The sequence below is a fragment of the Streptomyces sp. NPDC086777 genome (assembly GCF_040702065.1).
Taxonomy (GTDB): Bacteria; Actinomycetota; Actinomycetes; order Streptomycetales; family Streptomycetaceae; genus Streptomyces.
Genome location: NZ_JBFBJI010000027.1, coordinates 1 through 56,033 on the forward strand (window position 1 = coordinate 1; position 56,033 = coordinate 56,033).

Genomic DNA, 56,033 nt, shown 5'->3' on the forward strand with positions numbered 1-56,033 from the left:
CCGTGCCCCGGCCCCCACACACACAGCGCGTCCAGCCCACGCGCCCCGATCACCCGGTTGAGGTGGGTGTACACGAGGTTCAGGCCGGGCGAGGTCCCCCAGTGGCCGAGCAGCCTCGGCTTGATGTGCTCGGGACGCAACGGCTCGGTGAGCAGCGGGTTGGACATCAGGTAGATCTGGCCCGCCGCCAGGTAGTTGGCGGCCCGCCAGTGCGCGTCCAGGGTGCGCAATTCCTCGTCGGACAGTACGGTGGCGTCCTGGTGTTCGACCTTGGACATCGGGATGGCTCCATGGGTAGGTCATCGGGCGGTGGAGGCGGCATGGCCGGCAAGCAGGCGGCGGAGCTGCCGCGCAAGGTGTACGAGGCGGAACTGCTCCGGTTGCAGACCGAGTTGGTGAAACTGCAGGAGTGGGTGCGGGCCACGGGTGCACGTCTTGTAGTGATCTTCGAGGGACGGGACGCGGCCGGCAAAGGCGGGACGATCAAACGGGTGACCGAGCACCTCAATCCGCGGATCGCCCGGATCGCGGCGCTGCCGAAACCCACCGAGCGCGAGCGCACCCAGTGGTACTTCCAGCGGTACGTGGAGCATCTCCCGGCGGCCGGGGAGATCGTGCTGTTCGACCGGTCCTGGTACAACCGGGCCGGCGTCGAACGTGTGATGGGCTTCTGCACGAAGGAGGAGTACCAGCTCTTCCTGCGGCACTGCCCGATCTTCGAGCGGATGCTGGTGGAGTCCGGGATCCTGCTGCGCAAGTACTGGTTCTCGGTGAGTGACACCGAGCAGCAGGACCGGTTCCGCAAGCGCCTCGAGGATCCGCTGCGGCGCTGGAAGCTCTCGCCGATGGACCTGGAGTCGATCACCCACTGGGAGGCGTACTCCCGGGCGAAGGACGAGATGCTGGTCCACACGGACGTCTCGGACGCGCCCTGGTACGTCGTGGAGAGCGACGACAAACGCCGGGCCCGGCTGAACATGATGGCCCACCTGCTGTCGACCGTGCCGTACCGCGACGTGCCGCCGCCGGTGCTGGAACTCCCCAAGCGGCCGCCGTCGACCGGCTACGAGCGCCCGCCGAGGGATCTGCAGACCTACGTCCCCGACCACACGGCGCGCCTCTGAGCGAGCGGGGCGCCGTCCGGGGCCGCCGGGTGGCCCTCGCCGGGGCGGCGAGCGCCGCGGTGGCGGTACGGGGCATGATCCTCACCTCGTGGGCTCCTGCACCGAGGGATCACGTGGTCCGCTTCGGCGGATCCGGGGCCGGCGTCGGGTCCGGGAGGTTGGGCGGGCAGGGGCCACTGGTCCCGGACCGGGGCCGCTCGGCCCAGACCGGGAGGGGCGGCCCAGGCCGGAACGGGAGCGGTCCCGGACGCCGAAGGCAGGTCAGGTACCGACGGAGCACGGATTCCGGGACCACCGGGCGGAAGGCGGCGCATGACCCACGGCAGCGGCGGACACCCGTGGTGGCACCGGCTCGTGCCCGGACTCGCCTCGCTGCTCGGCTACCGGCGCGCCTGGCTGAGGGGTGACCTGCTGGCCGGGGTGACCGTCGCCGCGTACCTGGTGCCGCAGGTCATGGCGTACGCCGGGGTGGCCGGGCTGCCCCCGGTCGCCGGTCTGTGGGCGATCCTGCCCGCCCTGGCCCTGTACACGGTGTTCGGCTCCTCGCGGCTGCTGTCGGTCGGCCCCGAGTCGACGACCGCCCTGATGACGGCCACCGTGGTCGCCCCGCTCGCCGCCGGTGACCCGGGCCGGTACGCCGTACTGGCGGCCGGCCTCGCCGCCACGGTCGGCCTGCTCTGCCTGGTCGCGCGGGCCGTCCGCCTGGGGTTCCTGGCGGACCTGCTCTCCCGCCCCGTCCTGATCGGCTACCTGGCCGGCGTCGCCCTGATCATGGTCGTGGACCAGCTGCCCAAACTCACCGGAGTGCCGGGGACGGGGACCGAGTTCTTCCCCCAGCTCTGGTCGTTCTTCACCCACCTGGGCGAAGCCCATGCGACGACCGTGGTCTTCTCGGCGGCGACGCTGCTCTTCCTCCTCGTCGTCACGCGGTACTTCCCGGTGCTCCCCGGCCCGCTGCTGACCTTGGTCCTGGGCACGGCGGCCGTGGTGGCCCTCGACCTCGACGGCCGCTACGACATCAGGGTCATCGGCACCGTCCCGGCGGGTCTGCCCGGCCTCGCCGTGCCCGACCCCGCCGAGCTGCCCGGCCTGGTCCTCCCCGCGCTCGGCGTCCTCCTGGTGGCGTACACGGACTTCATCCTCACCGCCCGCGCGTTCGCCGGCCGCGGCCCCGACGTGGGCCCCGGACTCGACGCCGACCAGGAGTTCCTGGCGCTCGGCGCGGCCAACCTCGGCGCGAGCGTCGTGCACGGCTTCCCGGTGAGCAGCAGCGCCAGCCGCACCGCCCTGGCCACCTCGGCGGGTGCCCGCAGCCAGGCGTACTCCCTGGTCGCCGGTGCCCTCGTGCTCGCGGTCCTGCTCTTCCTCAGCCCCCTGCTCACCCGGACACCCGCGGCGGTGCTCGGCGCCCTGGTCGTCTATGCCGCGACCCGCATGACCGGCCTGGCCGGCTTTCGCCGCCTGGCCGCCTTCCGGCGCCGCGAACTGCTCCTCGCGCTCGGCTGCCTGGCGGGGGTCCTCGCCCTGGACATCCTGTACGGCGTGCTGGTCGCCGTCGGCCTGTCGGTGGCCGAGCTGCTGACCCGGGTGGCCCGCCCGCACGACGCCGTCGAGGGTCTGGTGCCCGGCGTGGCCGGCATGCACGACATCGACGACTACCCCAGCGCCCGCACGATCCCCGGTCTTCTGGTCTACCGCTACGACTCGCCTCTGTTCTTCGCCAACGCCGAGAACTTCCACCGCCGGGCCCTGGCCGCCGTCGACGAGCAGACCACGCCGGTCCGCTGGTTCGTCCTGAACACCGAGGCCAACGTGGAGGTCGACATCACCGCTCTCGACGCGGTGGACGCCCTGCGCCGCGAACTGACCGCGCGCGGTGTCGTCTTCGCGCTCGCCCGGGTGAAGCAGGACCTGCTGGACAGCCTCGAGGCGTACGGGCTGGCCGACGCGGTCGGCCACGACCGCATCTTCCCGACCCTGCCGACGGCGGTGACGGCCTACCGCGCGTGGCTGGCGGCCCACCCGGACGGGTGAGACGGGGGCCGGGTACGGCGGTGCGGGGAGCGGCCGTCCGGGTCACGGCCGTGCCGAAGGTCCCGGGCCGGGGGGACCGCTCGGCCCATGGCGGGCCCGGCCCCGGCACCGCACGCTGGCAGTGGCAGCCCGTACCCACGTCCCGTCCCGGGAGGCAGGCCATGAACACCCAGCCGACCCTCAGCATGCTGCGGGGCCTGTCCGCAGACCGGCAGCGGCAGCTGCTGCGCCACGCCCGGGAGGTCTCCTTCCCGCAGGGCACGCGGCTCTTCGAGGAAGGCGGTCCGGCCGACCGGTTCTGGATCATCCGCACCGGCCGCGTCGAACTCGACATGCACGTCCCGGGCCGCCGGGCGGCCGTCATCGAGAGCCTCGGGCACAACGAGCTCATCGGCTGGTCCTGGCTGTTCGCGCCCCCCGTGTGGCACCTGGGCGCCGAGGCCACCACGCCGGTACGTGCCTACGAGTTCGACGCCGCGGCCGTCCTGGCGCTGTGCCGGGAGGATCCGGCGCTGGGCAGCGCGGTCAGCCAGTGGGTCGGCCAGGTGCTCGCGCACCGCCTGCGCGCGGCCCGCAAACGGCTGCTGGACCTGTACGCCCCGTACGGCGCCGGCGCGAGCGTCTGACCCCGTCCGCCGACGGCGTACGCCGCGCGGGCGACGCACGTGGGGCCGGTCGGCCCTGGTGCGACCCGCCCCCGGCGGACGGTGATCCTCGTGGGCGGCCCGCGGTGTGCCCGCCGTCCGGGACAGGCCTGGATGCCGGGGACGAGGGGGACCTCAATGGCAGAGCCGCGCGCCTTCTCGGAACAGGACCCGATCCGCGTGTTCCTGCTGGACGACCACGAGGTCGTCCGGCGCGGCATCACCGGCCTTCTCGACGCCGAACCCGACATCACGGTCGTCGGCGACGCCGGCACCGTCCAGAACGCCCGCGGCCCCGCCCTGCACCCGCACGTCGCCGTCCTGGACGTCCGCCTGCCCGACGGCGACGGCATCACCGTCTGCCGGGAACTGCGCGACCGGATGCCCGCCCTGGCCTGCCTCATGCTCACCTCCATCGACGACGAGGAAGCCCTCCTCGACGCGATCACGGCCGGCGCCTCCAGCTAGGTCCTGAAACAGATCAAAGGCTCCGACCTGGTCTCCGCCGTCCGCACCGTCGCCTCCGGCCACTAGTGCCGGCAGGTCGCGGTGGCCGGGCTGGTACACGACGCCGTCGGCGACGGCCGCCGTGAAGTGCCCCGCCCCCGGGACCCGCACCCGCCAGCGCACGGTACCGCCGATCGGGCCGGCCGGTACGGGCCCGCGACCGGCGTCCGTCCGCACGGGACGGGCGGCGGGGGCGCGGTGGTCCTCGGCCGGTGCCTCACCCGGCCGGTGGGCCCGCACGGCGTAGAGGTGCTCGTCGAGGCTAATCGACGTACACCGTGCCACCGTTCACCAACGGCGTGGAGTGCACCGGCCCGGTCGTCCTGACCTTCCACCGTGCCTCCCCGGTGGCCGCGTCCACCGCCCACAGGCGCCCGTCGTGGCTGCCCGCGTACACCGTGCCGTCGGCGATGGCCGGCGTCGCGTGGATCTCGCCACGGGTCTTCAGCCGCCATCTCTCCCGACCGGTCCCGGCGTCCACCGCCAGCAGGTACCGGTCCTCCACACCGACGACGGCGATGCCCTCGGCCACCGCGGGGCTCGCCCATGCCGCCCCTGGGGGAGACAGCCGCCGGCGTTCCTCACCGGTCGCCGCGTCCAGCACCACCAGGCCGTCGTGGTTGCCCACGTACACGCTTCCGCCGGCCACCGTCGGCGTCTGCCGCACGCCTCCGTGGGGAAAGACGTCCCATCGCCTGCTGCCGGTGGCCGTGTCCAGGGCCACCACATGCCCGCCGGCAGCCGTGTACAGGACACCGTCGGCCACCGTGGGCGCGGGATTGCGGGACGCGCGCAGGCCCTCCACCCGCACCTTCCACACCGGCCGGCCCGTGAGTCCGTCCACCGCCCACATCCTGCCGTCGTGCGAAGCGGCGTACACGACGTGGTCCGCGACCGTCGGCGTCGACATCCTCGACCAGCGCGATCCCCGCTTCCAGCGCACCTCGCCGGTCGCGGCGTCCACCGCCGTCAGGCAGCCGGCGATGTCGGCGAAGTACACGACGCCGGTGTCCGCCACCGGCGACGTCCCGATCCCGGAGTCGTCGTCCAGGGTCCAACGTCGCTGTCCGGTCTCCGCGTCGACGGCCACCAGGTCGGAGCAGTCCCCGACCACGTACACGGCGCCGTCGGCCAGAGCCGACGCGTGGTAGGGCACGCCTCCGCCGGGCACCCGCCACAGCGTTCTGTCATCGACGTCCACACCAGCCATCGTTCTCCCCTCCCCATTCCCCGTGCACTGCCGCCGGGCCCGGAGGAACCCGGCAGTCCACCGGACCCCGGCATGTCGCGTCCGCCGGCCGCGACCGTGGATCCACCTGGTCCCGCGCCCTGCCGGCCGCACCCGGGCTCGCTGCGCAACGCGTTCACCGGCCGGTGAGCGGAAGGCCGAGGACTCCGCGGTCGTGTCCGACGACCAGGTCCGGACCCGCGGTGGCCAGACACGTGGGCGCCACGTCCAGGGCGAGGTGCGCCACCGCGCCGGTCTCCGGTTCCCACACCCGCAGCCGCTGACCGTGACGGGCGCCGGCGACCAGGACCGTGCGGCGGTCGTGCAGTGTGGTGGCCGTGACCAGCGGCGGGCCGCCGGTGCCCGTGGCGACGGGCAGACCGTCGCCGGTCGGGGCACCGGTGGCAAGGTCCCACAGCAGGACCGCGCCCCGGTTGTCCGCCGTGGCCAGCAGGGGCCGGCCGGGTGTGGGAACGCTCGCCACGGCCGCCGCACGGTGGTCGGCGTCGGCGAGCGCACGTGCGTTCAGTTGTACGGCCGCGCCCGGCTCCCAGAGGTCGTCGACGGCCGGATCCCACACGTGGACGCGGCCCGAGGTGTCCGCGGCCGCGATCAGTGTGTGGCCGGCGGAGATCGGGACGGCCGCGATCGACCGGACGGGACTGCCGTAGGGGTTGAGGCGCCCGACGCACTCGCCGGTGTCCGGGTCCCACAGCCGGACCGCGCCTCGGGGGGTGGCGGTGACGAGCAGGGTGCGGCCGTCGGGGACGGTCGCAGGGCACATCCCGGTCACCCCGCCGGGCCAGTCACCGGCCGGTTCGCGAACCGGCCGTCCGGTGACGGGATCCCACAGGGCGATCCTGCCGGTGTCGCCTCCGCTCGCCAGGCGGACCCGGCCGCCGGGCAGGGGCAGCGCCGTCAACGAGCGGACACGGTCGGGATGTCCTGGCAGCGGGTCGTGGACGAGTCGTCCGTCGGCCGCGTCCCACAGGCGGACCGCGCCGGTGTCCCCGACACCGGCCACGAGCGTCGGTCCATCGGGGAGGCACGCCACCGCCACCGCGTCGACGCCCCCGGACGAGCCGGGCGCGGAGCCGTCGAACACCCGGATACGGCCCCAGGGCGTGCCGTCGGCCGTGAGCACGTCGTTCCCGTCCTGCCGGAAGCGGGTCGGCGCCTGACCTGTTCGTACGGGTGCCGCCGGACCCGACGTGGCGGCCGGCCCGTCGGCGTCCGTCCCCGCCCGGGCCGGAGGGTGCTGGGGGCGCGCGCCGTCCGGGTCCTCCGCCAGGCCGTCGGCGATCGTCCATGTCCGCTCGCAGTCCCAGCAGCGGAAGTGCCCGGTGAGCGACATCAGTTGGCGGGCCAGTTCGGTCGCGGCCGGCTGCGGGGTGCCCCTGACCGCGACGACGCCGGCGACCAGGCACAGGACGGCCTGTCCCGGTGTCCCGGAGGGTATCCCCGCCACCGCGACCTCGCGTGCCACCCGCACGAAGGGTGCCCACCCCTCCCCCAGTGCCTCCTCCCGCAGCGCCGCGGCGACCTCGCCCCAGGGATGCCCGTCCGACCGGACCCGGGCGGGATCGGGCGGCTCCGGGGCCTCGAAGGCCGGACGCTCCGGGTCCACGAGGAAGAACCCGACGTTCTCGGTGTCGCTGCCGCAACCGGGACACACCAGCAGGAGGCCGTTCTCGCGGGGGTCCGACAACTGCGTCAGTGCTTCGCCCGTGTGGTGACCGGCGAACGCCGTGCAGGAGAGCACGAGACGGGCGCAGGCCTCCACGGGCACGTCGGCTTCGAGCAGGCTCCGGACGGCCGCGCGCTCGGCCAGCCGCAGTGCCGCACCGTACCCCGCCCGGAGATCTGCCGGGACGGGGGGCCGGTGATTGGCGGTCACGATGAATCCCAGGTCCACCCAGAAGTCCGCGGTCCGTGCCGGAGGCAGGGCCGCCGCCGCCTCGACGAGGTGCGGCAGGGCCGCATACGCACCGTCGAAGACGACCCCGTCGTCCATCAGTCCGTCCGTCAGGTACGTCCAGGTCTGCCGCCACGCATCGTCGCTCCCGCCGGCAGCGGCGGAGGCCAACTGCTCCAGGAGGGCTGCCACCTCCTCGGCCTTCACACCGTCGAGGTCGCGCCAACGGGGGCTGTGCAGGGACAGCTTCGGAATCATGCAACGAGTCTCGCAGCCGGCACTGACGATCAGGGGCGCCCTGGTGTCCGGCGACCTCCGCTCAGTTCGCCGTCCCGTCGACGACCACCGCCACCGCACGAGGCACGAGCCGCTCCAGGGACTCCAGCACAGGGGCCCAGCCGTCCAGCAGCACGGCCTGTGCGGCAAGCCTGCGGGCGCGGAACGGTTCGGACAGCGGCACGAGTTCGGCCATCGCGCGGGCCCGGGTCGCGCGGTGGGCGATCGAGCGGGTGAGTGTCTCGGCGCGGTCCGGATCGCCGTACCGGGCCGTCTCCCGGGCGACCGCGACCAGCGCCTCGTCCTGTGCCCAGCAGTCGTCGACGGAGCGGACGAGCGCGGCCGCCCGGCCCGTCTCGCCGCGCCGGGCCAGCTCCCGGACCACCTCGACCAGCGCCCTGTCCTGTGCCCGGCGGTCGTCGATCGAGTGGACGAGCGCGGTTGCCCCGTCCGGGTCGCCCGAGCGGGCCAGTTCGGCGACGACGTCAGCCTGCCGTCCGGCGCGCAGATCGGGGTCGAGCGGGCTGGTGAGGGCCATGGCCCGCTCGGCCTGCCCGTGCCGGGCCAGCAGCAGGGTCAGGGATCTCAGCAGGATGTCGTGATCACGGCCGTCACCGGTCTCCAGCAGCGTCTCCGCCCGGTCGGCCAGGGCCAGTGCGACGTCCTGGTCCGCGTTCTCGGCGACCGCGTCCAGCACACCCGCCAGGTCCCGGGCCCCCAGCAGGTCGCCGGGCGGGAAGGGGCGGGCGACGGGGTCGTCGCCGTCTTCCTCCCACTCCGTGCCCCGGCCGTCGGCCCCGGCGAGCGCCCACCCGCACCGGACGCCCCCGGCCTCGGCGGCGGGTCCTGACGGGGGGCGAAGGAGAGCGTCGAGCCGGTCGAGGTCTGCGTCGAGCGCCTCGCGGGCCAGCACCACGGCCAGGGGCCGTGGCTGCGACCACCCTGCCGGGTCGCGGGACCGGGTGCCGTCCTGAACGCGGTCGGCGAGCACGGCCGCCCGCTCGTGGTCGCCGGTGGCGAAGGCCACCTCCACCAGGAGGGCGAGTACCTGTTCCGTCCCGTCGACGGGGCAGGAGCTCACCGCGTCCTCGGCGCGAGCGGCGAACCCGAGCGCGTCGTCCCTGTCGCCGCCGTCCGCCGCCGCCTTCGCCAACAGGGCCCAGGCCCTTCCCCAGTTGTGCGGGTAGCGGATGCTCTCCGCCACGGCGACGGCCCTGTCGCGGTCACCGGCGCGGGCCCAGGCCGGCACGAGGGCGACGAGTGCCTGGTCCCGCAGCTGGCGCAGGGGAATCGACTCGGCCAGCGCCTGTGCGCCGCACAGGTCTCCCGCGTCCGCCGCGGCCCGCACCAGCTCCAGAAGCTCCTCGCCCTGGTCGAGTTCGTCACCGATCGTGTACGCCAGTTCGGCCGCGCGCTGGAGGTGGCCGGTGCGGGCGAGCGCCCTCGGCAACCGGCCACGGGTGAGATCGGTACGCCGGTCCGTACCCGCGGACAGCCGCAGCAAGGCCAGCAGGCAGGGCTCGAACCCCCCTTGTGCGACGTTCCTTCCCGCCTCGTTCCCCGGCACCGGGCCCCGGTGTCGCTCCCAGGCCCGCGTCATGAAAAGCTCCGGCCCCCACTGGGCCATCCCCTCCGGCATACCCGGTCCCCCCGGTGAAGCTCCCCCGGCCGCGCACCCGCGCAGGCGTTCCCACAGTAACTGTCGGGACGTCGCCCGTTTTTGACGGCATCGTCGTGGCAGCTCCTGCGCCCGGCGGAGGCGGCCTTGCCGAGCCGCGGCGCTGGTCGTCAGTCCGTCGTCCCGGGCTGTGCGTTCCGCGTGGCGTCCTCGCGGAGTGCGTGTGCGACGGCGCTCGCCACGCGAGCGTCCTCACGCTGCGTGCGGCGCGCGCGGGCGCGGCGGGCGAGGAGGAGACCGCCGACGACGGCCGCGATCGCCATGACCAGGAGTACGAGGAGCGTCCACGGGACGGCCCAGCCGTGTGCCGTGGCCTTGACCGGACCCAGTGAGGTGGTCGAGCCCGCCGCGTCGGTGAGGAGGGGGGTGAGGGTCGCGGTCGCGGCCAGGTGCACCGCGGGGGCGACACCGTGGACGGGCAGTTTCACCCTCCAGCGTTCACCGGGGAGCAGTTCCGGCAGGGCGGTGCTGTCGTCGGCGTCCGTGCGCGGCCATCCGAACGGACCCGTGACGGAGACGGTCTGACGGGCCGACAGGGTGGCGTTGCCGGTGTTGTGGACGGTGTAGGTGACGGTGGCGTCGCCCTTGGCGATCGGGTTGGCCGAGCCGGAGTAGTCGACGTGCAGGTTCTCGATCGCGAGCTTCGGTTCGAGCGCGCCGCTGACCCGCAGCTTGACCCGGATGCCGAGGCGGCGGTCCACGTTGATGCCTGCGGCGTCGTCGGCCTGCTTCAGCGAGGTGAGGATGCCTCCCACGTGGTCGCCGGGCGTCGCGTTGGCCGGTACCGCGACGGTGAAGGGTATCTGCGCGGTCTTGCCGGGCTTGATCACGACGCTGCTGCGGTCGGCGTGGACCCAGGCGCCGATGCCGACGGACTTCTTGTCCTTGGTGAGCAGGTCGAGCTGGCCCGTGTCGGTGGTGTAGCCGTCGGCGGCGTAGAGCGCCAGGCGCAGCGGGGTCCTGCTGCGGTTGACGACGACCATGGCGTCCTTGACCTGGCCGCCGGGGTTCACGTTGTAGCTGTAGCTGGACCGGTCGTCGCCGTACCCGTTCGCGGCCGTTCTGACCGTCCAGGTGACGTCGCCGTCCGCGGCGCGCGCGGGTGCGACGCCCACGCCGGATATCGCGTAGGCGATGAGCAGGGCCAGGGTGAGAGCACGGACGAGCGCGCTGACGGTGGCCTTCCCGCGGTTTACGGGTGCGTGCATTTCGGGGTTCTCCTGGCGCGGGGGCGGGGCGGGCACCGGACGGTGCCCGCCCCGCCGGGTGGAACGGTGCGATCAGCTGCTGAGTGCGGTGATCGTCAGGGTGGAGCGGTAACCGCCCTTGGTGACGGTGTCCGGGATCTTCAGGTCCAGGTCGGCACCGAGCTTGGCGGTGCCACGGGCGTGGCCCTGGACCGCCGAGCCGATGCCGCGCGAGACGGACAGACCCGCGCCGTCGCCGTCGTAGCCGGAGGCCACGGGGTCGCCGGCCTTGGCACCCGCGCCGCCGTCGAGGACGTACGGCGTCCAGCCGAGGTACGAACCGGAGAACGTCTTGTCGGCGTCCCGGAAGTCGCTCACGTTGGCCGAGACCGACCACGGGGCGAGCGAACGGCGGGTGTCCGACACCAGGATCGGGTTGATCTTGCCGCCGGCCTCGAAGTGGTCGCCGTTCTTCTCCACGGCGGTACCGAGGTCCACCAGGCCGTTGTAGCCGTCGATCGTCCAGCCGAACTCACCGGGAGCCGGGTTGGGGACGTTGACCTGGAGGTCCTGCTTGTCACCGTGGTACGGGTGCACCGTCACCTTGTCGACGACCGAGCCCACGGGCTGGCCGGCGGGGGTGTTGTTGCACGGCGCGGCATCCGAGTTGGGGGCCGCACAGGTACCGCTGCGGAGGTTCTCGACGACGAGCTTGTCGTTCCGCACCTGGACCTTCACGTAGGAGCGGACGTGCTCCTGGTTCTGGACCGAGTTGTACCAGTAGTTCTTCGGGTTGAGCGGGTCGGCACCGTTGCCCGCACCGGTCGTCCCGCTGCTGTCCGGCGTGGTGATGTCGTAGTACTTCGAGCCCGAGGCCGAGTTGCCCGTCACGTAGAGGACACCGCCGGGACCGGGGTAGACATCGGCGGCGCCGGGCTGCTCGGCCGGGTTCGCCTTCTCGCCGTTCTTGATCAGGTAGCTGCGGGAATAGCTGTGGTCGTGGCCCTGGAGCACCAGGTCGACGCCGAGCTTGGAAAACGTTGTCGGGAAGTCGACGCGGCGCTTCTTGTTGTCGCCGTCCTTGGCGTGGCTGGCCGGCGAGTAGATCGAGTGGTGGTAGACGAGGACCTTCCACTTGGCCTCGTTGCCGTGCTTGTTGATGACGTCGGTGACGTAGGCGGTGTGGGCCGCGTCGCCGCCGCCCTTCGCCTCGTCGTAGCTGTTGCTGTTGAGGTCGATGAACAGGACATCCTTGTAGATGTACCAGTAGTCACCGCCGGACGTGGTGGACGTCGCCCCGTCCTTGTAGTAGAGCGCCGAGTTGTCGGTGTTCGGCGTGGCGAAGTGCTGTTCGTAGGCCTTGCCGCCCACGTCGTGGTTGCCGATGGTGGCGGCCCACGGGTACTGGCGCAGGCCGTCGGGCGCGAGGAAGGCGTTCCACTGGGACTCGTTGTTGGCGCTCTCGACCTGGTCACCACCCGACACCAGGAGTTCGGCGTCGGGGTTGGCCTTCAGCGAGACGTCGACCGTGTCCTGCCAGCCGGCCTGGTCCTGGGCGAGGTCGCCGGACGAACCGATCTGCGGGTCGCCGTAGAACAGGAAGTCGTAGTCGCCTTCGAAGTCCTGCGTCTTGAAGGAGTACGCCGAGGACCAGTTGCCCTCGGTGCCGACACGGTAGGAGTAGGCCGTGTTCTCCTTCAGGCCGGTGATCGTCGCGTGGCGGTTGAAACCGCCGCTGGAGGCGATGTTCGCCGCGCCGAGGGCGTCGAAGGTGGCGGCGCCGGCCGGGAACTCGCCGTTGACGAGCTGTGCGGTCGGGACGACCTGGACCTTCTGGGCCGTGTCCGTGGTGGAGTACCACGTCACGGTGCGCTGGGACTCGTTCGAGCCCACGCCGAGGACGATGCCGCTGAGCGTGGCGCCGTCGGCGGCACCGGCGGGGGTCGCCAGGGTGCCGCCGAGGGCCACGGTCAGGCCGAGAAGTGCCGCCGTGGCGCCTACGGCCACACGGCGCCGCGCGGGCCCCGAGGCCTGCGAGGAGTTGCTCGATCTCATGTCTGTCGTTCTCTATTCCTTTGGTGCACTTGCGATGTGCGTGAACGGAGAACTTGACACTCGGGTCGCAAAGTAAAGTGCAAGCAAAGGTAAGGTCACGGGACAGTTGACCTTGATGCAAGGTCTGTGCGGATCTCAGAATCCGGACAGCCGTTGCACAAACCACACCAGGCCCATGACGGAAACACCGGCGGATATCGCCCCCGTGACCCACAGGCCGGCCCTGCGCGAACGGCGCCGCAGCTGGAGGAGGAGCGGGAAGAGCACGGCGATGATCGCCAGCTGGACCGCCTCGATCCCCACGTTGAACACCAGCAGCGACCACAGCAGCGTCCACGACCATGCCGCCTCGATCCCCAACGCGCCCGCGAAGCCCAGGCCGTGCACGAGTCCGAAGCAGAACACGACGCCCAGCCGGGTCCAGCCCGCCCGGTCCAGGCTGAAGTGGCCCCGCCCCGCGGGTGCCAGGTCCATCGCGTGGTCACCTCGGCGGCAGATCCGCCACAGGTACCAGCCGGCGACCACGGCGATGGACAACGCGATGACCGGCTCCACGATCGCCCCGGGCACGTCGACCAGGCCCAGTGCGGCCAGCATGAACGTCACGGAGTGCGCCAGGGTGAAGCTCGTGGCCGCGAGCACGATCTCCCGCGGGCGCCGGGAACCGGCGATGAGCGCGAGCAGGAACAGGATGTGGTCGATCCCCGTCAGCAGGTGCTCGGCACCCAGGCGGAAGAACTCCCAGAACCGCTCGTACCAGGCCTGCGCGAGGGAGAACGACGGATGCGCGGCGTCGAGGGCCGCACTGCCGGAGCGACCGTCCACCTCGTACGTGACGATCGTCTTGACACCCTTGACGTAGCCCTCCGCGTCCGGAAACAGCTCGCTGCGCACCGACTGCTCACCGGCCCCACCGGGACAGGCCCAGTCGAGTCCGAGCGTCACGTACGGAACGCCCTCCCGCTCCCCCGTCCTGAAACCCCCCGCCTGCGAGGGCGCGCAGGCCCTGCCGGCGGCGGTGACCGAGAAACGCTCGGTCACGTACGCCATGGCCGACCTCGTGTGGGCTTTCAGCGCCGCGGCCTGCTCGCCGGCGTCGCCGGACTCGAAGGCGCTCGTTCCCGCACGGAAGAGGGACTCGTCGTGCTCGGAGTCGGCGGCGGACACGACGAACAGGTCGTACTCCAACTCCAGCGTCGTCCGCAGTCGGCCTCCCTCGGACGGGGCAAGGTGGGCGTACACGGTCGAGGTGAACCCGTGCGCAAGAGCGGGCCGCTGCCCCACGCACAGGAAGGCGATCACCGTTGCCGTGAGCCCGGCGAGGGCGCGACGGACTCGATGTGACATGTGGTTCCTCCAAGGTTGCCCGTGAACCGTGCAAGTCTTGAATGAACCGGAACGGGCGTTTTGACGAACCGTGCGAAAACAAGTTCGACAACGGCGCCCCGCGGATGGAGACAACGGAAGCCGAGAGATGAAGATGAGGGCGCACCACCCGCCATCACTCGGAGAACGATCGCCTTGCACCCCCCGCTTCGGGCCGTCGCCGCGCTGACCACAGCAGTCGTGCTCGCCCTGCCATTGACCGGATGCGCGTCCGGCGACGACTGGTCACGACCGCACCCGGAACCCACCGCCGTCGGCACCCCGGGCCCGGGATTCGTCGACCCCGCCGACCCGCCCGCTCCCGAGGCGACCGCCACCCCGCGGCCCGGCTCCTGGACCGGGGTCCACCCTCCCGACGGCTACCGCGTCGTCCTGCTCACGACGGGCGACGACCACCCCACCAGGACGCTGGTGAAGGCGGTCGAGGACTGGGCCGAGGACGAGCACGTCGACCTGCGCACCGTGACCGCCGCCCACCCCGCACGTCTCATCCCGAGCATCACCGATGCGCTCGACCTGCACCCCGATCTCGTCGTCAGCGTGGGCAACGACCTCATCGACCCCCTCGCGACGGTCACCCCGAACCACCTCTCGCAGCAGTTCCTCGTAGTGGGCGCGGAACTGGCCGAGCCCACGGGCAACGTCACCGCCGTCGACTGGTCCGGCGCGTCCTTCCGCGGCGAGGGCCTCGGCATGTCCTCCACGTACGACCCCACAACGTTCACCGCCACCCGCTGCGCAGCCGCGATCCGCGCCGGAGCCGCGGCGGTGCTCAGCGGCGTGACGGGCATCGTCCTCTGGCTCGACCGGCACTGAGTTCGTGATCGCGCCCGGGTGCTGGGCGGGGGCGGCGAGAAGCGCGTGCCCACGGGAAACTGAAAATTTTCTTGACTGATCATTCCTGCGTTCAGTCGAGGGCATCCAGGGCGACATCGACGACGGCCATCAGCGCGTCCCGGTCGGGGGCGATGGCACCCATGACCCGCAGACCGTGCAGCGTCACGGCCAGGTACCGGGCGAGGTCACGCGCGTCGCGTCTGCCGGAGAGCTGCCCGGCCGCCTGCGCCTCCGCGACGACCTCGGCCAGCGCGTCCTCCAGCAACTCCGTCGTCGACCGCACATGGGCGGCGACCTGCGGGTCGTGTGCGATCCGCTCCATGGCGGCACCGACGATCAGGCAGGCCCGGCGACTGCCGTCCCGAGCGATCTCGTCCACCGCCGCAACCAGGGCCTCTCGCAGCAGTTCGGGCCCCGGGGCGCCCTGACGCAACACCTCGACCAGGGGCAGGGCGTGGCGCTCCCGGTAGCGGTCCATGGCCGCGAGGTAGAGGCCTTCCTTGCTGCCGAAAGCCGCGTACAGCGAACCGCGACCGACCCCGGTCGCGTCGACCAGGTCCTGCACCGACGTGCCCTCGAAGCCCTTGCGGCGGAAGGCGTTCATCGCCGCCTCCACCGCCCTGTCGGTGTCGAACTCCCTGACGCGTGCCATACGCCGGACCCTACACCTATCAGGAACGATCGGTCCATTTTCTGTCCGTGACGCATACCACCCTCGGTTGGCCGGAGATTTTTTTGACTCTTCGTTCCACATAAGCTTGACTCTGCCGCATCGGACCTTCCCGGCCACGGAGTCCGGCCCCTCGCAGGCCCACGACCGTGCCGAAGAAGTGACCCCACGACCTCACAGGAGCCATGACATGAAGAACCCCATCGGTGTGGGCATCATCGGTGCCGGCCAGGCGGGTTGGGCCTCCCTCAGCCACGTGCCCGCCCTCAAGGCACACCCGGACTTCGAACTGCGCGCCATCAGCACCTCCCGCCCGGAGTCCGCCCGGGCGGCGGCCAGGGCGTTCGAAGTCGAAGCCGCCTTCGACCACCACTCCGGCCTCCTCGCCCACCCCGGCGTCGACGTCGTGGTCGTGGCCGTCAAGGTCCCGCACCACCGGGAGCTGATCTCCGCGGCGATCGACGCCGGCAAGACGGTCTACGCCGAGTGGCCACTCGCCCTGAACACGGCGGAGGCGTCCGAGCTGACCCTGCGCGCCGAGGCCGCCGGTGTGCGCACCGCCGTAGGGCTGCAGGGCCGCTACCACCCCGCACTGCGATACGCCCGCAAGCTGATCGAGGACGGGCGGATCGGCCGCGTCCTCGGCACCACCCTGGTGGGCTCGGGCATGGTCTGGGGCGGACAGACCACCCGCGCCCACGCGTACTGGTACGACCGCACCCAGGGCGCCACTCCCCTGACCGGCGCGGCACTCCACACCATCGACGCGCTGAACGTCACCCTCGGGGAGTTCGCCCACCTGTCGGCGAACCTCGTCCTCGGCCGCACGGAGGTCACGGTGACCGACGACGGCGACGCCCTCGTCCCGGTGACCGCCGCAGACCAGATCTCCGTCATCGGCACCCTGGACAGCGGCGCAGCCGCCTCCGTGTTCTACCGCGGCGGCACCTCTCGCGGCGACAACTTCCGCTGGGAGATCAACGGCACCGACGGGGACCTGGTGCTGACGGCGGACTGGGGGAACCTCCAGGTCGCCGACCTCACACTGCACGGCGGCTTCGGCACCGACATGTCGGTGTCGCCGATCGAGGTACCTGCCGAGTACTCCGCCGACATTCCCCCGGGCCTCGTCGGACCGCCCCGCAACGTCGCGGCGCTGTACACGAACCTGGCCCGCGACCTGCGCGAGGGGACACACACCGTCCCCGACTTCACCTACGCCCACGGGCGGCACCGGCTGCTGGACGCCGTCGAGCACGCGTCCTCGACCGGAAGCAGGCCGCCCGGCGCGTGATCCCGGCACCGGCGGCCGGCCCGCCCGCACACCGCGGGCCCCGGCCTCCGCCGCACCGGTATGTCCTTCCCGACGGATTGCCGCGAACTACCGGCTCCTGCGCGCGGCCAGGACCCCCGATGCGGCCGCAGCACCGTCACGGCCGCACCCGGCAGCCGAGGAGCGCCGTGCGGGCCCGCCGCGAGGCCGCGGGCGCGCTCAGACAGCTCATCCGTCGGTCGCGTCCTCAGCGCTGCCCGCGATCGGGGGCGGCCACCTCGCGTACGGCCCTGGCGACGGCCGTGAAGTCCTTCCTCAGGATCGCGTCGTGGTTGCTGGCGACCTTCGCGCCGAGCCGGAGGTTCGGGTTTCGCCCGAACACCTCGTCGAGGCCGGCGCGGATGCGTTCCTGCTCGTCGCCCTTGCTTCCGAGGGACGCCCCGGAGGCCAGCACGTACCGCACCGGAACGGTGATCTCGTCCAGCACGGAACCCAGTACGCGTTCCCGGGAGATCCTGCCCAGCTCGATGTTGCAGTCCGCCATCTGCGCGGGGGTCATCCGCGGGGTCAGGCCCGTCGGACGCAGCAGCGGCAGGAACCAGCCCATCCGCCGGAACATCGTCCGGATCCGCTGCTCCATGGCCGCGTCCAGCCAGTCGTACGGCTGTGCGCCGTCGACGAGGACCGCACCCAGGCAACGCTCCGGGTTCCGGTGGGCCCAGTGCGCCCCGACGAACGCGCCGTACGACCAGCCCACCACCAGCGCCCGGTCGACGCCCCGGGCCGCGAGGACGGCGTCGACGTCCCGGACGACGGCCTCGAAGGAATAGTCGGCCGAGCGCTTCGACTTCGTGCCGCGGGCCCGCTCGTCGTAGGTGATGTGCCGCCACCCCGTGCCCAGTTCGGCGATGACCCGCCGCCAGTACCCCTGCGTGGCGAACTGGCCGTTGAGGTAGACCACCGGGGTGCCGGCACCGCCGGTGTCGGTGACCGCCAGGGCCGTGTCGTCGACCGGCACCATGCCCGTCCACGCCGAGCCGTTCGAGGAAGTGCTGTTCTTCGTCACGTCGTTGTTCCCCCTGATCGTGTGAGCTGTCGGGTACGACTCCTGCGGGCCGGGCCCTGCACACGGCTCGCGGCGGGCCCGGCCGGGGCGGTTCTGGTGCCGCTTCGTCAGAGGCTTCGGGCGGTGATGTCGCCGCGGGAGGTGGTGGCGCGGATGTCCAGCTCGGTGCTGCCGTCGTTCTTGAGGGCGTTGTTGACGCGGCCGTAGTCGGTACCGGCGTCCAGGGCGGCCGAGACACCGGCGGCCGCGGCGACCGAGATGTCGCCGTCCTGGGTGCGCAGGACCACCGTGCCGCGACCGGCTTCGTTGATCCGGATGTCGCCCCGTGCGGTGCTGATCTCCGCGGAGCCACCCAGCCGGCCGACCTCCACATCGCCGTCCGACGCGACGAGGCGGACACTCGCGGCCTCGTCGATCTTGATCTCGCGGTATGCGCCTTCGAAGGCGACGTCGCCCAGGCGCCCGACGCCGCGCAGCTCCGCGCCGGCGGCCTTGCCCTCGACGCGCGAGCCGGCGGGCAGCTGGACGGTCACCTGAAGGGAGCCGGAGGCACCGAAGAGCTGGTTGCCGGGGGCCGACGTCGTGATCCGCAGCACGCCGTCGGCGTAGGTGACGGTGGTCTGCTCGACCGCCTTGGTGTCGCGGTTCTTGGCAGGGTTGGCAGGCAGGACCTCGACAGTGGTGTCGGCGCGGTCCGCGGCGAAGAGCTGGACGCGTCCGGCGGGGATGTCCACGACGGCGGTGATCGGGGCGGGGGTGGCGAACTTCTGCATCACTGTCTCCCATGGCTCACTGTTTCCGATGAACGAAAGCTACGTTGCGTTCACGGATTCGGCAACGCTTTGATTGCACTTAATCTTTATTCGTGCAGGTAGAGCGAGAGAAAGTGTTGCACTGACCGTTGAGGTTAACGCAACGAAGATGTCATCCATTGCAATGGGCTGAGAGTGAACGCTACTCTGGGGGCAGCAGGGACCACCGAGGGGCACGAAGGAGACCGCGATGCCGGGAGGCAGGCTCACCCAGCAGGAACGCCAGCAGATCGCGCTGGGACTGGCCGACGACCTCGCCTACGCCGAGATCGCCCGCCGCCTCGACCGTCCGACCTCGACGGTCACCCGTGAGGTGATGCGCAACGGCGGCCCCACCGCCTACCGCGCCGACCTGGCCCACCGCGCCACCGAACGCCGTGCCCACCGGCGCAGGCAGACCACGCGCCGAGGGACCGGGACACCCGTGCCGGCCTACGGACGCGATCCCGAGGCCGTGCGGGAGTACGAGGAGACGCTGACCGCCGTCATGATGGCTTCGGGCATGACCGCGATGCCGGCCCGGGTGATGGCCTCCATCACCCTCACCGACACCGGCAGCCTCACCGCATCCGAACTCGTCGAGCGCCTCGAGGTCAGCCCCGCCTCCGTCTCCAAGGCGATCGCGTTCCTGGAGAGCCAGAGCCTCGCCCGCCGGGAACAGGGCGAAGGCCGCCGTGAGCGCTACATCGTCGACGACGACATCTGGTACCAGTCGATGATGGCGAGCGTCCGGGCCAACGCCCGGGTCGTCGAGATCGCACGGCAGGGCGTCGACGTCCTCGTCCCCGGCACCCCGGCCGCCAACCGCCTGGAGAACGTCGCCCGCTTCCTCGACTTCGTCAGCGAGAGTCTTGCCCGCGCGGCGGAACAGGCCCGCGAGATCCTGCACACGAAACCCGGCACGCCCTCCGCCGACACCGACCGGCCAGGTCCGGACAACGGATAGGAAGGCGTCTCGGCCCACGGCCGCCATGGGGCACCGTGCAAATGGACAGGTCCGCCGGTTCTGCCGTGGCCCGCTTCTCCATGACGGACATCCTTCCGAGACAGAACCCCTGATCTCCGATGTCCGTCACAGCAGATCAAGCCCAGTTGTGACCTGCACCGTCAGCCGGTGCAGGTCACACGCTCCCGGGCTCCACACATCCCCGGGCTCGACATGTCGCTGGGTGGCGCCGGCTGCGTGGCCCTAGTGTGAGGTCACCTTGAAGGTGCCGTGGCCCTTTACCTTCAGGTGGACATAGCCGGATTCGAACTGCCCTTGGGTGACTCCCGCCGCAGCGGCGAAGGATCCGTGGCGCCAGACCACGTCACCGTTGACCACAACGGTTCCGGTCCGGCCGGAGACCGGGACGGCGATGGTGCCGCTCGTCCCCTTGGGGGTGTTGACGGTCAGGCTGAACTGGTTCTTGTCCTTGTTCGCGGTCCAGTCGACGCTGAGGTCTCCGTGCGGGGTGGGAACATTCCCCCGGGTCCAGGCGAGGTCTCCGGGGTGGGGCTGCACCGTCCAGGTGCTGTAGCCCGCCGTGTCCGGACGAACTCCCAGGACGTAGCCGGACAGCGCGGACGTCGGGGCCGTGGACCAACCGTGGGACAAGCTCGCTCCCGACCCGAGGCCCGGTGCGCCGTCTTGGCCGGAGATGTTCTCCCACATGGTCCCGGTCTGGTTCGGGCCGGGAGCGATCATGTGACCCCACACGTCGTGCAGGAGCTCCTGTGCGTTGGCGGTATCCCCGGCCGCCAGACGCGCCTGGAGTTCGAACCCGCTGACGAAGGGACTGACCAGGTCCCTGTTGCCGGCGTCGGAAGAGAAGGGATGCGGTCCGTAAGGGGTGCTCCACAGCGAAGACTTGAGCTCGGACAGGATCTCCGCCTGCTTCGCGGCCGGGGCAACTCCGTACAGGACCGCCAGAGCGTTGGCGTCCTGCGCGACGCCGGACTGGGTGTCGCTGATCTTGTAGAGGCCGCTCGTCGGGTCGTAGAGACGTTCGTTGATCCGCTTCTGCAACGCCCCGGCATCGGCCTGGTAGGCAGCGGCTTGTGAGGTGTCTCCGGCCGCTGTGGCCAGTGCCGCGCCGTCCAACAGTGCCTTGTAGTAGAGGATGTTGTAGGCCGAGACCTCGCCGCCCTTGTCGGTGTCGTAGAAGTCCCAATCCGCACCGTCGACACCGGCGCGGGTCGAGAGCAGGCCGTTCCCGTCCAACCTGGTCGCGTTCCACGCGAGTTCACGCTGGACGACGGGCCATTCCTTGGTGACGAAGTCCTTGTCGCCGGTGTGGAGGTAGTAACTCGCCAGATCCGCAACGAAGTACATGGAATACGTGGCGGAGTAGCTGGCCGTCTCGCCCGGAGTGAGGGGGCCGAGGTGCGCGACGCTCGCCGGGTGGAGAGCGCCGGGGACGAATCCACTGGAGAGCTGTCGGCTGCCCAGCAGGTCCAGCGACTGTTTGATGTACTCCGGATTGTTCACGGAGTAGTAGTCCGTGAGGCCCTCCACCAGGATGTCACCGCTCCAGATCGCGCGGTCGCGCCGCGCGCCGTCGAGAACCGATGCCACCGCGTTGGATCCGGGCGGAGTGAAGTCGGGGAGGGAGGCGGACGCGGTCAGCGGATTGCTGTAGAGCGTCTTGCCGTTGCCGCTGACGACAGTGAGGTCCTTGAAGGACGCCTCCTCGTCGCCGAACTCACGAAAGCCGATGGTTCCGCTTGGAAAGGCCACAGCGTCGGCGGGCAGTGCCGAAGTGTCGACGTGATCGATCGGCTGGCCGTCCAGCAGGATCGAGATGCCGGTTCCGGACACCGTGGTGGCCACCGTGTGCCAGGTGCCCTCGGTCAAGGGCGACGGCAGAGCCACGGAGCCGAGGCTTGTGTAGGCGCCGTCGTGGACGCTGAGTTCCTGCAGGGTGTTCGGGGCGCCGCCGGTGTCGGTGCTGTCGTCGAGGATGAACAGGTAGCCGTTCTGCGAGTTCTGCGCGCGGGCCATCCACCCAGCCTGGTTGTGGAGAATCCTGGTCCGGAAGGTCGACGTGTAGTCACTCCAGGATGAGCCGCGATTCAGGACGCCGGCACCGTCGTTCACTCTCGAACCGCCGGCACTCAACGCACCGTCCTGGATCGACCAGCTCCCGGGAAGCGAGTTGGCCGGGACGAGATCGGTCTGCAAGGTGTAGGCCCCGGCGTACCAGATCTTGTTCAGCTCGTCCGAACTCGACAGGAAGTGACCTTGGTATCCGCTCGCCTGAGTTCGGTCGGCGATGTACTTGATTCCGACCTTGCCGAGCGTGACGCGGCCTGGGTCGGACAGCGTTATCTGCTCGTACCGCTCGCCTCCTTGCGCGTAGCGGTTGGTGATCGTGCCCGGTCCGGAGACCGGGTAGGTGTCGAACCGTGAACTGTCGCCGTCCGCCCACGGCGCCGCCCCGTCACCCGACGGGCTCATGTACTCCCGGCCCTCGCTGTACGCGGCCTTCAGAGTCGGGGAACCGGACTTGGCGGAGACGGTGAAGTAGGGCAGGCCGCCCGTCTCTTGGCCGTAGTCAAGAAGGATGGTGGGCGCTTCTCCCCCGGCGGTGTAGGTCAGCGTCGTGCTGCCGGTGCCGCCGCACAGAAGGTTCCGGGCGCCTTCGACCGGGCCTGTCGTGCTGACCACGGAAACCGGGCAGACGTCGGAGTGCTTCGGGGTCTGGACGTACTGTCGCCAGTCGGTCGTGACCTGGGGTGTCCTGGTCTGAGTGGTGTGTTCCGCGGCGGACACGGCCACGGGCTGGGTGAGCGTGGCCACGATGAGGGCAAGGCCCAGAGCGAACGTCGCACCGGCCCAACCGCGTCTGCGGGGCCGACATCTTCTGCCGGAAATGATCATTGAGACTCCGAGGTTCGAATGCTGCCTTGGCGGCTCTCAGGTCAGCGGCGCTCAGCGAAGAACGCGCAGGCCAGGAGGGATGAGTGACGGTTCGAATCCCATTTGAAACGTTTCATTCAGATTCTGCAAAAGGCAAGGTATGCAGTAGCTGTGAGTGCGTCAACCCATGGCGCACAACTCGCCGTGCGCCACAGCGCTGGGCGTCTCGCGGCATGGCACGTTCGCGGTGAACCCACCCGCTCTGCTCGGTGGGCACCGGAGCGTGACCGGAGGATTTCCTGTCCGGCCCAGGACGGTCAATCAATCGGCGCGCGTCCTCCGGGGCCGAGGAGCGTCATCTGCAACGCCTGCCTACCACTGACCTTCGATCGAGGGATGACGTCGACAACGCCGTACTCCTGGAGCCGCAGCAGGACGTCACCGGCCGGATCGAGGAAGTAGCCGCTGCCGACGTCCGCCCAGGTGACATCGCCGATGCTCTCGCAGAAGGTGACCAGGTCAGCTGGTGCAGGGGTGACGTGGGCGAACGTGCAGGCCGCGGCTTGATCGTGGGTGTCGGCCGGCCGGACCTGGTTGGTCGGCTTCTACGTCCGCCGCCGAAAACCGTGTTACGCGACGCAGCTCCAGCGGAAACTCGACGACCTCGCACCTTACGCCGACAAGGTGGCGGCCGCCCTCGGCCTGCCGACGTCAGCTCAGCCGCGTGCGGTCAAGGCGATCTTTGTCACCCGCGCGCCGGTACCGGCGGGATTCGTCGGTGGCCGCTTCCAGTTCCACACCTGGAGGGATTAGCCAGCGGCTCTGGACGGCGCCAATCCTTGAGCGCCGTCCGGGAAGCCGGGCTCAGCCGCCGCGCCGCACCCGGGCCGCCTCGCGGGCCTCGGCGAGCTTGCGGGCCTCGCTGCTCTTACGGGACGGCCTGCCACCGGAGCCGCCCTTCGCGTCCTTGGTGCTGCCCAGGCCACGGAACGGGGCGTTGTGGTTCTTGGGGCGCGGTGCGGCCGCCCCGCGGTCGAGAGGATTTCCGGAGGGGGCCTTGGCGCCCGTGATGCGGCTCAGCTCCGCCTCTCCGGACCGGACTTTGGTGACCTTGGGGGTGACATCGGCGTCGGCCATGACCTGGCTCGTCTCGCGGCGCTGTCCCGGGAGGACGAGTGTCACGACGGTGCCGGAGCGGCCGGCCCGGGCGGTGCGGCCCGCGCGGTGCAGATAGTCCTTGGGGTCGGCGGACGGGTCGACATTGACCACGAGGTCGAGATCGTCGACGTGCAGGCCGCGTGCGGCGACGTTCGTCGCCACCAGGGCACTGACCTGCCCGTCCCTGAACTGGGCCAGGGTCCGGGTGCGCTGCGGCTGGGACTTCCCGCTGTGCAGGGCGGCGGCCGCCACACCGCTGGCCCGCAGATGCCGCGTGAGCTGGTCGACACCGTGCTTGGTGTCCAGGAACAGCAGGACGCGGCCGTCCCGGGCGGCGATCTCCGTGGTCACGGCGTACCGGTCGGGACCGTGCACGACGAAGACGTGGTGCTCGATCGTGGAGACCGCGCTGGACGAGGGGTCCACGGAGTGGACGGCGGGGTCGCGCAGGTAGTCCTGCACCAGCTGGTCGACGTCGCGGTCCAGGGTGGCGGAGAACAGCATGCGCTGCCCGTCGGGACGCACCTGGTCCAGTATCTCGGTGACCTGCGGCAGGAACCCCATGTCACACATCTGGTCGGCCTCGTCGAGGACCGTGATGCGCACCCGTCCCAGCCGGCAGCCCTTGCGGTCGACGAGGTCGCGCAGTCGGCCGGGCGTGGCGACGACGATCTCGGCGCCGTCCCGCAGCGCGGCGGCCTGCCGTCCGAGGGACACTCCGCCCACCACGGTCGCGAGCCGCACCCGCAGCGCTTCGGCGTACGGCGCTAGTACCTCACCGACCTGCTGCGCCAGCTCCCTGGTGGGTACCAGAACGAGCGCCAGCGGCTCCTTGGGCTGTGCGCGCCGCCCGGCCGTCCGGGCGAGCATTCCCAGGCCGAAGGCGAGCGTCTTGCCGGATCCGGTGCGGCCCCGGCCCAGGACGTCCCGTCCCGCGAGCGCGTTGGGCAGGGCCGCCGCCTGGATGGGGAAGGGCACCGTCACACCGTGCTCGGCGAGCACCCGCAGGATCTCGGCCGGCAGCCCCAGCTCCGCGAAGGACGCCGCCGGGGGCAGAGCCGCGGTGGCGCCCGACACCTCGTCCTGCTGCTGGGCATCGACCCGTGCTGATTCGCTCATAGAAAGCCTTCCTCCAAAGGGACCGTACCGAGGAAGGCGCGGCAGGGACGCGGCCGCCGGCCAGGGACCCCGCACCGGGCACCGACACAGCGATGCTGCAAACGCTCTACGCTAGCACGGAGCGCACCGGCCGCCCGAGCCTCCCATGGCCGCGCCGCCGCCCCCGGAACGACAACCGGACCCGCCTGTGCCGACCGTCTCGTGCCGACCAGGAGCCGTTGGGGCGGTGCACCACATGCAGACCAGCACCTGCCGGTGACCACCCCTCGACTGCGGCAGCCGCTCACGCAACCCGGCCGCATGATGTCTGATCATGCTGCCGACCTGCACCAATTGCCGTCGGCGGCACGCCCCGGTCCACGAACGGCTCGCGCAGCGTCACTCGCGCCGGCCGACGTCCCGGCATATGGGCCGGGACGTCATCACCTTGACGCGACACGTGCGCCGCGCGCCGGCAGGACACCCCTTGGCGAATGCCGGCCCCGGCCCGGCAGGCCGGATCCGCATGGGCCCCTCCTCGAACGGCAACGCGTCCTCATCGCGCGGGGACGACGCGACCGGCCGTCCGGCTCTCTCGGAGCCTGACGGCCGGTCGTCGTTCCTGGAGTACAGACCTTTGATCTACAGGCGCCCGGTGGGGTGGTCGGAGCCGTTGCCGATCAGGTCACCGAGAGCTTGGGCGCCGCCCTGGAGCCGGCGGTCGCGCTGGCTGGTGCCGAAGGCACCGTAGGGGTAGCCGCCCGGGGTGGGGGTGCTGACCTTGTCGAGGGCGGCGGTGGCCTCGACGTCCAGGGTGAGGGTGACGGCGCCCAGGCTGTCGCGGAGCTGTTCCAGGGTGCGGGCGCCGAAGATGGGGGCGACCACGCCGGGGCGGTTGGCGATCCAGCTCAGGGCGACCTGGGCGGGAGTCGCGCCGCTCTCCTTGGCGATGCGGACGACCTCGTCGATGGTGGCCCAGTTGCGGTCCGAGGACGCGTACTCGGCCGACACCCACTGGTACAGCTCGTTCGCGGACCCGGCACGGGTGTCCGGGGCCGGGGTGACGCCGCGCGTGTACTTCCCCGCGAGGAAGCCGCCTGCCAGCGGCGACCAGGGCAGCAGGCCGATCTTGTTGTGCAGGGCGGCGGGGACCATCTCGTACTCGCTCTCGCGGGACAGCAGGCTGTACTGCTGCTGAAGGGTGAGCGGGACGTGGACGCCCATCGCCTTGGCGGTGGAGACGGTCAACTGGAGCTGCCATCCGGTGAAGTTCGACAGACCCGCGTACTGGATCTTTCCGGCACGGACGGCGTCGTCGAGGAAGGAGAGGGTCTCCTCCACGGGGGTGTGCGCGTCCCAGCCGTGCATCTGGTAGAGGTCGATCGTCTCCACGCCGAGCCGGCCCAGGGAGGCGTCCAGTGCGCGGTGGAGGTGGCGGCGGGACAGGCCGAGGTCGTTGACGTCGGGGCCGGTGGTGAAACGGCCCTTGGTCGTGAGCACGACACGATCGGTGATCTCGCGCGGGCGGGCGGCGAACCAGCGGCCGATGATCTGCTCGGAGAGGCCGCCGCCGTAGACGTCGGAGGTGTCGATCATGTTGCCGCCGGCCTCGATGAAGGCGTCGAGCAGCGCGAACGACTCTTCCTCGGTGTTCTCGGTGCCGAAGTTCATCGTGCCGAACGCCAGCCTGGAGACGGCGAGGCCGGAGTTGCCGAGGGCGCGGTACTGCATGAGGTTCTGTACGCCTTTCTGATGCTGAGGAGCTCGGCCGTGGTCCCGTGGTCAGAACCAGGAGGGCCCGGCGTTGGTGTAGGGCTCCTCCAGCGCTGCCGCTTCCTCGTCCGCAAGGTGGAGGGCGAGGGCGTCCACTGCCTGCTGGAGGTGGTGGGGCTTGGTGGCTCCGACGATGGGAGCCGAGACCAGCGGGTTGCGCAGCACCCAGGCGAGGGCGATCTGGGCCATGGGGACGCCGCGGGCTTCGGCGAGCCGCTGCACGGCGTTGATGACCGGTTCGTCGTACTCGCTGTCGAAGGCCTGGACGACGTGGTCGGTGGAGGAGCGAGTGCTCTGTTCGCCGACGGGGCGGGCGAGGCGGCCCTTGCCGTTCGGGGAGTAGGGCACCAGTCCGACACCCATGTCGCCGCACATGGCCATGAGTTCGGGCTCGTCCTGGCGGCGCAGGAGGTTGTACTGGTTCTGCATGGACACGAAGCGGGTCCAGCCGCCGAGGTCGGCGGCGTGCTGGAGCTTGGCGAACTGCCAGGCGTACATCGACGAGGCACCGAGGTAGCGGACCTTGCCCGCCTTGACCACGTCGTGCAGGGCCTCCATCGTCTCCTCGACCGGGACGTCGTCGTCGAAGCGGTGGATCTGGTAGAGGTCGATGTAGTCCGTGGCCAGCCGGGCCAGGGAGGCGTCGACCTGTTCGAGGATCGCCTTGCGGGACAGGCCTTCGCCGCCGGGACCGTCGTGCATCGGGCCGCGCACCTTGGTGGCCAGGACGATGTCCTCGCGGCGGGAGAACTCGCGGATCGCACGGCCGACGAACTCCTCGGAGGTGCCCGCCTGGTAGACGTTGGCGGTGTCCCAGAAGGTGATGCCGAGTTCGACGGCCTGTCGGAAGAACGGCGCGGCCCTGTCCTCGGTCAGCGCCCAGGGGTGGGCACGGGGGACGGTCGGGTCGCCGTAGCTCATGCAGCCGAGGGCGAGTCGGCTCACCTTCAGGCCGGTGGTGCCGAGACGGGTGTACTCCACGATGGCCCTCCTCCACGCCTACGCGGCAGGGGTGATGCGGACGGTGGTCGAGCGGGGTCCGGTGTGCAGCATCGGCTCCAGGTAGGGGCTGGCGGCGTACTTGGTGCGGTAGGCGTCGTCGACCGCGTCGAGAACGGTGTCGTCCGCTGGCACGAAGGCGACCTCGTGCTCGGCGCCCGCGATGCGGATGCGTCCGGCCTTCTGGGACAGCGCCGCCCGGTACCAGCGGGAGTCGGGGCCGTTGTAGGGGCGGACGTAGAGGTCGCCGCCCGAGACGACGGACCAGATCCAGGTCGGTGTGCCGTAGGTGCGGCCGTCCTCGCGGTACGGCGAGATGTGCAGGTCGTCGGCGGCTGCGAACGAGCTCAGCTGCGCCTGGTTCCAGGTGCTCATCGTGAGGTCTCCGTGTGCGGTAGGGGTGCCCCGGACGGGTTGGACCGGTGCCGGGGTCACCGGTTCAGGGCGCCGCGCCGCTCGCGGAGAACGTTCGCGGTCGCGGTGGCGATGACGAGTACGGCGGCGATCAACAGGCTTGCGCGGAGCCCCGGCAGGGGGTCCCTCCGGCTTGTGAGGAGGGCTCCGAAGGCGGCCACGGCCAGGGCGCCGCCGACCTGGCGGCTGGTGTTGAACACCGCGCCGGCCACGCCGGAGCGGTGGGCCGGGACGTTCTCCAGGAGCAGGCCGGTGGTCGGCTGCATGGCCAACGGCCCGCAGCAACCGACCGGGATCATCACCACGGTGATCAGCCAGACGGGCGCGGAGGCCGGGAGAACGGCCAGCACGACCATGCTCGCGCCCATCAGGAGGAAACCGCCGACGATGGGCACGGACGGGCCGTACCGCTTCGTGAGCCGGGCCGTGGGCACGCCCAGGAAGGCGGAGAGCGCGGCCATGGGCAGGAAGACGACACCCACGGCGAGCGCGGACAGCCCTCGTTCCTGCTGGAGGTAGAGGCTGTAGAGGAAGACCGTGCCGTTCAGGCCGGCGATGAACGCGAAGCCGTTGGCGGAGGCGATCCGCATCGTGCGCGAGCGGAGGAGGTCCATCGGCACCATGGGGTGCTTGCCGCGTACCTGGGCTACACCGAAGGCGGCCGCTGCCAGGGCCGCCACCGCGAAGGCGACGAGCACCCTCGGAGCGCCGAAGCCCTCGGCGCCGGCCTCGATCGTGGCGAAGGTGAGCGCGCCCAGGGCGACCACTGCGGCGACCTGCCCCGTCCGGTCGAACGGCACCGGCCGACGCGGGGAGCGCACGGCACGGGCCAGCAGGAACAGCGCCGCGACGCCGACGGGCAGGTTGATGAAGAAGATCATCCGCCAGCTGGCCAGGGACAGGGCACCGCCGGAGACAGGTCCGGCCGCGGCGGCGACGGACCCGGCGATGGTCCACACCGCGATGGCCCGCGCGCGCCGGACCGGGTCCGGGAACGCCTCGCGGATGAGGGACAGCGAGGCGGGCAGCATCGTCGCGGCGCCCGCTCCCTGCACCGCGCGGGCGGCGATCAGCACGCCCACGTTCGGTGCCAGGCCGCACGCCACCGAAGCGGCGACGAACACGGCCATGCCGGTGCCGAAGGCACGGTGAGCGCCGATGCGGTCGCTGACGGCTCCGGAGGACAGCAGCAGCGCGGCGAACATGAGCGTGTAGCTGTCCAGCACCCACTGGAGCCCGGTCATCCCATTGCCGAAGTCGTCGCGGATGGCGGGCAGGGCGACGTTGACGACCGTGGCGTCCAGGGTGATGACGAAGAAGCCCAGCACGGCGGCCGCGAGCGCGGCGTTGGCCACGCCGTGCGAACCGGCGACGTCACCGGGGGTGGACGGCGACGTGGCGAGTGGGACGGACATGACGGGTGATCTCCTGGAACGCGGGAGCGGGGGACGCAATCGTGCCGCGGTCGGGCCGAGGCCGACGGCATGGAAGGCGGCAGCAGGGAAGCAACGACGTCGCGTCCATGCCGTCCTGGCCTCGGCCGCACGCGGGGAACGGCGGCTGATCAGCTCGTGGTGTATCCGCCGTCGACCGGCAGGGCGACGCCGAGGACGAGGCTCGCTGCGGGGCTGCACAGCCACAGGACGGCCGCGGCGATCTCGTCGGCCCGGCCGAGCCGTCCGATCGGCTGCTGCTTCATGATCTCGGCCATGGCCTCGGCCTGGCCTTCGAGCATGTCGGCGACCATCGGGGTGTCGATCACGCCGGGGCACACCGCGTTGATGCGGATGCCCTTGGGCGCGTACTCGACCGCGGCGCTCTTGGTCAGGCCGATCACGCCGTGCTTGGACGCGTGGTAGGCGGCACGCTCCGGCAGACCCACGAGGCCGCCCAGGGAGGAGCAGTTGACGATGGCGCCGCTGCCCTGCTGCCGCATCTGGCGCAGTTCGTGCTTCTGGGCGGCCCAGACGCCGCGCAGGTTGACGGCGTTGACGTGGTCGAAGTTCTCGGCCGTCTCGTCGGCCGCGTCACTGGGCGGGACCTGCACACCGGCGTTGTTGAACGCCATGTCCAGACGGCCGTACGTCGCCACCGCGCGGTCGACCATCGCGGCCGCCTGCCCCTCGTCCGTGACGTCGCAGGCGACACCGATCGCCCGGTGACCGGCTGCCGTCAGTTCCTCGGCGGCGCGCTGGACGGCCTTCTCGTCGATGTCGGCCAGGACGACGGCGGCGCCGGCCTCGGTGAAGGCCCGGGCGGTGGCCAGGCCCATGCCGGAGGCCGCGCCGGTGACGAGGGCCACCTGGTCATGGAAGTCGTACGTCGGGTTCATGGGGTGTGGTTCCAATCGTGTACGTGGACGGTGGCCGGCCGGTGTGTCAGGGGCGCAGCAGCGTCTTGATGGCGCGGCGCTCGTCCATGGCGCGGTATCCCTCGGCGGCCTCGTCCAGCGGCAGGGTCAGGTCGAAGACCTTGCCGGGCTCGATACGGCCGTCGAGGACGCGTTCGATCAGGTCGGGCAGGAAGTGCCGCACCGGTGCGGGGCCGCCGCGCAGGGCGACGTGGGAGTAGAACAGCTCCTCGCCGTCGACGGCCACGTCGTGCGGGACGCCGACGAAGCCGACGTTGCCGCCGGGGCGGCTGGAGTGGATGGCCTGGCTCATCGACTCCGGGGTGCCTACGCACTCCAGGACGGAGTCGGCGCCGATGCCGCCGGTGAGCTCCTTGACCCGGGCGACGCCCGCCTCGCCGCGCTCGGCGACGATGTCGGTGGCACCGAACTCGGCCGCCAGCTGCTGCCGGGAGGCGTGCCGGCTCATCGCGATGATCCGCTGGGCGCCGAGTTCCCGGGCGGCGATGACGCCGGACAGGCCGACCGCGCCGTCGCCGACCACGACCACCGTGGAGCCGGGCTTCACCTCGGCGGCGACGGCCCCGTACCAGCCGGTGCCCATGACGTCGGACAGGGCGAGCAGGCTCGGCACGAACTTCACCTCGGGCTGCCCGTGGAGGGCGACCAGGGTGCCGTCGGCGAGCGGGACCCGGATGTACTCGGCCTGGCAGCCGCCCACGAACTCCCGGTGGGGGCAGGAGGTCTGATAGCCGGCCCGGCAGATCGGACAGGTGTTGTCGGAGGCGAAGAAGGAACCGATGACGAACTGCCCCGGCTTGATGTCCTTCACCCCGGCGCCGGTCTCCTCGACCACGCCGACGTACTCGTGCCCCATCGGCGTCGGCTGGACGACGTCGTTGATGCCGCGGTAGTCCCACAGGTCGGAGCCGCACACACAGGCGGCGACGGTGCGGATGACCGCGTCGGTGGGGGCGAGGATCTTCGGCTCGGGCAGGTCCTCCACCCGGATGTCACCGGAGGCGTGGATCACGGTTGCGCGCATAGCTCATTCCAGAGTGAGGGGAAGGTCGAACGGGGTGGGGTGCCGGCTGCCGGAGCCGGGCGAGGGGAACGAGTCGGCGTTACGCCGGCTCGCCCCACGGCGTGGGCAGCGCATCGAGGTCATCCGGCCGGAGGCGCTCGGCGTCGGTTCGGCCGTCACGGCGTTGTCGGGGAGGCAGGCGGCGGTTCCGCTCGCCGGTCTCCCGCCGGATTGATCACCGCCACCGAATGGGTCTGCCGTCCCCGGTCGCTGCCGACGCCGAGGCTCACACTCCTGTCGGCTGTGATCAGTGCGAGGTGCGGGTGCTGGTGCGCGGGCCGCCGTACTCGGCGTCGGTGACGTGCTCCAGCCAGTTGACCTCGTCGCCCTCCCACAGCGCGATGTGTTCCATGAACTGGTCCGGAGTAGCGCCGTGCCAGTGCTCCTCGCCGGGCGGGCAGCCGATGGTGTCGCCCGGGTGGGCCTCGATGATCACGCCGTCCCGGGTACCGACCAGGGCGACTCCGGACACGACGTGCAGGGTCTGGCCCAGACCGTGGCTGTGCCAGGCGGTACGGGCACCGGGCGCGAAGCGGACCAGGTTGGCCCGTGCCCGGGAGGGCTCCTCACCCCGGTAGATCACGTCCGCCCAGACGTCGCCGGCGAACATGTGGGGAGGCAGCTTCATGGTCGCGGGCTGCTTGAGGATCTCCATGCTGGTGCTTGCTCCTCGCGTCGGCCGCCACGGGCGGCCGTAGTGGGTGAACCTGCGGGTGAGAGGTGCGGGTGAGAGGTGCGGGTGAGACCCGCGGGTGAGAAGGGTCAGGCCTTGCGGAACAGTTCCCGGGCCACGTTCAGGGCGGACATCGCCCTGGGCCACCCGGCGTAGAACGCCATGTGGGTGATCGTCCCGATGATTTCCTCTTCGGTTACGCCGTTCTTCCTGGCCAGGGGGATGTGGAAGGTGAGCTGCTCGCTGCTGCCGCTGGTGATCAGGCTGGCCACGGTCACCAGGCTGCGGTCCCTCGGGGACAGCTCCGGGCTCTTCCACTCCTGCCCGAACAGCACGTCCTCGCTGTAGCCGGCCAGTGCGGGAGCGACGTCCCCGAACAGCTCGCGCGGGCCCGGCTGGGCCTTCTTCTCCGTCATCGTTCATGTCCTCTCACTTGCCGCGGCGGCCCGGACGACGCTCCGGCCGGCTTGGTGCCGCTTGCGTCACTACCGATGGAACCCCAGGTCATACGCGCGTGGAAGGACTCGTTGATACGTGTACTGCCAGTACACCCCACGGCCGGAGACAGCACCGAACAAGCCGACGTAGCCTCGAAGGCATGGACAACCGGAGCGAGGTACGCGAGTTCCTGACCAGCCGCCGTGCCAAGATCACCCCCCAGCAGGCGGGACTGCCCGCCTACACAGGCAACCGGCGCGTCGAAGGGCTGCGCAGGGAAGAAGTCGCGCTGCTCGCCGGCGTCAGCGCCGAGTACTACGCCCGCCTGGAACGCGGCAACCTCTCCGGCGTCTCCGAGACCGTCCTCGACGCCCTCGCCCGTGCCCTCCATCTCGACGAGGCCGAACGCGCCCACCTCGACGACCTCGCGCGCACCGCGAACACCACCCGCCGCCCGCCCCGCCGCCGGGCCCAGCCGATCCGCCCCGGCCTGCAGCACCTGCTCGACGCGATGACCGAGGCCCCCGCCTTCATCCGCAACGGCCGCCTGGACATCCTGGCCGCCAACAGGCTCGGCCGCGCCCTGTACGCCCCGGTCTTCGCCGACCCGGCCCGGCCCGTGAACCTCGCCCGGTACGAGTTCCTCAACCCCGGCGCGGCCGACTTCCTGCCCCAGCTGGAGGCCCAGGCGGCCGGCGCGGTGGCGCTGCTGCGCACCGAAGCGGGACGCGACCCCTACAACCGGGACCTGACCGACCTCATCGGCGAACTCTCCACCCGCAGCGAGAAGTTCCGCACCCTGTGGGCCGCCCACGACGTACGCCTCCACCAGACCGGCATCAAGTACTTCCACCACCCCGCAGTCGGAGAACTCGCCCTCCCCTTCGAGGCCATGCCCATCCCCACCGACCCCGGCCTCACCCTCACCGCCCTCAGCGCCGAACCCGGAACCCCCGCCCACGACAGCCTCAAACTGCTCTCCAGTTGGGCCGCCACTCTCGACCAGGACACCGCCGCCGCCGGCAACAGCGAACACAGCGCATAGCCGAGCGGCGCGAAGCCGCCACAAGCCCCCTCCTCGGCGGAACGCCCTCAGTCCGGCGAGTTGGGCACTGAATGCGCAAGGGCAGGACAACGCAGGGCTGTTGGAGAACTTCGCCGGCCGTTCACTGCACGACATCGCGGTCATCGGCAAGCAGCTCACAGCGGCGTTCTACGACCGCCGCTCCTTCTACTCGTACTGGAACGGCTGCTCCACCGGCGGGCGGCAGGGCCTGATGATGGCTCAGCGCTACCCGGACGACTTCGACGGGATATCGGCGGCGGCTCCCGCGATCAACCGGGACCGCTTCATCCCGGCGGCCCTCTGGATCACTTCCAGGATCTCGGACCGGCGCCGGATTCGACCCCGGTTCGACCCGGGTCACTCAGAGGCAGTCAGAGGCAGTCAGAGGCATCCGCCCCTCCAACTGCCTTTTGAGCGGGCCGAGTTGGACGGTGTCATGCACGCCCACGGGGACGCCCTGGACTTCTGCCGCACCGTCAGCGACGAGCGGTGGACCAGCCTCAGCCCCGCCGCGACGATCGAGCCGGGCGAGCGCACCGGCACCTACCGCATCGCCACGGACGGCCTGATCGTCGGCGAAGACGGCAGCAGCCGCGTCTCCGCCGAGGACCACGCCGTCGCCCTGCTCGACGAGATCGAACAACCCCGGCATATCGACGAGCACTTCACCGTCGGCTACTGAGCCCGGGTCCCGGTCGTCGCCACGCGGTGAGGGGCGCCGGCCGGGTGGCGGTCGGCACCGGCGGTACGGTCCGGGTCGGCCTGGGCGCGGGGGTGTGCGTGGGCATCGGCGTCGCCGGGGCCGGCGAGCTCGGGGCCGACGGCCGCGGTGAGGGGGAGAGGGACGGGGATGGACTCGGCGCCGACGGCGACGTCGTCACCGTCGGTGACGACGTCGCGTGGGGGCACTGCCGCCGCCCGACGACAGCAGCGCCCAGGCCGCCAATCCCCCCCCAGGGCGACCACGGCCGCTCCGCCCGCGATCCACGGAGCCCGCCGCGGTGGCTGCCGGTGCCGGTTCATGATTCTCACTGTCCATCCGATCGCCGACGGCCTCAAGCCGGAGCCCAGCCCCCTCCCTCTTCCGGCAGCGTCCGCCGTGCCGTACTCCCGGCACGGCACGGCATGTGCCGGAGCGACCGTGAACCCTTCTCACGGCTACCGCCCACCGCACGCGCATCGGGGTGCCACCCGCACCGAACCCCACCTCGGCCGCCGCGGACGTGGGGCCGCTTCCAGGCCGGCGACAGCCAGAACCGGAATACAAGATTCCGTGACATCCATCACAATGGATCCGGGACCTATGCGGGCCGGATAGTAGAGGCCGTTCTAATGACATAAGAGATTTGTCCGGCTTGGGGTGCGCATGCGTGGCGCCCGGATTCACAGTTCCCCGACCGCGGGTCGCCTTCGTTCGTTCCGCGTACACGCAGGGACTCTGACGGGGCGGCAGAATCCCGCGGAGGCCCCGGAAGCCGGATCAGGGCGCCGCGCTCCCCTCGCAAGGGCGGTCCGAGTCTACGATGCGCGCTAGTACGCAGGCCCTTTGCACTCCATGTGAAGGCGTCCCCAGAATGACGACCCGCAGGACGCCGCCGCAGCTCAGGAGCGGGTTACGCATGGGTAGACATCGTAAGAACACGCATTACCGACAGATAGCCATCGCCGCCCTCGCCGTGGGCACCGTTGGCATACCGTCCGCCGCTGTGGCCTGTACCGACTGGCCCGACAGCGGTGGACACCGGTCCATCAACGCCGAGAACACCGCCATGAAGGGCTCGTGGACCGCGAAGGGCTGGTGGAACGACGCGAACTGGGGCCGCCCCTGGAACACCAACCACCACCAGGCCGGCAGGCCCTCGTGGACGGCGTCGGCGGCTCCGAGCGCCACGGAGACTCCGAGCGCCTCCGCGAAGACTCATCACGCCCCCGCGCGCGCCACGAAGACCACCGCGCCCAGACCGAAGGTCACACGACCTTGGCACACCCCATGGACCACCGTTGCCAAGCCCACCCCCACCACCGCGTCGCCGAGCCCCCGGAACACCACGTCCGCCGCCTCCGCGACACCCAAACCGTCGAGCACCCCGAAGGCCACGGCCACGGCGTCCGGTGTCGTCGCTCGCATCGTGGAACTCGTCAATGCCGAGCGCGGCAAGGTCGGCTGTTCGGCCCTGACCGTGAACGCGACCCTGTCCAAGGTCGCACAGGCGCACAGTGAGGACATGGCGCTTCACCAGAACATGTCGCACTCCGGGTCCGACGGCTCCTCCCCCGGCGACCGGATCACCCGCGCCGGATACACCTGGAGCACCTACGGCGAGAACGTGGCCTACGGCTACGCCTCCCCCGAGCAGGTCATGGCCGCCTGGATGGCCAGCCCCGGCCACAAGGCCAACATCCTCAACTGTGCGTTCAAGGAGATCGGCGTCGGCCTCGCACAGCCCGACGCCTACTGGACCCAGGACTTCGCCACCGCCCGCTGAGCGGGCACCGCCTGCCGTCGCCGCACTCTCCCACCGAGTCGTCTCCGGCAGACGAGGCGACGCCGACAGGGCGTGAACGGTGCTGCTCCGAGGCTTGTCCCTCGGGGCGTACAGTCCGGTCGCCGCCGCCGACACCGCGGACGCCTCGCCTTACCGCGCGGCCCCTCCCTTGCCTGCTGTAGGCGCCTGAGTCCTTACAGACCGCAGGGGCCCCGGTCTCATATCCCGTGTGGCCGCGGTCCCTCGAGTTCCCGCCTGGCGGCAAAGGCCTTCGCCAGCACCTTGGCCCGGTAGGGATTTGCGTTGTCCAGGGCCGAGGCCACCGCCACCGCCTCGTCCAACAGGGCCAGCCGCTGCTCGGGCAGCTCCCGCACCAGCGCCGACGCGCTGGCCTCCACCAGAACGTACGCCAGCTTCGACCCGTACACCTCCGGCTCGACCCGCGTCAGCAGGCGGTAGATCCGCAACCCCTCGACGCCGCCCACCACCCGCCGGTTGGCACCGAGCAACTGGACCCTCGCCCGCATGACCAACTCCTGATCCATCGATCCCCCTCCGTTCCCCACCCCCACCTGCACCCGTCCCGCGACGAGACAGCACGACGAACGCGTCGACACCCGGGAACGGATGCCGACACGGACGCCGGAGAGTGGATGACGACGAGTCTGCGGGGAGGCCACCACCCCGGACAAGCCCGAACGGACGTGCGCTCCGTCCTACCGCAGACCACGTCCGAGCAGGCATGATGGACCTGACACTCACTCAAACCCCTGCCCCTCCCGCAGCACGAGCCGAACGGTGAGTTCTCGCTGCCTGGCGGACACCAGCCGGTGGTCCGTAGCGGGACAGGACACTGCGGACTACGCCAGACCTGCGCTCCCCCGGTCGGTGCGGGAATTCCGGGAACGCACCGTTGTCAGTGGTGGGAGGCAGGATGCCGGTCATGACGACACCTGCAGCAGAGATCGCGGATGCCACCTCCTACGCACAGGCGGTCGAGGAGGCCGTCGGGGCGGCGGCCGCGTATTACGCGGGCGGCACCTCGCCGCGGGACGACGACGGCTACGACCGGCTGGTGCGCGAGATCGCCGCGTACGAGGCCGGACACCCGGAGCAGGTGCTGCCCGGCTCCCCCACCGGGAAGGTGGCCGGGGGCGCCGTGGAGGGCGATGTCCCGCACACGGTGGCGATGCTGAGCCTGGACAACGTGTTCTCGCCGGAGGAGTTCACCGTCTGGACCGAGTCCCTGGCCCGCCGCATCGGGCACCAGGTCACCCGCTTCCACTAGAGATGCGCCGCCACGACAAGACCGGCACCACGAAGGGCGAACGCCGCCTGCTGTGGGGGTACTGGCTGCTGTCCGGCTACGGCCTGCGTGCCTCCCGTGCCTTCACCTGGCTGCTGGCCGCCACGAGCGTGACCGCGCTGCTCCTGATGGGCATCGGCCTGCCCACCCATGAGCCCGCCCCCGCCACCACCGGAACCCTGAACGGCAGCAAGATCAACCTCAGCACCATTGTTCCCGACCCGACGCTGCACGGCGGATGGCCGCAATGCATCACCTGAACCCGCGCGGAGAAAGCCACCCGCGTCGCTGTCAACTCGGTCGTCTTCCGCTCCAGCGGCCAGAACCTCACCACCGCCGGCACCTACATCGAGATGGTCTCCCGCCTCCTCGAACCCATCCTCCTCGCCCTCGGCTGACCGTCGCCTCCAGCAGCGCACGCACGGCGCGCTCCCCTTCCGCCCTGGCCAGTGCCGGAGCGCCCCCGCACCTGCATTCCCAACGCACCCTCACCGGCCAGCAAGTAACCCTCTCCGCAACAGCAAAAAGAAGATGGGCAGGTCAGACCCCTGGAATTCACAGGCAGCGACAGGAGCGAACGGAAGCGGCCCAGCACTGAAGGGCGATCAGTTTCCAGGACCGCAAAGGACTTTGACATATCGTCCGTTCGCGCGTAGCGTTCTCCTCAACAACGGCGGAAGCGCCGGTGTTGACGACAGCGGAATCGTTGTCGTCCAGTTTCACGCGCACCATCCGAGCATGCTGTCCTCACTGGGACCAGTGCACCCTGAGCCCGTATTGGGTCGATGGGTACTCGGATGTCTTTTTTTACCCAAGCGACAGGAGTCGCTTTCGTCATGTCCGAAAACACTAGATTCCGCAGGAGGATCACCTTGAGCACCAAGCGTTCCACAGACGCGAAGACCGTTGACATCTCATACGCCCAGGGCCAGTTGAGGATCCGGACACCGCTTCCGACCGCCCGCACAGTAGGAAAGATGGTCGGCATCTTCTTCGGGGGATTGGCGTTGTGGTTCCACCCCTACGTCGCCACCGCTTTCGATCAGAATTCTCCGTCAGACAAGCCACCCGCCGCCACAGCTCCAGACACCTCCATTTCACGGACGAGTCAGAAGTAGGAATTCCGCCCGGGAATTCCAGACGCACCGTGAAGCTGCGCGCTTCGCGGATTTTTTATACCCTCATGCCTCCTATTTGTGCCGTTATATTCACATGTGGGAGGGTTGAGGGAGTCGAATCGGTTGGCGGGCCCAGTCGGAGGGGTGATCAGCCGTTGCTGAGCATGAGGTGCGGGTAGCGCGTCGCCCGGTGGAGAGTGCCGAGGACCTCGTCCACGAGGGGCAGAGCCTCCGCTCCCGCGTCGCGGAGCGTGCCCGGGAGGGGGAGTCCGGCCTTGTCGGCGCCGTGCTGCCAAATGCCGCAGGTGCGCTGGGCGACCGCGATGGTGAGCGGGGCACGGGGGTCCTGGGTCCGAATGAGCTGCGGGAGCAGCCCGGTGTGGTGGCGGACGGCTTCGGCGTGCTGTCCCGACAAGTGAAGGAGCCAGCCGCGGAGATCGCGGAGGTTCAGGGGGTGCAGGTGGTCAGGTCCGTAGTCGGCGGCGAGGCCCGTCTCGATGGCTGTGCACGCCTGCTCTCCTCTGCCGGGGTCGTCGCGCCGCAGGACACCGGCCTTCGCTCATCGGGCGAAGTACCCAAACACCGTGCGCCACGGAATGCCGAAGTCAGCGGGCAGGGCACGCCACTTCGCCCCGTTGTCGGTGATGTAGCGGATGACGTCGACGACACGCCGACGGGGCCACTTCTCCGGTGCCCCGTCCTTTGGGGTCTGCCAGGCGGGAGTCGGCAGGAGCCGTGCCAGGAGGGCCCATTCGAGGTCGCTGGGGTCGGAGGGGTAGCGGTAACGGGGCAGCGGCATGACGAGGTGCCGGGCCGCGACCTGAAAAAGAGCCAACGGTGGTGCGGTCGCGGTCCGTCGCCTTTCCAGAGGTTCACTCCAGGTTGGCAAGAAGATGCAGAGTGGACTCGATCGCGCCCATCTGCGCGACCGTGCGGATGTAGGGGTCGTCGGGCTTTTTCTTCTGGTGCGGCAGGAGAATGCCGGCGATGAAGTTCTCCAACCGGTGGTGGACCGACTCGAAGAACGCCCGCTCGTAGCCGATCCAGACCTCCGGCGCGTCCTCCAGCATCCGGTAGCCCCACGTCTTGTCCCAGGTCACCGGCGGGACGTTGTCCGCAGTTCCGCCTGCGGCCGCGAGCGGTTGTGGTGGGCCGATCCGGCCATCGGCCGCTTCAGCGGCGTAGCTGTCAGCGCGCTATTGGTAGACGGTGGTGATCGCCGTGGAGACGCTGGCTCCGCTGCCGGGGGCAGCGTAGGAGATGGTCCACATGGCGGCTATCTTGTTCGGGTAGCCGTACAGGTAGCCGCCGTTGTCGCAGCCGTAGTTCAGGCGCTGTCCCGCGAGCGTCGCGGTGCCGCCACCGGCGAACGAGCAGCGGGCGCCGTTGGCCAGGACGAGGATGATCGGTTCGATGTCGGGTCCGCCCGGTATGTGGTCGTTGTTGCCGGGAAAGCCCTCGGGGACCGATAGTTCGACCATGCGGTCGGGGGCTCCGTCCAGGCACAGCGCGCTGGTGTCCGAGGGATCGGAGTCCGGGGAGAAACAAGGGTCGAGGATCCGGTCGCCGGCGGTGCAGCGCCAGGCGTCCGTGCGCATCGTGGATTCGGCGGTCCCGAAGCAAGAGCCGCTGGCCCGGTCGGTGATGGTGATGCCGGTTTCCGGGGTGCCGCCTGGGGACCAGGGGCTGAGGGTGACCACCTGGGTCTGCGTCGGCGCGGATGACGCCGCGGCGGTCGGGAGCTGTGACTCGGTAACGGCTGAACGGGCGAGATGTGACGTGGCCGCAGCCGGTGTGGCGCCAGGGGCGGAGCGGGCCACGGTCGGCTGCGGGGAGTGGGTGGCGCGCGCTGAGGCGTGGTCCGGGTCCACTGCGAACCAGGTTCCTGTGGCGGCCGCGGCGAACACGGCGGCCGCGACGGCGATGAGCGGGGCGCGCCGGTAGGGAGGGCGTATCGCGGAAGCCGGCCAGGCGGGGTCTTCGACGGTCGGGGGGTGCCACTGCTCTGCGATCAGGTTCGGGACGTCGGTCGGCCGGTCGTGGACATACCCGAGAACCTGAGTCGCCTGCTCGCCGAGCAGCTCGGCGGTCTTCTGCGCCACTGCGGCGGACGACGGCCGATGGCCGGGGTCTTTGGCGAGGCAGGCCGTCACGAGGCTGAGCATGTCGTCGGGGACACCGTCGAGGTCCGGCTCGGTGCTGAGGACGCGGAAGGCGACGGCCTCGGCATTGCCGGTGCCGAAGGGGTGGCGGCCGGTGGCCGCGAAGGCGAGCAGCGCACCCCAGGCAAAGACATCCCCGGGCGGCCCGGAGGTGCCGTCCCGGTAGTACTCGGGGCTCAGCCAGCCCGGGGTCCCGGTGAACGTGCCCGTACGGGTGACCGCGGTGCCGTCGGCGACGTGGGCGATACCGAAGTCCAGCACCCGCGGCCCGTCCGGGGCCAGGATCACATTCGCGGGTTTCAGGTCGCGATGGACCACCCCGGCGGCGTGCACGGCCGCAAGCGCTCCGGCCGTTCCCGCGGCGAACAGGTACGGCTGGATCCCGGCCAGCGGCCCACGCATCGCCATGTGCTCTGCGAGCGTCAAGCCGGGTACGTAGGCCGTGGCCAGCCACGGGATGTCCGCCTCGGGATCGGCCTCCAGCAGCGGCACCAGACAGGGACCCGACACCCGCCGCAGCACCTGCACCTCTCGCCGGAATCGGGCCCGGAACTGGTCATCCGCGGCCTGCCCGGCGTGCACGGCCTTCACCGCTACCCGCTCGTCCCGCTCCCCGACCGCGGCGTACACGGTGCCCATCCCACCCGCGCCCAGCACCCCGACCACCCGGAAGCGCCCGATCCGCATCGGGTCCGAACCACGACGAGCAGCAATCCGCGACACGAACAAAACCCCCGCCGAGAGCAATTGTGGCCGAGATGTGAACCCTAGCGGGAATCGCCGACGCCACACGCCAGTTGCCTCAGATGGGATCCACCCATGCCTGCTCCCCCGGTCGGTCGCACGGCATCCGGCACGCTCCCCACCACGCTTGCCAGACTCCCGCCCAGCGTTGGGCCTGTTGCTGCCCAGCCCACGGCCAACCACGCCCTTCGAGTGCTTGCAGACCTCCGGCGGCGGCATCGCCACGTCTGTCAACCTCGCCTACAGGCTCGGCGGGGCCGCTTGCCGCCGCGGATCATGGAGTGTGCCACGGCCAGGGGTGCGTCCGGTCCGGCATCACTCCGAGGGCTGTGGTCCCATCCGGCCAGCGATCCGCGCGGCTTCCTCCGGGGTCACCAGCTGCACCTTGCTGCGGAACGTGCCCTTGACCACGAAGAAGCACGAGAACTTGCCATACGGGCCGATCTCTCGGCACTCATACAAGCCGTTGCCAGGCAGCGGCCATCCATAAGGCTGGTTACGGCTTCGGTTGAGGAACGTGCGCGCGTACACGTACTTCTCGTTCGTGCCACGGATTTTGGCCACCCAGCCGCTCATGGCCTCACAGATGAGACGCTGCGGGGTGATGGACACCCCGGGGAACGCTGCAGCGGGGTTCGCCGTGGCGATGTTGATGGGGGTATCCAATGCTGCCGTTGACGCGGCCTTCTGCTCCGGGGTGGCGTGGCGTTCGCAGACTTGCGGGTGAGGGCTGATGCCGTACCAGACCATGAGGGGATTCCGGCAGCGGGTCCCTTTGGTCGTCGTCTTCGTGCACTGGCTCACGCGCCCCCCTATCTCCCCTGGTCAGACCTGCTGAGTCGCAGCTCGGCAGGACAGTACACGCAGGCCCCTCGGCGGCCCGTCGGCGGGCGCCCGGGTTGAGATGACGAACGATAGGCCGCGCCTACGCTTCGTCTTCGTCGTACCGGCCGGCGACCAGCTCGCCGATCGTCATCGGCCGACGCAGCGGCGTCAGCTTGCCGCCCCAGTACGAGAGGCGGTGCGCCTCCCACTCCTCGGTCGTCATCTCGGGCAACGGCTTCTCGGGAACCGGGGGCGCCACTGGCGCGGGCGCCCCGGCTTGAACAGCCTGGTCGAGGGACTCGGCGAGGGCAAACGCCCGGATCAGGTGGGGACCGTACACCACTTCCCAGGACGCAACCCCTGCCACCCTTCGACTGCGGCAGCCGCTCACACAAGCCGGCTGCATGACGTCTGATCATGCAGCCGACCTGCACCAATCCACCGGAGGGGCCAAAAGAAGGCAGATTCGACCCGGATTCGCCCCCGTCTCCCTCCTATCGCGACAATGCCCAACTCTGACCTGCAACTATGCGACTTCTGCCGCTGTACCAGCCGTATACCGCCAAAGAAGTGCCGGACAAGCGAGAGAACGGACATATATCCCAACCAGGTGGTCGCCGATGAACACACCCGTCACTGCGGGCAGACGGCACGGCTGCTGTCACCCTTGCCGGCACGCGGCGGCACAGTGCCTGGCATCAGCGCTCCCACCAGGGAGTTTCCAAGCACTCTTCCGTGACACGGAAGCCGTATTGCGCCCCGTGCGGCCGGTGTCGACGATGTCGCCACGACCCAACGACGGGAGCCGCAGCCATGCCGCACATCACCGCGTTCGCCAGGAACCAGTGGTACGTCGCCGCCTACAGTCACGAGGTCGGGCGCGAGTTGCTCGGGCGGACGATTCTCGGGGAACCCCTCGTCTTCTACCGGGCCGAGGAGGACGGCACGCCCGTCGCCCTCAGCGACCGCTGTGTGCACCGTCGTTACCCGCTGTCGGAGAGCGGGCTCGACGGCGACCGGATCGTGTGCGGGTACCACGGGTTCACCTACGACCGGACCGGCGCCTGCGTGTACGTGCCGGGGCAGAAACGCATCCCGCGCACCGCACGGGTCGCCTCCTACCCGGTGGTCGAGCAGGACTCGCTGCTGTGGGTGTGGGTCGGCGACCCGGCGCTCGCCGACGCGGGCACCGTCCCGCGCGCCCGGCACCTCGACTCCCCCGGCTGGCTGACCGTGCGCGGCATGGAGCCCATCGACGCCGACTACGGTCTCCTCGTCGACAACCTCCTCGACCTCTCCCACGAGACCTATCTGCACGGCGGCTACATAGGCACCCCCGAGGTCGCCGAGACGCCCATCACCACCGAGGTCGACGAGGGCGCCGGGATCGTGCGGGTCAGCCGGCACATGGACGACGCCGAGTGCCCGCCGTTCTACGCCCGTTCCACCGGCATCGAGGGCCGGATCACGCGCTGGCAGGACATCGAGTACCACGCGCCGTGCCTGTATCTGCTGCACAGCCGGATCGCGCCCGCCGGAGTGGTGCCGGAGGCGGACGGCAGCGATCCGAACGGCTTCCACACCGAGATCACCTACGCGATCACCCCGTCCTCGGACGGCAAGGTGTACGACTTCTGGATGGTCTCCCGGGACTGGGCGACCGACGACGCCGAGGTCACCGAGTTCCTGCGGAGCAACAACCACACGGTGGTCATGCAGGACGTGGACGCCCTCAACCTCCTGCAGCGGACGCTGGGTTCGGAGCGGACCGGCTACCAGGAACTGAGCATCAACATCGACACCGGCGGCCTGGCCGCCCGCCGTATCCTCGCCCGGCTGGTGGAGGAGGGCGACAAGCCCGTGGAGAAGGTCCTGTGACCGCACCGGCGAGTGAGACCCGTGCGACCGGGGAGGTCTACCGCATCGACTGGCTGCCGGGCACCGACGTCCTGCACGGCACCTGTCACTGCGGCGCCGAGCACACCGCCCAGGACCCGGTCGAGATGTGGGAGTGGATGCTCGGCCACCCCGAAGGCCACCAGCCCCCGGAGCGCACCGCATGAGCCTGTACGAAGCCGAACTGGTCGTGAGCGAAAGGCAGACGGCCGCCGACGGTGTGGTCACCCTGTCCCTTCGGCACCCCCTCGGCGAGCAACTCCCCGGCTGGGAGCCGGGGGCGCACGTAGATGTCCTGCTCGGACCCGGGCTTGAGCGGCAGTTCTCGCTCTGCGGGGATCCCGGCGACCGGTCCTGCTGGCGGGTCGCGGTGCTGAGGGAGCCGGCCGGGCGGGGCGGATCCGCGTACGTCCACGAGCAGGTGGGCGTCGGCGACAAGGTCCGGGTGCGCGGGCCGCGAAACCACTTCCGGCTCGAACCCGCGTCCCGCTACCGGTTCGTCGCGGGCGGCATCGGCATCACCCCGATCCTGCCCATGCTCGCCGCCGCCGAGGCCGCGGGCGCCGAGTGGACGCTGCTGTACGGCGGCCGGACCCGGCGGTCCATGGCGTTCCTCGGCGAGGTGGCGCGGTACGGCGACCAGCGGGTCACCGTCGCCCCGCAGGACGAGTCCGGGCTGCTGGACCTGGCCGCGGTACTCGACGACGTCCCGGAGGGCACCCTCGTGTACTGCTGCGGTCCGGGGCCGTTGCTGGACGCGGTGGAGGAGCGCTGCCCGGCGGGCGCGCTGCGCGTGGAGCGGTTCCGGCCGAGGGCCCGACAGACGGGCGAGGACGGGGAGTTCGAGGTCGTCCTCGCGCAGAGCGGCCGTACCCTCACCGTCGCGCCGGGTGTCTCCGTGCTCGACACGGTCCGCGCGGCCGGGGTCGAGGTGCTCTACTCGTGCACCGAGGGCACCTGCGGGACGTGTGAGACGGATGTCCTCGAAGGCGACCCGGACCACCGGGACTCGGTGCTCACCGAGGAGGAGCGGGCAGCCGGGGAGACCATGCTCATCTGCGTGTCGCGGTGCCGGGGGGCGCGCCTGGTGCTGGATCTGTGATCCGCAGGTCCGCCTCGATCGCCGCCACGGCCGCCCGCAGCCCCGGCAGCAGGTCGCGGCGGACCGCCGTGGCGGACATCCGCCCGGAGTGCACCGCGAGGCTCACCCCGGCCACCACCCGGCCGCTCCGGTCCCGGACCGGGGCGGCCAGTGTCGTCACGCCGTCCTCGGGGTCGCCGTCGAGCAGCACGTGCTCCCCGGCGGGCGCGGCACGTCCGGCGGGCGCGGCACGTCGGGCGCGTTCGGCTTCCGGCGCGCCGGCCGGCATCGCACGGCCCGCCGCCGTACCGAGCGCCGGGAAGCGCGAGCCCACCGCGACGGCCGCCGCCATGACCCGCCGGGCCGGCACCTGGGCGACGCACACGGCCGCCTCCCCGTCCAGGACGCACAGTGCCGCCGACTCCCCCACCAGCGAGGCGAGTCGCTCCAGGTGCGGGGCGGCCAGGCGCGGCAGGTCGAGGCCGGAGAGGTAGGCGTAGCCGAGTTCCAGGACGCGTCCTCCGGGGGCTCGTCGTCCACCACCGCCTCGTCGGGCGGCACCACCACGGTCAAGGTGGGGATCATCCCCATCGTCGACGTGACCCCTCGCGAAGGGGCGGTCCATGCTCGACGTACGCGGCCTGAAGAAGGTCTACGACGGATCCGGCCGCCGCATCGAGGCGGTGCGGGACCTCACCTGCACCGTCGCGGCGGGCGAACTCGCCTGCCTGGTGGGCCCGTCGGGGTACGGCAAGACCACCTTGCTGAAGTGCGGGGGTGGCCTGCTCTCCCCGACCGGCGGTGAGGTCCTCCTGGAGGGGCGGAGGGTGACCGGCCCGCCGCCCGGGATGGCGTTCGTGTTCCAGGAGTGCGGCCGCAGCCTGTTCCCCTGGATGCGGGTCGCCCAGAACGTGGAACTCCCGCTGAAGCAGTCGCGGTTGCCGCGCGAGCGGCGCAGGGAGCTGGTCGCCGACGCGCTCGGCCCGGTCGATCTCGCGGACGCCGCCGGCGCCTGTCCGTGGCAGCTGTCGGGCGGCATGCAGCAGCGGGTGGCGATCGCGCGCGCCCTGGCCTGCGAACCGCGGGTGCTGCTCATGGACGAGCCGTTCGCCGCCGTCGACGCCCAGACCCGGGCCGATCTGGAGGACCTGGTCCGAAGGCTGTGGCGGGAACGCGGGATCACGGTCCTGTTCGTCACCCACGACATCGACGAGGCGGTCTACCTGGGGCAGCGGGTGATCGTCCTCTCCGCCTCCCCCACCGTCGTCCAGGACCAGCTGAAGGTCGATCTGCCGGACGAGCGCGACCAGTTGCACACGCGGATCGCCCCGCGCTTCGCCGAGTTGCGGACCCACGTCCACGAGCAGATCCAGGCGGCGAAGCGCGGGGTTCCCCGGGGGGAGGACCCGGTCAGGGGGTCGGACACACCTCCACCGAGGTGAAGGGGAGGACCGCCCCCGCGGCCGCGTGGGCGGCGGGCGCGAGGGCGAAGGCGAGGGCAGCGAGCATGCCCGCGGTGAGCGGCACGGCTGACATGCTCCTGACATGGATGGCTGTGCTGCGCTGCACGCGCTGATCCCTTCGGGGTGGGGGGCGGGGACAGCGCGAGCGGTACCGGCGGCTCAGTCCGTCAGCCAGGCCGCCGTGTCCTGCGGCAGCCGGCCCGCGTCGTCCAGTGGGCCGCTGCTGAGCAGGAGTTCGGAGTGGGCCGGGAGTTCGGCGGGGGTCGCGCCCAGGTTGACCACGCAGGTCACACCGTCGGCGCGGCTGAAGGCGAGGACACCCTCGGGGGCGGGCCGCCAGGTCAGCGGGCCGTCGCCGAAGCGCGGACGCAGGGCGACGGCGCGCCGGTACAGGGCGAGCATGGAGCCGGGGTCGTCCTGCTGCCGGTCGACCGCGTACGACGCCCAGCCGGCCGGCTGCGGCAGCCACGGCTCCGCCCCCGAGCCGAAGCCCGCGTGCGGCGCCCCCGCCGCCCAGGGCAGCGGCACCCGGCAGCCGTCCCGGCCGGGGTCGGTGCCGCCGGACCGGAAGTACATCGGGTCCTGGATGCGGTCGGCCGGGATGTCGGCCTCGGGCAGACCCAGTTCCTCGCCCTGGTAGATGTAGACCGCGCCGGGCAGGGCCAGGGAGAGCAGCGCGGCCGCGCGGGCCCTGCGCGTCCCCAGCTCCAGGTCGGTCGGGACGCCGAAGGCCTTGGCCGCGAAGTCGAAGGCGGTGTCCTCGCGGCCGTACCGGGTGGCCGTCCGGGTCACGTCGTGGTTGCACAGCACCCAGGTGGCGGGGGCGCCGACCGGGGCGTGCTCGGCGAGGGTGGTGTCGATCGAGGTGCGCAGCCGGGCCGCGTCCCAGGGGCAGGACAGGAAGGAGAAGTTGAAGGCGGTGTGGAGTTCGTCGGGGCGCAGGTAGCGGGCGAACCGTTCGGCGTCGGGGAGCCAGACCTCGCCGACGAAGACACCGCCGTAGGCGTCGGCGACCGCGCGCCAGGCACGGTAGACGTCGTGGAGCTCGTCGCGGTCGACGAAGGGGTGGGGGTGCGGGTGCGAGGCCAGGTCGGGCAGGTCCGGGTCCTTGGCGAGCAGCGCGGCCGAGTCGATGCGGACGCCCGCGACGCCCCGCTCGAACCAGAAGCGCAGGATGTCCTCGTGCTCCTGGTGGACCGCCGGATGCGCCCAGTTGAGGTCGGGCTGCTCCGGGGTGAAGAGGTGGAGGTACCACTCGCCGTCGGGCAGCCGGGTCCACACCGGTTCGGTGGAGCCGACGAACTGCGACGGCCAGTCGTTGGGCGGCAGGTCGCCGTCCGGGCCGCGGCCGGGGCGGAAGTGGAAGAGCTCGCGCTCCGGGCTGCCCGGTCCGGCGGCCAGCGCCGCCTGGAACCACGGGTGCCGGTCGGAGACGTGGTTGGGGACGATGTCGACGATCGTCCGGATGCCCAGCTCGCGCGCCTCCGCGATGAGTTTCTCGGCCTCGGCGAGGGTGCCGAACGCCGGGTCGATGGCCCGGTAGTCGGCGACGTCGTAGCCGCCGTCCTTCATGGGAGACGGATACCAGGGGCTGAACCACAGTGCGTCGACGCCGAGTTCGGCGAGGTACGGCAGCTTCGCGCGGACGCCCGCGAGGTCGCCGGTGCCGTCGCCGTCGCTGTCGGCGAAGCTGCGGACGTACACCTGGTAGATGACGGCCGAACGCCACCAGTCCTGGTCCTTCGGGGCATGGCTGGGCTGTCCCACTGGGCGAACCTTTCTGTCGGAGGAAGGGCCGTCAGCCCTTGGTGCTGCCCGCGCTGATGCCGGCGATGATGTGCCGCTGGAAGACGAGGAACAGCGCGACCATCGGGATGCTGGCGATCACCATCGCGGCGATGAGCACGGTGAGCTGGATGTTCTGCGAGAGCTGGACCAGGGCCACGCTGATGGGCTGCTTGTCCGTGTCGGAGAAGACCATCAGCGGCCACAGGAAGTCCTGCCAGACCGCCACCAGGGCGAAGATCGAGACGACCCCGAGGACCGGACGGGACATGGGCAGGACCACGGACCAGAGGATGCGCAGCTTTCCGGCGCCGTCGATCTCGGCGGCCTCCAGCACGTCGCGGGGCAGCTGGTCGAAGAACCGCTTGAGCAGGTAGAGGTTGAAGGCGTTGGCGACGGCCGGCAGCCAGATGCCGAGCGGGTCGTTCAGCAGGCTGGTGTGGATGAACGGCAGGTCGGCGGCGGTCAGGTACTTGGGTACGACCAGGGCCTGGGCCGGCACCATCAGGGTGGCCAGGATGCCGCCGAGGATCACCTTGCCGAAGGCCGGCTTCAGCTTCGACAGGGCGTAGGCGGCGGCCGTGCAGAACACCAGCTGGAAGGCCCAGGCGCCGGCGGCCTGCACCACCGTGTTCCACAGGTGCTCCGGGAGCTGCATCAGGTCCCAGGCGTCGGTGTAGCCGGACAGGTGCCAGTGCTTCGGGATGACGGAGGGCGGGGTCTGCGCGATCTCGTCCGGCGACTTCATCGCCCCGGTGACCATCCAGTACACGGGGAAGAGGAAGGCGAGCGCGAAGAGGACGACGACCGCCGTGAAGACCGTCCAGTAGGCCGCTCTCCCGCGCGGACGGGCCAGCGTCGCCGGGGAGATCAGGGTGCGGGTGGCGCTGCTCATCCGTCCTCCCCGGACCGGGTCAGCCGCAGGTACACGGCCGAGAAGATGCCGAGCAGCACCAGGAGCATCACGCTGAGCGCGCAGGCGCCGCCGAAGTCGTTGTAGAGGAAGGCGTACTTGTAGATCAGGTAGAGCACGGTGACCGTGGCGTTCTCCGGACCGCCGCCGGTGATGACGAACGGCTCGGTGAACACCTGCATGGTGGCGATGATCTGGAGGAGCATCAGCATGAGGATGACGAACCGGGTCTGCGGGATCGTCACGTGCCGCACACGCTGCAGGAGGTTCGCGCCGTCCAGTTCCGCGGCCTCGTAGAGCTCACCGGGGATGGACTGGAGGGCAGCCAGGTAGATCAGGACGGTGCCGCCCATGTTGGCCCAGGTGGCCACGATCACCAGGGAGACGAGCGCGGTTCCGGTGCCGTTGGTCCAGTTCGAGGTGGGCAGGTGCAGGAAGCGCAGCGTCTCGTTGGCGAGGCCGGCCCCGGGGTCGTAGAACCACTTCCACAGCAGGGCGCTGACCACCGGCGGGATCATCACCGGGAGGTAGACCACCACCCGGAAGAACGCCTTCGCGTGCCGCAGTTCGTTCAGGACCAGGGCGAGGACGAAGGGGATCGCGAAGCCGATCAGCAGGGCCAGCAGCGTGAAGGTCAGGGTGTTGCGCCAGGCCGCCGAGAACTCCGGGTCGTGCAGGACCCGGGTGAAGTTGGCGGTGCCGACCCACTCGGCGGACGAGCCCGGCGTGTACTTCTGGAAGGAGATCACCACGGCGCGGATCGCCGGGTACCAGGAGAACAGCGCGAAGCAGATCAGCCCGCCGAGCAGGAAGCCGTAGGCGCGGACCTGGTCGGTGATCCGGCGCCGCCCCCGGTCCCCTGCCGGGGGCGGCGCCGGGGTCTGTCGTACGGCGACCGCCGCCGTGGCGGCGGGTCGTCGTGCGGCCGTCTTGGTCATCGTGGTCAGCCTCGGGCCAGGATGCCGTTGATCTTGTCGTTGGCGTCCTTGAGGAGCTGGTCGATGTCGGCGTCCTTCTTGGTGAGGACAGCGGAGACGGTGCCGTCGAGGACGGAGTAGATCTGCTGGGCGTCCGGCGGCTCGATCTTCATCTGCAGGGACTGGTTGCCGTCCAGGAACGCCTGGTAGTTCTCCACCGGCACGTTGGCGTTCGCCTTCTTGACCGCCTGGTCCTTGGCATCGGCGGCGCCGGTGAACAGGCGCGGCTCGGGCAGGCCGACCGGCGCGTTGTTCTTCTTGGCGCGGGCGTAGTCGCCGAGGAAGCCGTCACCGGGGGTGAGGAACATGGAGTCGAGCCACTTCAGGCCGGCGCGGATCTGGGCGGGGGTGTCCTTCTTGTTGAACATGTAGCCGTCGCCGCCGATGAGCGTGCCCTTGCCGCCGGGCATCGGGCCGAGGGCGAGGTCCTTGTAGTTGCCGCCCTTCTCCTTCACCAGGATCGGGATGTTGTCCGGCGCGGAGAGGTACATGCCGAGCTTGCCCGAACCCATCATCTGCTGGACGTCGTTGATGATGAGGAGCTGCTTGCTGCCCATCGAGTTGTCGGTCCAGCGCATGTCGTGCAGGTTCTGCAGCACCGCGTGGCCCTCGGGGGTGTCGACGGTGGCCGACTTGCCGTCGGCCGACACCACGTCGCCGCCCTGCGAGTACATCTCCGCCGTGAAGTGCCAGCCGCCCTGGTTCTGCGCGCTGTAGTCGGCGTATCCGACCGTGCCGTTGCCGAGCGCGGCGATCTTCTTGGCGTCCGCGCGGACCTCGTCCCAGGTCGTCGGCGGCTGGTCGGGGTCGAGGCCGGCCTGCTGGAAGAGCTTGCGGTTGTAGATCAGGCCCATCGAGTAGCCGGTGCGCGGGATGCCGTAGACCTTGCCGTCGACGGTGTAGATGTCCCGCAGCTGCTTCTGGATGGTGTCGTAGCTCTTGAGTTCCTTGAGGTACGGCGTGAGGTCGGCCGCCTGGTTGATGTCGACGACGTGCTTGGCGTCGGTGAAGTACGTGTAGAACACGTCCTCCATCTGGCCGCCGGCGAGCTTGGCGTCGAAGGTCTTCGGGTCCTGGCAGGGGAACGCGTCGTGCGCGACGACGTCGATGTCCGGGTTCTTCTTCTCGAAGTCGGCGACGTCCTGGTCGAAGAACGACCGGTCGACCTTGGCGCTCTTCGGCGGCTCGCAGTTGACGGTGATGCGCGTCTTGCCGCTGCCCGCGTCGTCGTCGCTCGACCCGCAGGCCGTGGCCGAGAGCGCGAGCGAGGAACAGACGCCGAACGCGACGAGAGCACGGCGGAACCCGGTGCTGGACATCGGTGGACCCCCCAGAACAGGAGCAGTTGGGCGCCGCACCGGGATCGGTGGGCGCCGCACACTCAAGCACCGGCAGCACCGCCGCGCAAGATGTCACGCAGAATCTGTAATTATTCGACAGCAGATGGGATCTGTTGAGCCTCAGGCTTTCGGCGCTTGCGCGGTCGACCCCCTGACGACCAGCTCGGGCTCGAACAGCAGCTCCTCCGCCGGCACCACCGTCCCGCCGATCTGCGCGTTCAGGAGCTCGACGGCGGCCCTGCCCATGGCCTCGATGGGCTGCCGGACGGTGGTGAGCGGGGGCTCGGTGCAGTTCATGAACGCCGAGTCGTCGTAGCCGACCACCGAGACCCGGGAGGGCACCTCGTGCCCCTTGCGGCGGGCCGCGCGCACGGCGCCCAGGGCGAGCGGGTCGCTGGCGCAGATGATGCCGGTGACGCCCCGGTCGATGAGCCGGGACGCGGCCGCGTGGCCGCCCTCGATGGAGAAGATCGCCCGGGCCACGAACTCGTCCGGCACCTCCCCGATCGCCCGCGCGGCGGCCAGTTTCCGGGCCGAGGGGACGTGGTCGCCGGGGCCGAGGACCAGGCCGATGCGCTCGTGCCCCAGGGACGCGAGGTGCCGCCACGCCTGCTCCACCGCCACCGCGTCGTCGCAGGACACGCTCGGGAAGCCGAGATGCTCGATGGCCGCGTTGACCAGCACCACCGGGATGTTGCGGTCGGCGAGCAGCCGGTAGTGGTCGTGCGGTGCCTCCGCCTGGGCGTAGAGACCGCCGGCGAACACCACGCCGGAGACCTGCTGCTGCAGCAGCAGCTCCACGTAGTCCGCCTCGGAGACCCCGCCCTTGGTCTGGGTGCACAGCACGGGCGTGAGGCCGAGCTGGGCCAGGGCGCCGCCGATCACTTCGGCGAACGCCGGGAAGATGGGGTTCTGCAGCTCGGGCAGGACCAGACCGACGAGCCGGGCGCGCTCACCGCGCAGTTGGGTGGGGCGCTCGTACCCGAGCACGTCGAGGGCCGAGAGCACCGCCTGCCGGGTCGCCTCGGAGACCCCCGGCTTGCCGTTGAGCACCCGGCTGACCGTGGCCTCGCTGACCCCGACCTTCTTGGCTACTTCCGCAAGTCGTCGCGTCATGCACGCAAGGGTAGCGCAAGTTACGCAAGCTGTTTGCGTAAGGCGGTGGAGGCGGACCGCCCCGCATTCCGCAGCGGTCGCCCGGGGCACGAAGCGACCGGCCGACGACCGCCACGGAAATCATCCCGCAGCGGCAACGGGCGTCAGCCGACCGGCAGTCCGCTGCTCTCCCGCCGGGAGGCAGTGCCGAGCAGAGCGCGCGCGACGCCCTCGAGCGGTCCGAGCAGCGGGTTGGGGTCGCCGGCGCGCGTGACGAGGACGACCTCGCAGGGATCCATGTCGACGACCGGCACCACGACGATGTCCTCGCGCACAGCGGCGCGTCGATCACCGGCCGGGAAGATCGCGACGCAGTGACCGGTGGCGACGAGTTCCAGCTTGTCCTCGAAGCTGTCGTCGATCGTCGGCGGGGGCGGTGCCGGGCGGTCGCCGACCGGCCTGGGCGTGCTCCAGACAACCGGAGTGCTGACGCAGGCCACCAGTTCCTCGGCCGACAGCGACCCCGGGCTGACGGCCTTCTCCTGCGCCAGACGATGTCCGGCCGACGTGACGAGGACCCGTGACTCGTCATGGAGCTTCGTCACCCGGAAGCCGTCCGTGGCGAAGGGCAGCGGCCGGTAGGCGACGAGGGCGTCGACCCGCCCCTCGGCGAGGGCGCGCGTGTCCCGCCAGTCGAGGTGCCGGGTCAGGACCCGGTCGTCAGGGTGCCGGCGGCGCAACTCCTGCACACAGGCGGTGATGACCAGCCCTTCGGCGTAGCCGATGGTGAGCGTGCGGGGCCGGCCGGCCGCCCTGGCCGCGCGCGCGGCTCGCTCGGCCTCCTGGAGCAGGATCCGGGCCCTGGGCAGGAAAGCCTGACCGGCCTCGGTGAGGCTGCTGCCCTGCGGCGAACGGTCGAAGAGCCGGACACCGAGCTGAGCCTCCAGCCGCTGGATCTGACGGCTCAGCGACGGCTGCGCCAGGTGCAGTCCGGCGGCGGCCCGGCCGAAGTTGCCGTGCTCCGCCACGACCGTGAAATAGCGCACGAGCCGCAGATCGACGTCCATTCGCCCAGGGTACGTCGCGGGTCGCCATACGCCTGGGACATGACGGCATACGGAACAGGTCTTGGACGGGGAGTGCGGGCGGGTATTTGGCTTGGGGGCATGACCACTTACGACGGCAAGAAGATCGTGATCACGGGTGGAAGCAGCGGTATCGGCCTCACCACGGCCCGGCTGTTCGCGGACGGTGGCGCGCGCGTACTGATCACCGGCCGCACCCGGTCCACCCTGGACGCCGCGCTGGAGCAGTTGGGGGACAAGGCGGTCGCCGTCCGCAGCGACGCCGCCAACCTGAAGGACGTCGCGGCGCTGGCCGACACGGTCGGGGAGCACCTCGGCGCCGTGGACGCGCTGTTCGTCAACGCGGGTGTCACCGCGTCCGCACCGTTCGACTCGACCACGGAGGAGATGTACGACGCGGTGTTCGGCATCAACACCAAGGGCCCCTACTTCACCGTGCAGGCGCTGGCACCGCTGCTGCGCGAGGGAAGCGGCGTGGTCCTCACCACGTCGGTGGTGAACGTCCTGGGCCTCGACGCGCTCAGTGTCTACTCGGCGAGCAAGGCAGCCCTGCGGTCGATGACGCGCACCCTGGCCCGCGAGCTGCTGCCGCGCGGGATACGCGTCAACGCCGTCAGCCCCGGCCCGATCGACAGCGGCATCCTGGACCGCTCCCTGCCCGCCGACGTCGTCGAGACGATGAAGGACACCTACCGGAGCACCAACCCCATGCAGCGGCTGGGAGTGTCCGAGGAAGTGGCCGCCGCGGTGGCGTACCTGGCGTTCGGTGCGACCTTCTCGACGGGAGCGGAGTTCCCTGTCGACGGAGGGGCTTCGCAACTCTAGGCACGGGCTCGCCGGTCTCAGACGCGGCTGCCGGTCGCCGTGTCCGCCGAAAGCCGTTGCGCGACGTAGATCGGGACGACGGACAGCAGGACGAGCACGGCGGCCACCACGTTCACCACCGGCGCCTGCTGCGGGCGGGTCATGTTGTCGAAGATCCACAGGGGCAGGGTCTGGACGCCCGGCCCGGCGGTGAAGGTGGTGACCACGATCTCGTCGAAGGACAGCGCGAAGGCGAGCAGCGCGCCGGCGAGCAGTGCCGAACGCACCAGCGGGAAGGTGACGTCGACGAAGGCGCGGAAGGTGTCGGCGCCCAGGTCGGCCGCCGCCTCCTCGTAGCTGCCGGAGGTGCGGCGCAGCCGGGCGACGACGTTGTTGAAGACGATCACCACGCAGAACGTGGCGTGCCCGACCACCACGGTGAACAGGCCGAGTCCGACGCCGAGCGGCTCAAGGACCGTGCTGAACGCCGAGTTGAGGGCGATGCCGGTGACGATGCCGGGCAGCGCGATCGGCAGCACGACCACGAAGGACAGCGCGCCCCGGCCGAAGAAGCGGTACCGGGCGACCGCGAAGGCGATCAGCGTGCCGAGCACCAGGGCGATCCCGGTGGCGCCGAGCCCGGCCTTCACCGAGGTCCACAACGCCTCGCGGGCGCCGGAGCTGCGCCAGGCGGCCGACCACCAGCGGGTGGTCAGGCCGGGCGGGGGCCAGTCGGCGCTGCGGTCGGGGTTGAGGGAGTTGACGAGGACCAGCAGCAACGGCACGTAGATCACGGCGAAGCTGAGGGCGGCGGCGAGGCGGACCGCGATCCGCGCGGGCCGGGAGAGTGTCATGTGTGACATGTGACATAGCACCCTGTCGTCAGAGGCTGCTCAACGCCCCCGTCCGCCGCATCGCCAGCAGGTACAGCACGATGACGACGACCGGGACGGTGGCGAGCGCGGCGGCCATGGGCAGGTTGAGTTCGATGTTGGCGTAGACGAGGTTGCCGATGAGCTGGGTCTTGCCGCCGACGATCTGCACGGTGATGTAGTCGCCGAGGCTGAGCGAGAAGGTGAAGACGGATCCGGCGGCGACGGACGGCAGCACCATCGGCAGGACCACCGACCGGAGGGTCCGCCCCGCGCGGGCGCCCAGGTCGGCGGACGCGTCGAGGAGGTTGTCGGGCAGGTGCTCCAGCGCCGTGTGGATCGGCAGGATCATGTACGGCAGCCACAGGTAGGTCAGGGTGAGCACGGTCGCCGGCAGTCCGAACCCCGGCCCGCTCAGTCCGAGGGGCTTGAGCAGCCAGTCGGCGAGCCCGCCCTCGGACAGGATCAGCCGCCACGCGTACACCTTGACCAGGT

Annotated in this window: 52 protein-coding genes and 4 pseudogenes (1 of these 56 running past the window's edge); 17 read left to right on the forward strand and 39 right to left on the reverse strand. The window is 70.7% G+C overall.

Features of this window, described 5'->3' with window-relative positions; translation table 11 throughout:
- A pseudogene (locus AB0472_RS31495) lies at positions 1 to 278 on the reverse strand (phosphoketolase); the annotation flags it as partial.
- Between the two features lie 42 nt (positions 279 to 320).
- Here AB0472_RS31495 and ppk2 point away from each other — a divergent pair.
- From ppk2 to AB0472_RS31515, 4 genes and pseudogenes are all read left to right on the forward strand, one after another.
- Positions 321 to 1,124, forward strand: coding sequence for a polyphosphate kinase 2 (gene ppk2, locus AB0472_RS31500; protein WP_366361410.1), 804 nt, complete (start codon positions 321 to 323; stop codon positions 1,122 to 1,124).
- Between the two features lie 312 nt (positions 1,125 to 1,436).
- Positions 1,437 to 3,158, forward strand: a complete 1,722-nt coding sequence (gene sulP, locus AB0472_RS31505; protein ID WP_366361412.1) for a sulfate permease — start codon at positions 1,437 to 1,439, stop codon at positions 3,156 to 3,158.
- A gap of 161 nt (positions 3,159 to 3,319) precedes the next feature.
- Positions 3,320 to 3,784 (forward strand): cyclic nucleotide-binding domain-containing protein, encoded by a 465-nt coding sequence (locus AB0472_RS31510; protein ID WP_366361414.1) that lies wholly within the window; start codon positions 3,320 to 3,322, stop codon positions 3,782 to 3,784.
- Positions 3,785 to 3,940: 156 nt separating this feature from the next.
- Positions 3,941 to 4,330 (forward strand): annotated as a pseudogene (locus AB0472_RS31515) (response regulator transcription factor); the annotation flags it as partial.
- Positions 4,331 to 4,571: 241 nt separating this feature from the next.
- Here the strand turns inward: AB0472_RS31515 and AB0472_RS31520 are convergent.
- From AB0472_RS31520 to AB0472_RS31545, 6 genes are all read right to left on the reverse strand, one after another.
- The gene (locus AB0472_RS31520) at positions 4,572 to 5,510 is read right to left on the reverse strand and encodes a PQQ-binding-like beta-propeller repeat protein (protein WP_366361416.1); all 939 of its coding nucleotides are present in this window, start codon (positions 5,508 to 5,510) and stop codon (positions 4,572 to 4,574) included.
- A gap of 163 nt (positions 5,511 to 5,673) precedes the next feature.
- Complete coding sequence (locus AB0472_RS31525; protein WP_366361418.1) at positions 5,674 to 7,710, reverse strand: hypothetical protein; 2,037 nt, start codon at positions 7,708 to 7,710, stop codon at positions 5,674 to 5,676.
- Between the two features lie 61 nt (positions 7,711 to 7,771).
- Complete coding sequence (locus AB0472_RS31530) at positions 7,772 to 9,328, reverse strand: hypothetical protein (protein WP_366361420.1); 1,557 nt, start codon at positions 9,326 to 9,328, stop codon at positions 7,772 to 7,774.
- A 188-nt stretch (positions 9,329 to 9,516) separates the two neighbouring features.
- Complete coding sequence (locus AB0472_RS31535; RefSeq protein WP_366361422.1) at positions 9,517 to 10,614, reverse strand: DUF916 domain-containing protein; 1,098 nt, start codon at positions 10,612 to 10,614, stop codon at positions 9,517 to 9,519.
- Between the two features lie 72 nt (positions 10,615 to 10,686).
- Positions 10,687 to 12,648, reverse strand: coding sequence for a metallophosphoesterase family protein (locus AB0472_RS31540; protein WP_366361424.1), 1,962 nt, complete (start codon positions 12,646 to 12,648; stop codon positions 10,687 to 10,689).
- 135 nt (positions 12,649 to 12,783) lie between these two features.
- Entirely contained in the window at positions 12,784 to 13,995 is a 1,212-nt protein-coding gene (locus AB0472_RS31545; RefSeq protein ID WP_366361426.1) for a HupE/UreJ family protein, read from the reverse strand.
- A 174-nt stretch (positions 13,996 to 14,169) separates the two neighbouring features.
- Here AB0472_RS31545 and AB0472_RS31550 point away from each other — a divergent pair, with 174 nt between their 5' ends.
- Entirely contained in the window at positions 14,170 to 14,850 is a 681-nt protein-coding gene (locus tag AB0472_RS31550) for a hypothetical protein (RefSeq protein WP_366361427.1), read from the forward strand.
- A 91-nt stretch (positions 14,851 to 14,941) separates the two neighbouring features.
- On the opposite strand, the gene AB0472_RS31555 is transcribed toward AB0472_RS31550, so the two are convergent.
- Positions 14,942 to 15,523, reverse strand: a complete 582-nt coding sequence (locus tag AB0472_RS31555) for a helix-turn-helix domain-containing protein (RefSeq protein WP_366361429.1) — start codon at positions 15,521 to 15,523, stop codon at positions 14,942 to 14,944.
- Positions 15,524 to 15,731: 208 nt separating this feature from the next.
- Here AB0472_RS31555 and AB0472_RS31560 point away from each other — a divergent pair, with 208 nt between their 5' ends.
- The gene (locus tag AB0472_RS31560; protein WP_366361431.1) at positions 15,732 to 16,835 is read left to right on the forward strand and encodes a Gfo/Idh/MocA family oxidoreductase; all 1,104 of its coding nucleotides are present in this window, start codon (positions 15,732 to 15,734) and stop codon (positions 16,833 to 16,835) included.
- A gap of 226 nt (positions 16,836 to 17,061) precedes the next feature.
- Here the strand turns inward: AB0472_RS31560 and AB0472_RS31565 are convergent, their stop codons facing one another.
- Entirely contained in the window at positions 17,062 to 17,880 is an 819-nt protein-coding gene (locus AB0472_RS31565) for an alpha/beta fold hydrolase (RefSeq protein WP_366361432.1), read from the reverse strand.
- Positions 17,881 to 17,987: 107 nt separating this feature from the next.
- On the reverse strand, positions 17,988 to 18,653 hold the full coding sequence (locus AB0472_RS31570; RefSeq protein ID WP_366361434.1) for a DUF4097 family beta strand repeat-containing protein: 666 nt from the start codon (positions 18,651 to 18,653) through the stop codon (positions 17,988 to 17,990).
- A gap of 229 nt (positions 18,654 to 18,882) precedes the next feature.
- Between AB0472_RS31570 and AB0472_RS31575 the strand changes: the two genes are divergently transcribed.
- The gene (locus tag AB0472_RS31575) at positions 18,883 to 19,638 is read left to right on the forward strand and encodes a helix-turn-helix domain-containing protein (RefSeq protein WP_366361436.1); all 756 of its coding nucleotides are present in this window, start codon (positions 18,883 to 18,885) and stop codon (positions 19,636 to 19,638) included.
- Positions 19,639 to 19,881: 243 nt separating this feature from the next.
- Here the strand turns inward: AB0472_RS31575 and AB0472_RS31580 are convergent, their stop codons facing one another.
- The 10 genes from AB0472_RS31580 to AB0472_RS31625 all read right to left on the reverse strand — a co-directional run bounded on the left by AB0472_RS31580 (position 19,882) and on the right by AB0472_RS31625 (position 32,498).
- Complete coding sequence (locus tag AB0472_RS31580; protein ID WP_366361438.1) at positions 19,882 to 22,473, reverse strand: alpha-L-rhamnosidase C-terminal domain-containing protein; 2,592 nt, start codon at positions 22,471 to 22,473, stop codon at positions 19,882 to 19,884.
- A gap of 924 nt (positions 22,474 to 23,397) precedes the next feature.
- Positions 23,398 to 24,810, reverse strand: coding sequence for a DEAD/DEAH box helicase (locus AB0472_RS31585; protein WP_366361440.1), 1,413 nt, complete (start codon positions 24,808 to 24,810; stop codon positions 23,398 to 23,400).
- Between the two features lie 621 nt (positions 24,811 to 25,431).
- Positions 25,432 to 26,520: an aldo/keto reductase gene (locus tag AB0472_RS31590; protein ID WP_366361441.1), complete on the reverse strand. Its 1,089-nt coding sequence runs from the start codon at positions 26,518 to 26,520 to the stop codon at positions 25,432 to 25,434.
- Positions 26,521 to 26,571: 51 nt separating this feature from the next.
- A complete protein-coding gene (locus AB0472_RS31595) occupies positions 26,572 to 27,543 on the reverse strand; it encodes an aldo/keto reductase (RefSeq protein ID WP_366361443.1) in 972 nt (323 codons plus the stop codon).
- 18 nt (positions 27,544 to 27,561) lie between these two features.
- Positions 27,562 to 27,936 carry a DUF2255 family protein gene (locus AB0472_RS31600; RefSeq protein WP_366361445.1) on the reverse strand — a complete coding sequence of 125 codons (375 nt, stop codon included), beginning with the start codon at positions 27,934 to 27,936 and terminating at the stop codon, positions 27,562 to 27,564.
- Between the two features lie 56 nt (positions 27,937 to 27,992).
- Positions 27,993 to 29,390, reverse strand: coding sequence for an MFS transporter (locus AB0472_RS31605; RefSeq protein WP_366361447.1), 1,398 nt, complete (start codon positions 29,388 to 29,390; stop codon positions 27,993 to 27,995).
- 149 nt (positions 29,391 to 29,539) lie between these two features.
- Positions 29,540 to 30,307 carry a glucose 1-dehydrogenase gene (locus AB0472_RS31610; RefSeq protein WP_366361449.1) on the reverse strand — a complete coding sequence of 256 codons (768 nt, stop codon included), beginning with the start codon at positions 30,305 to 30,307 and terminating at the stop codon, positions 29,540 to 29,542.
- A gap of 46 nt (positions 30,308 to 30,353) precedes the next feature.
- Positions 30,354 to 31,370 carry a zinc-dependent alcohol dehydrogenase family protein gene (locus AB0472_RS31615; protein ID WP_366361451.1) on the reverse strand — a complete coding sequence of 339 codons (1,017 nt, stop codon included), beginning with the start codon at positions 31,368 to 31,370 and terminating at the stop codon, positions 30,354 to 30,356.
- Between the two features lie 286 nt (positions 31,371 to 31,656).
- Positions 31,657 to 32,064: a cupin domain-containing protein gene (locus AB0472_RS31620; RefSeq protein ID WP_366361453.1), complete on the reverse strand. Its 408-nt coding sequence runs from the start codon at positions 32,062 to 32,064 to the stop codon at positions 31,657 to 31,659.
- Positions 32,065 to 32,171: 107 nt separating this feature from the next.
- Positions 32,172 to 32,498, reverse strand: a complete 327-nt coding sequence (locus tag AB0472_RS31625) for a carboxymuconolactone decarboxylase family protein (RefSeq protein ID WP_366361455.1) — start codon at positions 32,496 to 32,498, stop codon at positions 32,172 to 32,174.
- 182 nt (positions 32,499 to 32,680) lie between these two features.
- Here AB0472_RS31625 and AB0472_RS31630 point away from each other — a divergent pair, with 182 nt between their 5' ends.
- A complete protein-coding gene (locus AB0472_RS31630) occupies positions 32,681 to 33,565 on the forward strand; it encodes a helix-turn-helix transcriptional regulator (protein WP_366361457.1) in 885 nt (294 codons plus the stop codon).
- Positions 33,566 to 33,632: 67 nt separating this feature from the next.
- Positions 33,633 to 34,268, forward strand: a complete 636-nt coding sequence (locus tag AB0472_RS31635; protein WP_366361617.1) for a tannase/feruloyl esterase family alpha/beta hydrolase — start codon at positions 33,633 to 33,635, stop codon at positions 34,266 to 34,268.
- Here AB0472_RS31635 and AB0472_RS31640 read toward each other — a convergent pair.
- A complete protein-coding gene (locus AB0472_RS31640; RefSeq protein ID WP_366361459.1) occupies positions 34,262 to 34,495 on the reverse strand; it encodes a hypothetical protein in 234 nt (77 codons plus the stop codon). The two genes, AB0472_RS31635 and AB0472_RS31640, sit on opposite strands and share 7 nt — an antisense overlap.
- A gap of 1,012 nt (positions 34,496 to 35,507) precedes the next feature.
- Positions 35,508 to 35,714 (reverse strand): hypothetical protein, encoded by a 207-nt coding sequence (locus AB0472_RS31645; RefSeq protein WP_366361461.1) that lies wholly within the window; start codon positions 35,712 to 35,714, stop codon positions 35,508 to 35,510.
- A gap of 1 nt (position 35,715) precedes the next feature.
- Here AB0472_RS31645 and AB0472_RS31650 point away from each other — a divergent pair, with 1 nt between their 5' ends.
- Positions 35,716 to 36,072: a CAP domain-containing protein gene (locus AB0472_RS31650; protein ID WP_366361463.1), complete on the forward strand. Its 357-nt coding sequence runs from the start codon at positions 35,716 to 35,718 to the stop codon at positions 36,070 to 36,072.
- 218 nt (positions 36,073 to 36,290) lie between these two features.
- On the opposite strand, the gene AB0472_RS31655 is transcribed toward AB0472_RS31650, so the two are convergent.
- On the reverse strand, positions 36,291 to 36,617 hold the full coding sequence (locus tag AB0472_RS31655) for a hypothetical protein (RefSeq protein ID WP_366361464.1): 327 nt from the start codon (positions 36,615 to 36,617) through the stop codon (positions 36,291 to 36,293).
- A 398-nt stretch (positions 36,618 to 37,015) separates the two neighbouring features.
- Between AB0472_RS31655 and AB0472_RS31660 the strand changes: the two are divergent.
- Positions 37,016 to 37,354 (forward strand): annotated as a pseudogene (locus AB0472_RS31660) (NAD-dependent DNA ligase LigA); the annotation flags it as partial.
- A gap of 8 nt (positions 37,355 to 37,362) precedes the next feature.
- Complete coding sequence (locus tag AB0472_RS31665; RefSeq protein ID WP_366361466.1) at positions 37,363 to 37,638, forward strand: hypothetical protein; 276 nt, start codon at positions 37,363 to 37,365, stop codon at positions 37,636 to 37,638.
- Positions 37,639 to 38,644: 1,006 nt separating this feature from the next.
- On the opposite strand, the gene AB0472_RS31670 is transcribed toward AB0472_RS31665, so the two are convergent.
- The 6 genes and pseudogenes from AB0472_RS31670 to AB0472_RS31695 form a co-directional block, all read right to left on the reverse strand.
- Entirely contained in the window at positions 38,645 to 38,911 is a 267-nt protein-coding gene (locus AB0472_RS31670; protein ID WP_366361467.1) for a hypothetical protein, read from the reverse strand.
- Between the two features lie 147 nt (positions 38,912 to 39,058).
- A pseudogene (locus AB0472_RS31675) lies at positions 39,059 to 39,295 on the reverse strand (transposase); the annotation flags it as partial.
- Positions 39,296 to 39,368: 73 nt separating this feature from the next.
- On the reverse strand, positions 39,369 to 39,596 hold the full coding sequence (locus AB0472_RS31680; RefSeq protein WP_366361469.1) for a hypothetical protein: 228 nt from the start codon (positions 39,594 to 39,596) through the stop codon (positions 39,369 to 39,371).
- Positions 39,597 to 39,692: 96 nt separating this feature from the next.
- On the reverse strand, positions 39,693 to 41,345 hold the full coding sequence (locus AB0472_RS31685) for a serine/threonine-protein kinase (RefSeq protein WP_366361470.1): 1,653 nt from the start codon (positions 41,343 to 41,345) through the stop codon (positions 39,693 to 39,695).
- Positions 41,346 to 41,717: 372 nt separating this feature from the next.
- Positions 41,718 to 42,152, reverse strand: a complete 435-nt coding sequence (locus tag AB0472_RS31690) for a hypothetical protein (RefSeq protein ID WP_366361472.1) — start codon at positions 42,150 to 42,152, stop codon at positions 41,718 to 41,720.
- Between the two features lie 175 nt (positions 42,153 to 42,327).
- Positions 42,328 to 42,450 (reverse strand): hypothetical protein, encoded by a 123-nt coding sequence (locus AB0472_RS31695; protein ID WP_366361474.1) that lies wholly within the window; start codon positions 42,448 to 42,450, stop codon positions 42,328 to 42,330.
- A 590-nt stretch (positions 42,451 to 43,040) separates the two neighbouring features.
- On the opposite strand from AB0472_RS31695, the gene AB0472_RS31700 reads away from it, so the two are divergent.
- From AB0472_RS31700 to AB0472_RS31710, 3 genes are read left to right on the forward strand one after another with little or no spacing between them, the layout of a single operon-like run.
- The gene (locus AB0472_RS31700) at positions 43,041 to 44,105 is read left to right on the forward strand and encodes an aromatic ring-hydroxylating dioxygenase subunit alpha (RefSeq protein WP_366361476.1); all 1,065 of its coding nucleotides are present in this window, start codon (positions 43,041 to 43,043) and stop codon (positions 44,103 to 44,105) included.
- Positions 44,102 to 44,290 (forward strand): hypothetical protein, encoded by a 189-nt coding sequence (locus AB0472_RS31705; RefSeq protein WP_366361478.1) that lies wholly within the window; start codon positions 44,102 to 44,104, stop codon positions 44,288 to 44,290. Before AB0472_RS31700 ends, AB0472_RS31705 begins: the two co-directional genes overlap by 4 nt.
- Positions 44,287 to 45,225: a PDR/VanB family oxidoreductase gene (locus AB0472_RS31710; protein WP_366361480.1), complete on the forward strand. Its 939-nt coding sequence runs from the start codon at positions 44,287 to 44,289 to the stop codon at positions 45,223 to 45,225. The genes AB0472_RS31705 and AB0472_RS31710 overlap by 4 nt, the downstream gene beginning before the upstream one ends.
- On the opposite strand, the gene AB0472_RS31715 is transcribed toward AB0472_RS31710, so the two are convergent.
- Positions 45,176 to 45,829, reverse strand: a complete 654-nt coding sequence (locus tag AB0472_RS31715) for an IclR family transcriptional regulator C-terminal domain-containing protein (protein ID WP_366361482.1) — start codon at positions 45,827 to 45,829, stop codon at positions 45,176 to 45,178. The two genes, AB0472_RS31710 and AB0472_RS31715, sit on opposite strands and share 50 nt — an antisense overlap.
- Between AB0472_RS31715 and AB0472_RS31720 the strand changes: the two genes are divergently transcribed.
- Entirely contained in the window at positions 45,828 to 46,646 is an 819-nt protein-coding gene (locus tag AB0472_RS31720) for an ABC transporter ATP-binding protein (RefSeq protein WP_366361484.1), read from the forward strand. The genes AB0472_RS31715 and AB0472_RS31720 overlap by 2 nt on opposite strands.
- On the opposite strand, the gene AB0472_RS31725 is transcribed toward AB0472_RS31720, so the two are convergent.
- The 7 genes from AB0472_RS31725 to AB0472_RS31755 form a co-directional block, all read right to left on the reverse strand.
- Positions 46,615 to 46,773, reverse strand: coding sequence for a hypothetical protein (locus AB0472_RS31725; protein WP_366361486.1), 159 nt, complete (start codon positions 46,771 to 46,773; stop codon positions 46,615 to 46,617). The genes AB0472_RS31720 and AB0472_RS31725 overlap by 32 nt on opposite strands.
- A 53-nt stretch (positions 46,774 to 46,826) precedes the next feature.
- Positions 46,827 to 48,434: a glycoside hydrolase family 13 protein gene (locus AB0472_RS31730; protein WP_366361488.1), complete on the reverse strand. Its 1,608-nt coding sequence runs from the start codon at positions 48,432 to 48,434 to the stop codon at positions 46,827 to 46,829.
- Between the two features lie 31 nt (positions 48,435 to 48,465).
- Complete coding sequence (locus AB0472_RS31735; RefSeq protein WP_366361490.1) at positions 48,466 to 49,347, reverse strand: carbohydrate ABC transporter permease; 882 nt, start codon at positions 49,345 to 49,347, stop codon at positions 48,466 to 48,468.
- A complete protein-coding gene (locus tag AB0472_RS31740) occupies positions 49,344 to 50,303 on the reverse strand; it encodes a sugar ABC transporter permease (RefSeq protein ID WP_366361492.1) in 960 nt (319 codons plus the stop codon). Before AB0472_RS31740 ends, AB0472_RS31735 begins: the two co-directional genes overlap by 4 nt.
- A gap of 5 nt (positions 50,304 to 50,308) precedes the next feature.
- A complete protein-coding gene (locus AB0472_RS31745) occupies positions 50,309 to 51,661 on the reverse strand; it encodes an extracellular solute-binding protein (RefSeq protein WP_366361494.1) in 1,353 nt (450 codons plus the stop codon).
- Between the two features lie 141 nt (positions 51,662 to 51,802).
- Positions 51,803 to 52,798, reverse strand: coding sequence for a LacI family DNA-binding transcriptional regulator (locus tag AB0472_RS31750; RefSeq protein ID WP_366361496.1), 996 nt, complete (start codon positions 52,796 to 52,798; stop codon positions 51,803 to 51,805).
- A 143-nt stretch (positions 52,799 to 52,941) separates the two neighbouring features.
- Entirely contained in the window at positions 52,942 to 53,844 is a 903-nt protein-coding gene (locus AB0472_RS31755; protein ID WP_366361498.1) for a LysR family transcriptional regulator, read from the reverse strand.
- A gap of 99 nt (positions 53,845 to 53,943) precedes the next feature.
- Between AB0472_RS31755 and AB0472_RS31760 the strand changes: the two genes are divergently transcribed.
- Positions 53,944 to 54,687, forward strand: coding sequence for an SDR family oxidoreductase (locus AB0472_RS31760; RefSeq protein WP_366361500.1), 744 nt, complete (start codon positions 53,944 to 53,946; stop codon positions 54,685 to 54,687).
- A 17-nt stretch (positions 54,688 to 54,704) separates the two neighbouring features.
- On the opposite strand, the gene AB0472_RS31765 is transcribed toward AB0472_RS31760, so the two are convergent.
- Both AB0472_RS31765 and AB0472_RS31770 read right to left on the reverse strand, forming a co-directional pair.
- Positions 54,705 to 55,520: an ABC transporter permease gene (locus AB0472_RS31765; protein WP_366361619.1), complete on the reverse strand. Its 816-nt coding sequence runs from the start codon at positions 55,518 to 55,520 to the stop codon at positions 54,705 to 54,707.
- A gap of 28 nt (positions 55,521 to 55,548) precedes the next feature.
- Positions 55,549 to 56,033, reverse strand: the 3' portion of a protein-coding gene (locus tag AB0472_RS31770) for an ABC transporter permease (RefSeq protein ID WP_366361502.1). The gene runs 379 nt beyond the window's last position; 485 of the gene's 864 nt are visible here — the last part of the coding sequence; its start codon lies off the right edge, out of view — the gene reads right to left on this strand; the stop codon is at positions 55,549 to 55,551.

Coding starts and splice junctions, on each gene's coding strand:
- AB0472_RS31525 (WP_366361418.1), bottom strand. CDS start 7,710: ATGATTCCGAAGCTGTCCCTGCACAGCCCCCGTTGGCGCGACCTCGAC.
- AB0472_RS31735 (WP_366361490.1), bottom strand. CDS start 49,347: ATGAGCAGCGCCACCCGCACCCTGATCTCCCCGGCGACGCTGGCCCGT.
- AB0472_RS31655 (WP_366361464.1), bottom strand. CDS start 36,617: ATGGATCAGGAGTTGGTCATGCGGGCGAGGGTCCAGTTGCTCGGTGCC.
- AB0472_RS31645 (WP_366361461.1), bottom strand. CDS start 35,714: ATGCGAGCGACGACACCGGACGCCGTGGCCGTGGCCTTCGGGGTGCTC.
- AB0472_RS31545 (WP_366361426.1), bottom strand. CDS start 13,995: ATGTCACATCGAGTCCGTCGCGCCCTCGCCGGGCTCACGGCAACGGTG.
- AB0472_RS31750 (WP_366361496.1), bottom strand. CDS start 52,798: ATGACGCGACGACTTGCGGAAGTAGCCAAGAAGGTCGGGGTCAGCGAG.
- AB0472_RS31700 (WP_366361476.1), top strand. CDS start 43,041: ATGCCGCACATCACCGCGTTCGCCAGGAACCAGTGGTACGTCGCCGCC.
- AB0472_RS31690 (WP_366361472.1), bottom strand. CDS start 42,152: ATGGTCTGGTACGGCATCAGCCCTCACCCGCAAGTCTGCGAACGCCAC.
- AB0472_RS31720 (WP_366361484.1), top strand. CDS start 45,828: ATGCTCGACGTACGCGGCCTGAAGAAGGTCTACGACGGATCCGGCCGC.
- AB0472_RS31610 (WP_366361449.1), bottom strand. CDS start 30,307: ATGAACCCGACGTACGACTTCCATGACCAGGTGGCCCTCGTCACCGGC.
- AB0472_RS31590 (WP_366361441.1), bottom strand. CDS start 26,520: ATGCAGTACCGCGCCCTCGGCAACTCCGGCCTCGCCGTCTCCAGGCTG.
- AB0472_RS31740 (WP_366361492.1), bottom strand. CDS start 50,303: ATGACCAAGACGGCCGCACGACGACCCGCCGCCACGGCGGCGGTCGCC.
- AB0472_RS31530 (WP_366361420.1), bottom strand. CDS start 9,328: ATGACGCGGGCCTGGGAGCGACACCGGGGCCCGGTGCCGGGGAACGAG.
- AB0472_RS31555 (WP_366361429.1), bottom strand. CDS start 15,523: ATGGCACGCGTCAGGGAGTTCGACACCGACAGGGCGGTGGAGGCGGCG.
- AB0472_RS31710 (WP_366361480.1), top strand. CDS start 44,287: ATGAGCCTGTACGAAGCCGAACTGGTCGTGAGCGAAAGGCAGACGGCC.
- AB0472_RS31685 (WP_366361470.1), bottom strand. CDS start 41,345: ATGCGGATCGGGCGCTTCCGGGTGGTCGGGGTGCTGGGCGCGGGTGGG.
- AB0472_RS31745 (WP_366361494.1), bottom strand. CDS start 51,661: ATGTCCAGCACCGGGTTCCGCCGTGCTCTCGTCGCGTTCGGCGTCTGT.
- AB0472_RS31560 (WP_366361431.1), top strand. CDS start 15,732: ATGAAGAACCCCATCGGTGTGGGCATCATCGGTGCCGGCCAGGCGGGT.
- AB0472_RS31715 (WP_366361482.1), bottom strand. CDS start 45,829: ATGGACCGCCCCTTCGCGAGGGGTCACGTCGACGATGGGGATGATCCC.
- AB0472_RS31765 (WP_366361619.1), bottom strand. CDS start 55,520: ATGACACTCTCCCGGCCCGCGCGGATCGCGGTCCGCCTCGCCGCCGCC.
- AB0472_RS31695 (WP_366361474.1), bottom strand. CDS start 42,450: ATGACGACCGAGGAGTGGGAGGCGCACCGCCTCTCGTACTGGGGCGGC.
- ppk2 (WP_366361410.1), top strand. CDS start 321: ATGGCCGGCAAGCAGGCGGCGGAGCTGCCGCGCAAGGTGTACGAGGCG.
- AB0472_RS31540 (WP_366361424.1), bottom strand. CDS start 12,648: ATGAGATCGAGCAACTCCTCGCAGGCCTCGGGGCCCGCGCGGCGCCGT.
- AB0472_RS31585 (WP_366361440.1), bottom strand. CDS start 24,810: ATGAGCGAATCAGCACGGGTCGATGCCCAGCAGCAGGACGAGGTGTCG.
- AB0472_RS31575 (WP_366361436.1), top strand. CDS start 18,883: ATGCCGGGAGGCAGGCTCACCCAGCAGGAACGCCAGCAGATCGCGCTG.
- sulP (WP_366361412.1), top strand. CDS start 1,437: ATGACCCACGGCAGCGGCGGACACCCGTGGTGGCACCGGCTCGTGCCC.
- AB0472_RS31605 (WP_366361447.1), bottom strand. CDS start 29,390: ATGTCCGTCCCACTCGCCACGTCGCCGTCCACCCCCGGTGACGTCGCC.
- AB0472_RS31755 (WP_366361498.1), bottom strand. CDS start 53,844: ATGGACGTCGATCTGCGGCTCGTGCGCTATTTCACGGTCGTGGCGGAG.
- AB0472_RS31665 (WP_366361466.1), top strand. CDS start 37,363: ATGCGCCGCCACGACAAGACCGGCACCACGAAGGGCGAACGCCGCCTG.
- AB0472_RS31600 (WP_366361445.1), bottom strand. CDS start 27,936: ATGAGCACCTGGAACCAGGCGCAGCTGAGCTCGTTCGCAGCCGCCGAC.
- AB0472_RS31760 (WP_366361500.1), top strand. CDS start 53,944: ATGACCACTTACGACGGCAAGAAGATCGTGATCACGGGTGGAAGCAGC.
- AB0472_RS31535 (WP_366361422.1), bottom strand. CDS start 10,614: ATGCACGCACCCGTAAACCGCGGGAAGGCCACCGTCAGCGCGCTCGTC.
- AB0472_RS31620 (WP_366361453.1), bottom strand. CDS start 32,064: ATGGAGATCCTCAAGCAGCCCGCGACCATGAAGCTGCCTCCCCACATG.
- AB0472_RS31510 (WP_366361414.1), top strand. CDS start 3,320: ATGAACACCCAGCCGACCCTCAGCATGCTGCGGGGCCTGTCCGCAGAC.
- AB0472_RS31625 (WP_366361455.1), bottom strand. CDS start 32,498: ATGACGGAGAAGAAGGCCCAGCCGGGCCCGCGCGAGCTGTTCGGGGAC.
- AB0472_RS31615 (WP_366361451.1), bottom strand. CDS start 31,370: ATGCGCGCAACCGTGATCCACGCCTCCGGTGACATCCGGGTGGAGGAC.
- AB0472_RS31630 (WP_366361457.1), top strand. CDS start 32,681: ATGGACAACCGGAGCGAGGTACGCGAGTTCCTGACCAGCCGCCGTGCC.
- AB0472_RS31570 (WP_366361434.1), bottom strand. CDS start 18,653: ATGCAGAAGTTCGCCACCCCCGCCCCGATCACCGCCGTCGTGGACATC.